Source organism: Paenibacillus sp. FSL H7-0326, from assembly GCF_001955535.1.
Taxonomy (GTDB): Bacteria; Bacillota; Bacilli; order Paenibacillales; family Paenibacillaceae; genus Paenibacillus; species Paenibacillus shunpengii.
Window position 1 is genome coordinate 863,145 of the sequence record NZ_MPVN01000001.1, and the last position, 57,671, is coordinate 920,815.

A 57,671-nucleotide genomic window follows, 5' to 3' on the forward strand; every position below is an offset into this window, starting at 1 on the left:
TGCTTCGGCTGATGCGTATCAGCAAACCATTCTTTGATTTGGACACAAGCATCCGATTTCAATATTTCAGGTGTAAGGAAGTAATAACGCTCCTGGGCGTAGATCACGATTCCAATAATATCTGCATGATGAGGGTTGTCCCCATGTGCTTCTACGTGAACAACCTTCACTTCTTCCAGCGCCGAGACGAGCTCCTGGGCGTTGTCTTCATTTACAATGACCACGTCCAGTTGAACAGCCTCCGGAGCGTCTTCTAAATCGTCATTCACCCGGTTCGCAGTAAAGGATAAGCGTTCCAGCAAGGATTTAAATTCGAGCTTACCCAGAGCAGGGGCTGCTGATTCTTCCTTCAGTCCATCGAATGCCATGTCATCCCAGGATTGATCCAGCGGAACCTCTCGATAGATTGTAGCCAGCTTCTTACTGAGCCTAGCATCGTCCGCATGGGTTTCAATCTTCTCCTTCATTTTCCCTTTCAGCTCACTGGTATGTTCAAGAACAGCCTCAACCGAACCGAATTGATGCAGGAGCTTCAGCGCAGTCTTCTCTCCAACGCCCGGAATCCCAGGAATATTATCTGAAGCATCGCCCATCAGACCTTTCAGATCAATAATTTGCAGCGGAGTAAGTCCATATTTCTCTTCAATCTCTTTCGGACCATAGGCTTTGATCTCAGAAACGCCTTTTCGAGTCAGAGCAATATTGACATGCTCAGAAGCAAGCTGCAGCATATCCTTATCTCCGGTAACGACCAGCACTTCGCGTCCTGCTTCATCCGCACGTTTGGTCAAGGTACCGATAATATCATCCGCTTCATATCCTTCGAGTTCAAACTGAGCAATGCCAAAAGCCTTCAGCAAGTCCTTCAGCACAGGGAATTGTTCGGACAGCTCAGGGGGCGTCTTCTGTCGACCGCCTTTATACTCCTCGTACCCTTCATGACGGAACGTCACCTTGCCTGCATCAAAAGCAACCATCATATGAGTCGGCTTATGCTCCTCCAGCAGTCTTAACAGCATCGTCGTGAATCCATACACTGCATTCGTATGTAGACCGCTCGAATTCGTCAGCGGCGGCATTGCAAAAAACGCCCGATAAATAATGCTGTTACCATCTATTAAAATAAACTTCTCCATTAGACACCTCACACTGTGTTTTTGCTGTTTATATGATAACACAAGGGAACGGCTGTTCCAAAAAAAACAAGCAACCAGACTACGCAATAACGTCTCTGATTACTTGTTTTTTTGTGAAAAACCGTTTATTCAATAGATACAGGTGTCAGAATTCCTTTTCCAGCGCTGCTGATCATGGCAGCCTCCGTCACTTTTGCAATGTAAAGCCCACTCTCAGCGGGTGCAGAAGCGATCTCTCTTCTTCCAAGCAGCAGTTCAACGAAATCATGATTAGGATTACTAGATTCCGGCCATCGCTCTGGAGGTACCTCCCGAACTTCCGGTTCGCCGTCTAAAGCTTCATAGAGCCTGCCATTCCGAAAAAGCAGTGAACCTTGATCTCCATGTATGGATAAGTCCTCCTGCCACTTAATGCTTGCGCTGCCTACAACATGGAACGAGCCAATGGCTCCTCCCTCAAACTGAATGGTGACTGCTGAATCAATGTCGACTTCGGTTTGCCTGGTGTCGATCACCGCTGAGACCTGCAGCGGCCGCAATCCGGTAATCCACAATACAGCATCAAGCAAGTGACTGCCGGAATCGTTCAGCTGACCACCGCAGGATAAAGCCAGGCTCTGCCGCCAGGTGCCTCTCTGATCTACCAGCCAGCTCTGAGCCTGATATGCACTCACAAATTGAATGCGGCCCAACCTTCCGTCCGATACGCATTGCTTCATATACATATAAGGACCTAATAAATGACGTTGATATGCTACGGCAAGATGCTTGCCGCTGGCTGCCGCATGCGAAATAATTGCCTCTGCATTTGCTGCGCCATCTACAAAAGGCTTTTCCATGAGTACATGCAGTCCTGCCGTAAGGCAATCCATTCCCTGCTCATAATGCATTCGATGGGGAGATACGATGACGGCCGCATCCAGCTTCTCCTTTGCTAGTGCATCTTTATAGTCTGTATAAACACCTGCCTTCTCTAATTCGGGAAAATCAGCCTTAGCACCATCTAGTGCAGCCGTACTGGGATCTGCGAGCGCCGCAATTTCTGCTTCGGGAAGCTGTAGGATTCGGCGTATATGCTCTCTTCCCATCCCCCCGACTCCGATCATTAAAAAACGAATTTTGTCCATTCGCTATATTCCCCCTATCCCTTAATTCCACTGAAGGTAATCCCTTGTATAAATGTTTTCTGCAGGAAGAAAAACAATATAATAATCGGTGCTGTCATAATGGTCGATACCGCCATCATAAGTCCCCATTCCGTCCCTTTCTGACTTTGGAACTGCTGCAATCCAAGCGATAAAGTATATGACTCCGGATTGGTCAGATACAGCAGCGGTCCCATGAAATCCGTCCAGCTCGCCATGAACTGAAACAAGCCGACTGCCAGCACAGCGGATTTGGCCAAAGGCAGCATAATCTGCCAGTAAATCCGAAAATCCCCGGCCCCATCGATTCTCGCAGCATCCTTCAGCTCGTTAGGTAATCCCATAAAAAATTGCCGCAGCAAAAAGATATAGAATGGAACTCCGAAAAAAGCAGGCACAATTAACGGAAGCAGCGTACCAATCCAGTTCAGCTTATCGAACAAGAGAAACAGCGGAATCATCGTAACCTGACCAGGAATCATCATCACGGCTATGGTGATGAGAAATAAAGTCTTGCTGCCTCTCCACTGCAGCTTGGCGAAGCTGTAAGCAACCAGCGGCGAAGTTAAGACTACGCCCAGCGTACTGAAGCCGGTAATAATCAATGTGTTTTTCAAATAGGTAAAGAAGGGAATGTAGGTCATGGCATCCACATAATTGCTCCACATGAAGGGCTTCGGAATCCATTCCGGCGGGAAAGTGAACACCTGTTCCAGCGGCTTCAGTGAAGTAGACACCATCCAGATAAACGGGGCCAGAAAGAATACAGCTGCAATAAGCAGAAAGAGATGGGCGCTGATTCGTTTTACATTACGTACTGTTTTGGCTGTCATATCCATCCCCCTATTCGCCTTGATAGTGAACCCATTTTTTGGATGAACCAAAGATTATGGCTGTAAGCACCATCACAATAATAAACAAGATCCAGGCCATCGCTGATGCATATCCCATCTTGAAGAACTTGAATCCATTATCATACAGGTACATTACATAAAATTTCATGGAATCAGCTGGCGTTCCCTGACCATTCGTTAGTGTGTAGGGCAGCGTAAACTGCTGAAACGCATTGATTACACCCATGACCAGATTATAGAAAATAACGGGGGTGAGGAGTGGCAGTGTCACACTCTTCACCTTGCTGAACCAGCCGGCTCCATCAATCTCAGCAGCCTCATAATAGTCACTTGAAATATCATTCAGGCCTGCCAGATAGATCACAACGGATTGACCGATCCCCCACAGAGACATCAGGATCAGCGACGGTTTGGACCAGGTCTCCGATCCGAGCCATGCCGGGCCTTGTATCCCCATCCCGTCCAGAATACCGTTGACAAGACCAAATCCAGGATTAAGCAGCCACATCCAGAGTACAGCCATCGCGACAGCCGGAACCAGTGTTGGCAGGAAGAAGATCGTGCGGTAAACTGCCATTCCTCTAATCTTCATATTGAGCAGCATGGCTAAGGCCACACCAAAGAATATACTGAGCGGAACAAAAAACACGACAAAGTAAATGGTATTGTTGATGGATGTCCAGAACACAGAGTCCTTCATGAGAGATGCATAATTTTGGAAGCCTACAAATTCACCAGGCTGCAGGATGCTGTATGTGGTTAAGCTGAAATATAGAGATGAGACCAGTGGTGCCCCAAAGAACACGAGAAGTCCGATAACCCACGGTGAAGCGAACAGCCAGCCATATATATTGTCTCTATGGAGCCTGCGGCCCTTTTGTCTCATATTCACATGCTCTGTGCGGATCGGTTCCGATTTAATCAAGATTTACGCCTCCTGTTCAACTAGAGTGAAGTGAGGAATGATAGGTGTGCAGCAGCGTACGAACCTAAATTATTCATTCAATGCTTTGGATACATTATCGGTAACCTTCTTCAACAGTTCTTCTGGCGTTCCTTTGCCGCGTGTTGCCAGATCGACTGCGGATGCAAGCTCGTTCCAATACAGAGAGCCTTGTGTCATAACCGGACGGGCATGCGAGACGGGAAGCACATCAATAAATTCCTTGAAGATCGGATCCTCCTTATACCCAAGCTGTTCATTCACTTTATCCTTGATTGAAAAATCTCCACTGATTCTGCTGAAGATTTCTTGACCCTTCTCACCGGATAAAAATTTCATGAATTCCCACGCTGCATCCTGATTTTTCGAACCCTTCGGCATGACGGTCGCCCATCCTCCGGACCAGGTCGTGTGATTCTCACCTGTAGGGGTTGGCATCGGAAACACACCATATTTCAAATCAGGGTTGAACTTCTTGGCCTGAGACACGGTCCATGGCCCTGATACTTGCATGCTCAATTGTCCGGTAAAGAATGGGTCCATCGTTGAGGTCCCTTGAGAGCTTGTAAAAGAGGCGATATCTTCAATGTTATATTTTTTAGCGTAATCCACCATCCAGGTAAGGGCTTCAATATTCTTCGGATGGTCTGCAGTTACATTCCCGTCCTCATCAAGGAATTCGCCCCCAAATGCCCATCCCCAGCCATAGAACCATCCCTGCCCGTACCAAGGGATAAAGCCAATCTGCTTAAACCGGTTGCCTTCTTTGATCGTCAGCTTCTCAGCTACCGCCTCCAGCTCCTCGATGGTCTTCGGCGTCACTTCAGGATCTAGCCCCGCTTGTTCAAAATGCTCCTTGTTATAAAACACAAGTCGTGCATCGGTCGACGTCGGCATCGCATAAAGCTTGCCATCAAAGCTTGCTTCTTCCCAGGCAAAAGGGTAGAATCCATCCTCGGTAATCTGATCCCTTGCCGCAAATTCGGTTAAATCCGTCAGTGAGCCTTGGTTCGCCCAAGTAGCGACTTCAAATCGGTCAAAGTAAGCTACATCTGGAGCATTTCCACCGGCGACCGCAGCAAGCAGCTTCTCGTTCTTCCCTTCACCCTGCTGGGCGATATAGACAGAATTCACCTTGATGTCCGTATGCTCTGCTTCAAACGCCTTGATCACTTCTGCTATGGCGTCCCCCGTCAACTCTGTCATCGAATGCCAAAAAGTAATTGTTGTCTTTCCTTCTTGATCTGCTGATCCCCCGTCTGCTTCCCCACCTGCACATCCTGACAATACCGTGCTGAATAACAGAACAAGCAAGCTCAAGCTCCTCTTTATAGCCATTCTTCTGACACCGCCTTTACCATATTTGGTTCAGATAACTGTAAGCGCTTACTACCATTCATAAAAAAATAAGACCAGTAAGTTAGTATGTAATGTATATATCAACTTAAGTCATCTGTAAACAGTACAATATCAGACCTTGCTCCATTTTGCAATATTAAGAATAAATATATTTTTATTCCAAAATGGAGCCAAGCAAAAAAAAGAAAGAGCGGCTCTTATGTAGAGCGCCCTTCCTTAAATTCAAATCCGAGCAAGGTCAGCTTCGGAACTTCCTTATTCTCAATTTGTGCGAACAGCAATTCGACTGCCGTCCTGCCCATCTTCTCTTCATACTGCCGGATATGCGTAAATCTTGGCCTGTTCAAGTGATCATACGGATCATCCGGGCAATCGAAGCAGACGATCGAGCAATCCTCTGGAACACGTAAGCCCATGGATTCCAGCAGCTTGTAGAGAATAATTGCAATCTCATACTCAGCACATACAAAAGCCGTAATTTGAGGATGCTCCTCAAGCAGCTTTTTCATCAGCCTATACTCTCCTGAATGAGTATCACTCGATTTGCACGAGTAACCGCTCGGAATGTCTGTTATCAAATAATCGGAACACAGCCTTGTCCCGCTGGCCAAGAAGGCTTGCTGGAAACCAGCCAGCCGATCTTCAAGCGTTGAAGTTCGATTAGGATCCGGCGATATAAAAGCGATATGCTTATGTCCTGTCTCCAGTAAGTGAGCAGCGAGCTTATAGGCTGCGGTTTTGTTGTCCGTATGTACTGTACAGGCCTGTATCCCTTTCAAATTTCGATCCACCACTACGACAGGAAATTCATCCAGAATCATCTTGAGCAGCCGCTGATTGTACTCTCTGCTGTCTGCAGGGAATACAATAATGCCGTCCACCTGAAGATCTAATAGAGCATCAATCGCCGCTTCTTCCTCTTCTACAGAGTGATTGCTCCGCTTGATAACGAGGGAACCGCCGAGCTCAGCAATGGTCTTCTCAACCGCATACTGCAGCAATAATCCATAACCATCCGTATAGCTCGGAAAAATCGCTCCAATCAAACGGTCACATTTTGTTGACTCCTTCCCATCTCTGCCTGAAACGTCTTCGTTAACTAGAGCATTGGAGACGTTGACATACGATCCTTTACCGCGAATTCTTACAATAACTCCTTCTTCAGCGAGCTGGTCCAGTGCTTTTTTGGCTGTAATTCGACTGACCTGGTATTGATCTGTTAATTCTTTCTCTGAAGGAACCTGATCGCCAGGCTGCAGTCGGCCGGTGTCGATTTCATTTAGAAGAGATGTAATAATTTGTTGATATAAAGGTTGGTTCATACACATTTCCTTCCAAAAATTTATAATATACCAACTATATCAACTTAGGTTTACAGCGTCAATTTTGTTTATTACACGAAAAAGCCCGTCACATGAGTAGTGTGACGGACCTATATTCGATCTCAGGTGTATCCTAAGACTTAGCAACTTTAAAACGATTCGACAATCTTCCGAGAATGATATCCGCAAGAATGGCCAGCAATGCGGCGGGGATAGCCCCTGCCAGGATCTTGATATTGTGACGCTGGTTCAGACCTGCATAAATTTCACGGCCAAGTCCATCTCCACCAATAAGCGGTGCAAGCGTTGCAACACCAATCGCAATGACCGCTGCTACACGTAAACCAGCCATCAGGAATGGCAGGGATAGCGGCATTTCTACCTTCCACAGCAACTGAAGCGGACTCATCCCCATCCCTTTACCCGCATCCTTAATGCCTGCATTGACTTCGGAAAGGCCAACGTAGGTATTACGAACAACCGGGTTTAAGCTGTACAGGAACAACCCGACAACCACGGTTGCATTGCCTAATCCAACAAGCACCATTAGAAGTGCAAGCAGTGCCAAGCTAGGTAGCACCTGAATAATATTCGTGATGAACATGATTACACGTCCCGTTCTCTGATAACGCGCACTTATAATTCCTAGCGGGATCCCAATTACAAGGGCAAGCCCCAGTCCGCAGAGTACCATTACAATGTGTACCCATGTCATATTCCATAGGTAGGATGCATTCTCTGTTAAGTAATATCCAAACTTCTGCAGTGGAGGTGCATCCGGGTTCATTACGGACGCAGGAAGCTTGGATTCATCAAGCAGCCCTTGGTCCACCAAATACATTAGAGCCACATTTTTCGGCTCCATTTTGTTAACATCCACCTGATAATTGAGATCCGTCATTGTGTCGGCATCAATCGTGCCAATCAATAAGGATAGTGTTTCATCGAGTTCTGGGTATTCGGCCAGCAGCTCTTTTTTCACGACAGTCGATGCATCAAAGGGCGGGAAGAATTGCTTGTCGTCCTCCAGTGTAACGAGATTAAATTCCTTCAGACCCGGGTCTGTGGTGTAAGCAAGTACGACATCTACAATCTTATCCGCTACCGCTTGATATACGAGCGAGATTTCCATCGGCGAAGTCGATGCGAAGGTATAACCATATTCCTTCGTAAAGGCCGGATAACCGTCAGCAGGACGTTCCAGCCAGGTTGTATCCACACCGATACTCATATTCCCTGCGTGCTCTTTGAGATCGGACATTGTACTTAAACCATATTGTTCAGCTACCTCTGGTCTTACAGCCAAGGTATACGTATTTTCGAATCCAAGCGGATCATACCACTTCAAGTTATACAATTCATCAAAACCATCCTGTGCCTGTCTCAGCACTGCTGCCCGATCCTTGGTGTCTTCGATTTCAAAATACCCGTTAAATATTTCCCCTGAGTACAGTGTACCCATGTCCACTTCGCCCTGGGCGATGGAACGGAGAACGACACTGGAGGCAGCCAGGTCCGTCTTAATATCTACACTTAGATCGGTTCGATCTTCAATCAAGGCCTTATACATCTCAGCAAGTATCTTCGTTTCCGTAAATGTCTGGGTTCCGATCGTTACATCTGCTGCGGCAGCCTTGCTTGGAACGCTTACTGAAAATAGCGTAATCACCAAGACCAGCGTGAACAGCGAGCGTATCGTTTTAGACCATTTCTGATTTAATACTTTCATATTTCCATATCTCCCTCTTTCTTCATGGCTTTGAAGTGTGAACAACCTGCTGATGAAGCGTTATTACGCATTTGCTCTGGCACTATTCTTTTTCGGGGTGAATGCTTTCTCGACAAGGCTTAACACGAGGTCAGCCAGCAATGCGAAAAGAATGGCCGAAATGGCACCTGCTACGATCAGCTCCGTCTTATTCACGCCTAGACCTGACACAATTAATTGGCCAAGGCCACCGGCTCCAACAAGGCCTGCAAGGGTGGTCCAACTGATAATATAAACGGTCGTAATTCGGATTCCTGACATGATGTATGGAACGGCTAAAGGAAGCTCGATTTGGAACAAGCTTTGAAGTCGGCTATAGCCCATTCCCTTAGATGCGTCCCGGAGTGCTGGATCTACAGACTGTAAACCTGCGTAAGTGTTCCGCAGTAACGGCAGCAAGGAGTATAGAAACAACGCAATGACCGCGGGTGTCATCCCAATGCCGAAGAGCGGAATCATCAGCGCCAGCAGCGCCAGACTCGGTATGGTCTGAAATAGATTTGCCACGCTAAACACAATCGAGTTGACCCATTTGATCTCACTTCTTGAGATCATAATTGCGACCGGAATGGCGACCACGATCCCAAGCAGTGTTGCAATCAGCGCAATGAGTGCATGCTGTCCTGCAGCACTGAGAATATCAGGGTAACGTTCACCTACAAATACAAAGAAATTCGCTATGGCATCAAAGATTTGCATTGGCATCTGCCTCCTCTGTATCCGGAGTATACACATCCGCCAGAAGTCTAACCACACTACCCCTTGTAATAAGACCTAGGAACTGCCCATGTTCATCCACCACAGGGAGATTGGATAAATGATGCTCATTCAGAATCGCCAGCGCGGTCGTAACCGAAGTTCCACGCTGTACCACATGCTCTACAGGAGTCATAATATCCGCAATCTTCTTATCTTCCTCACGATAATGCTTGATTAACTGGTAGATCGTAACTGTACCGAGGAGACGCTTGGATTTGTCGACAATAACGAGGGAATCAACCTTGCGTCTTTGAAGGATCGTTACCGATTCAGCAATTCCCCGGGTTGGGAAAGCGGTAGCAGGATTATCAATCATGACCTCCTCAACATTCGGGAAGTCACTTTCACTATTTGAGATCATCCGATTCTTACCAATGAAGCTCTCGACAAAAGGACTCGCCGGGTGACGCAAGATTTGGTCCGGTGTCCCGACCTGTTCAATCTGACCATCCTTCATAAGCACGATGGTATCCGCAAGCTTAATCGCCTCGTCCATATCATGCGTTACGAACACAATCGTCTTCTTGACCTCTGTTTGCAGTCTGATGAGTTCATCCTGGAGCTCTTCTCTACTGATCGGGTCCAGAGCGCTGAACGGTTCGTCTAAGAGAATAATGTCCGGGTCTGCGGCAAGGGCACGAATGACCCCAATTCGCTGCTGTTGACCTCCGCTGAGCTCTGAAGGATAACGATTTCCAAAGGTCTCAGGACTGAGCCTAACCTGGTTCATCAGTTCATTTACTCGGTTATCGATTTTTTCCTTATCCCATTTCTGAAGACGAGGTACAACGCCTACATTTTTCGCTATTGTCATATTTGGGAACAGACCTACACTCTGAATGACATAGCCAATCTTCCGCCTAAGCTCAACCGCATCCATCTTGGAAATATCATCGCCATTGATTAGAATCTGTCCGTGTGAAGGTACATTCAATCGGTTAATCATTCGCATCGTCGTTGTTTTCCCACATCCGGACGGTCCGATAAACACCGTTATTTCGCCTCGCTTAATCTCAAGGTTTATTCCCTTTAATGCCTCGAAACCATCATCGTACACTTTCTTAACACCTTTGAATTCAATCACAAATACGTTCCCCCTATTTAGAATTACTCACCTTATTCATTGTCACGCAAATAACAAAAAGAGCCGTTGTATAACGGGCTCAGGTTTTAACCGCTATATCCATTTGCTTGGTGAGTTGCTTAAGCGACAAAGTATTATTACCCAATTTTGAGCATAAAAAAACAGATTTATCCGAAAAAGTTGAAAAAACTTTTTTTTCGGTATAAATCTGTTTTCTCTGTTCCTTATTGATTCAGGTCTGGACGCTTGCCGGTAACCAAATATACGGTGCTTTCGCCGATATTCGTTGCATGATCACCAATTCGCTCGATATATCTTCCTACAAGCATCAGCAGCATCACTTGGGAAGCATCTTGAGGATGATCAGCCATATAGCTGTACAGATCGGTAATAATCCGACTGTACAATTGATCTACGCCATCATCTCTTTTAGCCATTTGATAAGCCAAATCTGAATTCTCTTCAAGATAAGATTGAATGGATTCGTCGATCATCACTTTCACGATATCTGCCATTTGAGGGATATCAATCAGCGGTTTAATTAGCTCCTGACCTTCTAGACGTAAAGTCACTTTTGCAACGTCCAGTGCCAGGTCACCCATTCTTTCAAGATCACTTGAAATTTTAAAGGCAACGATAATTCTGCGAAGGTCCTTCGCTACAGGCTGCTGAGTAATAATCAATTTAGTACCGATATCCATGATGCGTTCTTCCATGGCGTTCAGTTTAACGTCTTCACTTACTACCTTTTGTGCCAGCCCTTGATCCGAGGTTTTCAAGCTTGTTATAGAATCAACTAATGCCTTATTTACGTGCTCTGCCATTTGAAGCAGCAAATCACGGAGTTCATTCAATTCACGATCAAAACTTTTTCTACGAATCATACTGCAGTTCCTCCCTTGGATGAGTCAAGCTAAGCTGGTACAAATATTACTTAACCAAAACGCCCTGATACGTAATCTTCTGTTCTAGAATCCTGCGGGTTAGAGAAGATTTCATTCGTATCTTGCGCTTCAATCACTTCCCCATTGAGGAAAAATACAGTTTTGCCCGATACGCGTGCCGCCTGGTGCATATTGTGCGTTACCATCACGATGGTGTATTTCTCTTGGAGCTCCTGCACCAGCTCTTCAATCTTGAGTGTCGAGATAGGATCAAGCGCGGAAGTCGCTTCATCCATCAAGAGCACTTCCGGCTGAACCGCAAGTGCTCTCGCAATACAGAGACGCTGCTGCTGGCCACCGGATAGAGAGAGGGCCGATCTCTTGAGATAATCCTTCACTTCATCCCATAAGGCTGCTTGTCTCAAGCTCTGTTCTACAAGCTCATCAAGGACCTTCTTGTCTGTCGTCCCATGAAGTCGAGGGCCATAAGCGATGTTGTCATAAATCGATTTAGGAAATGGATTGGGCTGCTGAAATACCATCCCTACCTGTTTACGAAGGTTCTCTACAGGCAGATCCTCACCATATATATTTTGGCCATCGAGCTCAACGATTCCTTCAATACGGGTTCCTGTAATCATATCGTTCATACGATTTAACGTACGCAGAAGCGTTGATTTACCACATCCCGATGGACCAATGAAAGCCGTAACGGTGTTTTTTGGAATATCCAAATTTACATTTTTTAAAGCATGAAAGGATTCGTAGTACAAGTTTAAATTCTTTATATCAATCATGGTAGTGTTCATCCGTATGCTATCTCCTTTACTGCCTAACAAAATAAGAAATACAAATAATCATTAATCTATATAGTCGTCAGAAACTGCTTCATTGTATCAAATTATTGTTAAGGCTGTATAAACAATTGTTAACGCTATGTAAAATATAGTCTCACTTACGTCTATCACCTTACTAACTAATCATTCAGCAGCAAGCGATGTGAGCGTTTTGTGGACCATCTCTGTTACATGAGCAGCATCGGATATTGAAGCCAGAATCTCCTCACTCGTACGAGACATTTCCCTCGTCGTAGATTGAACAGAATTATAAGCTTCATTACCAAGAGCAATATCTTCAGAGCTTGAGGCGATTTCAGCTGCGCTTTCTTTTGCAATAAGAGCGGTCAGATGTATTTTGTCTCTGATGAGGTTTAATAATTCAGTGATTTGATCGGCTAGCGTTCCTGTCTGACCCGACAGCTTCCTCACCTCATCTGCAATTACGCGAAAAGATCTGCCATATTCCTTAGCATGAGCCGCCTCAATGGATGCGTTAATCGCCAGCAAATGACTGCTCTCTGCGAGCTCGCGAATGGAAGAAGTAAGATTAGATATATCGCTGACCTTAACCATCTGTTCTTCGGCTTGTGAGCGCTGAGCCTTCGTCTGTTCCAGAACCGAACGATAGGATTCCTGAATGTGTCCAAGGGAAACACTGCCCTTCTCTGTTAGCTGGGTTAATTGTGCAATACCCTCTGTATTTTTCAGTACAGCCTGTCTTACTTTTTGAACGGCCGTATCCACCTCATGCAATTTGGATTGACTGTGCTCGATGACCTCTGTTCGTGACTTTTTTGCAATCTTTTGTATATCTCTTGACATATTCATTAAGTCGCGAACCGTAAGCACACCCACGTAACGCCCTTCTTCATGCATAATGACACAATGATAAAAAGATTCGTCCTCCCGGTCTACTGCCCGATCTACAATCTCTTCGGCAGACAGCCCGGTGCTTAATATTAATGGATGCTCTGCCATAAAGGATACAACGGATCTGTGATCATACAGTTCAGCAGCAAATCGGTTCGCATACTTTTGAAACACGGTATCCCGCATAATCAGTCCTACGATCGAATCATTCTGATCTCCAATGACAACACAAGAGAGCGTTTCATCCTGCTTCATCATCGCAAACAATGACTTACCTGTCATATCTTGCGGTACCATCGGCATTTGACGGCAATAGGCCACAGCTTCCAGATCTTTTTTCATCGTAACTACCCCTTTAGAATTAGTTCTAAAGGCTCATTTTATATACATGTGATGAAGGATGATCTTGTATTTTGTAAAGGGAATGTAAAATTAAATGTTGTGATTTATTTTATTGATGCACTTTTTTCTTCCCAGCAACAAGCTTGTACCCTACTCCGCGAATCGAATCAATATGCACTGTCTCAGGGTCCAGTTCCAGCTTCTTGCGAAGAGAACTCACATGGACATCCACCGTACGCTGCCCCCCAATATAATCAAACCCCCATACTGCATTCATCAAATCATCACGAGTAAGGACTACGCCGGGCTTTTTGGCCAGATATAACAGCACCTCAAACTCTTTTGGACGCAAATTAATGGATTGCCCGCTCAGCAGCACTTCATATTTCTCCGGATAGATCTCGAGCTCACCAAGAACAATACGAGAGTCATCTTCCTTCTCGACGGGGCGTGTCTCTTCAACACCAGTAACTCTTCTGAGCACGGCATCTACACGAGCTAATAGCTCGGATACACCAAATGGCTTCGTTATATAATCATCGGCTCCGAGCTTAAGGCCCTGAACGACTTCATTCTCACCGTTCTTGGCCGTCAGAATAATAACGGGTGTCTTCACACCCGAGGATCTTAATTTACTGAGTATCTCTAATCCGTTCATCCCTGGCAGCATTAAATCAAGCAGTATGAGATCAAATTCTTGTGAAGAAGCTCTATTGTAACCAGAGGAACCATGATCCTCCACGGTCACGTCATGGCCCTCTTGGGTAAGATTGTAGGAAAGCAATCTAGCAAGTGTAGGTTCATCTTCTATAACAAGCAATCGTTGTGGCATCGTATATCCCCTGCTTTCTTTATGTTAAATCTGCTCATATCATAGCACTCTTTTGTTATCGTTGTGTAAAAAGAAGTCCTGATGCTTAATCTTCCTCTGATTCTTCGACAGAATCCTGCAGCATAGGCAGAGTTACCGTGAATGTGGTTCCCGCTCCAAGCTCACTCTCGACGGCCAGTTGTCCATGATGCAGCTCCACCAGATGCTTCACAATGGAGAGACCAAGCCCTGTTCCTCCCGAATTCCGGGACCTGCCTTTGTCCACCCGATAAAAACGTTCGAATACGCGAGGCAGATCACTTTTTGGAATACCTATGCCTGTATCACTCACCTGGAAAATGACATTCTCCTCATCCTTGCTGATCTGTGCTGTAATCTTAACCCTGCCGCCATCCAGGGTATAATTGATTCCGTTGCTGACCAGATTCAAGAAGATTTGCTTCAATTTGTCCTCATCTGCTTCGATGAACAATTCTTCTGGCACATCCAGAATCAAGCGAATCTGCTTCTTCTCTGCCACATTACCGAGTGTTCCTGTTATCATTTCAAAAAAAGGCATAAGATGTACAGGTGAGCAGTCTAGTGTCGCTCGCTTTGATTCAATCTTGGACAGATCCAATATGTCACTAATTAATCGATTAAGTCTGTCCCCTTCATCATAGATAATCTGCAGGAAGGATCGCGTTGTTTCTTCATCTCTAACTCCCCCGCTCAGCAGCGTCTCCGCAAAACCCTTAACAGCGGCAACCGGCGTCTTCAGTTCATGAGATACGTTCGCTACAAATTCGCTGCGCATGTTCTCCAGTCTGCGAATGGCTGTAATATCCTGAAGCAGGAAGAGCATTCCCCGATAGCTTCCATCATTCTCATACATCGGTACACCGTCAATGCGAACGATAATTTCGTCCGGGCTGTAGATTCGCACTTCGTCATGCACTTTACTTCGCTGCAAAATGCTTGTCTCCACAATCTTCGTCAGTTCATAGTGACGTTTTAATTCATGGTACGGCTTTCCGGTTACACGATCGGGATGCAGCCCCAGCATGCGATGGCTCTCTCTGTTTAACACCGCAATATTCTGATTCGCATCAATCATCAAAATACCGCCTGCCATGTTGGTCATCACACTCTGCACCAAATCCTCATTGTCTCGAATCAACTTCAGCTGCGCCTGCAGGCTGTCAGCCATTCCATTAATGGCACTCCCAAGCTGTCCTATCTCATCATTCCGGGTAAATTTGACCCTGGCATCATAATCAAGATTAGAAATCTGATTTGCTACTTTCGTTATATGCTCAATTGGCTGGGTCAAGCCTCTAGCTACTCTGTAGCAGACAATAGCCGCAAGGATAAATAGGGCAAGGAGAGTTAACCCCATTAAGTACCAGCCTCTTGCAAGTCCTTCATCAACTGAGTCCAAACTTAGGGAAAGTCGGATGTATCCATCAAAGTGATGGTCGGGAGATGTAACCGGCAGTGCAACATACAGCATTTTTTGTGACAGTGTGTCACTCGTCCTGATGGAACGGCCGTAAGGTGAATCATGATTATTCGCAGTCTGTATCTCTTCACGATTAAGATGATTGTCCATCTGGTCAGCAGCATACTCCGAATCTCCAATAACTGTCCCATCTCTCAAGATGAACGTCGTCCGAGAATCGGTTAAGCGCTCCAGTAACTCGGCCTGCTGGGTATAATAGGCGACAACTTCGTCCTTGCCTAGTGAAGTGTCTTTAAAGTCAAATGTAGAATGAAGCAGATTGATCTCTCTTACCATATTTTCTTCTTGAGATTGGATATGAAGGTCTTTAAACACTTGACCCAAAGCCAATCCAGACGATAGTACAGACAGTCCAATCAGCAACATAATGATCAATGTGAGTCGGAATCGAAAATTTTTCATAAATGCTAATAATCATCCTTTGTATGAATCAATTGCATATTACCTTCCGTAAGACTAATTGATTCGTATAATAGTAATTAATCATGTGCATACAAAACCCATTGCTATTCATCGTTACGCTTATTTCCCGGGAAACATATGGCAGTAAAAGGAGCCGGCAAATGGTTATCAGCTGGTCTGACAGCATAACGCCTAATAATAAATGTTAGCGGCAGGATGATAAACATGTATTTTTCAAAACCGGAAGTAAAGCGCAGTGCAGTAACCTCATGCTGCAACAGATCCTCTCTGCGTAACTTATGTAAATTCATGTTTAGTTTTAATAGATCATATCATAGATTACTGGCTCATTTTCGTTCTTTATGTAAAATCTAATTGAATTTAAGAATTCAAAAAAAGCTCTGCACAGTTCGTATATACTGTACAGAGCTTTACGTATTAAACAACCTATTAACCGTTAACCACTTCGCCGCCGTTTACATGGATAACTTGACCTGTCACATAAGAAGAGTCGCTTGTTGCTAGGTAAACATAAGCAGGAGCCAGTTCTTCCGGCTGACCTGGACGCTTCATCGGCTGGGTCGCTCCAAACTCACTTACCTTTTGTTCATCAAAGGTAGCAGGGATCAGCGGGGTCCAGATAGGTCCTGGTGCCACTGCATTCACTCGGATTCCTTTGTCTGCCAAATGCATGGACAAGGAACGTGTGAAGGAAGTGATCGCTCCCTTCGTCGAGGAATAATCGATAAGAGTCGGATTACCGCGATAAGCCGTAACCGAAGTCGTATTGATGATAGAGCTGCCGCCTTTTAGGTGAGGTAATGCAGCTCTGCTCAAGTAGAACATACTGAAGATATTGGTACGGAATGTCTTCTCGAGCTGCTCGTCCGTAATATCCTCAAAATTTTGCAGAGGATGCTGTTCAGCCGCATTATTGACTAATACATTCAGCTGTCCCAATTTCTCTACCGTTTGCTGCACTGCTTGCTGGCAGAAGGCAGGGTCACCTACATCCCCGGCGATCAGAATACACTTTCTACCTTCCTGCTCAATCTGGCGCTTCGTTTCCTCTGCATCACCGTGTTCATTCAAATACACGATGGCTACATCGGCACCTTCTTTGGCAAAAGTTACTGCCACAGCGCGGCCAATACCACTGTCACCGCCTGTGATAAGTGCAGTCTTTCCTGTTAGCTTCCCTGCTGCCTTGTATTGTTCCGATTCGAATTCGGGCCTAGGAAACATTTCTGATTCGATTCCCGGCTGCTGATTTTGATGCTGTGGAGGCAAAGTTTGATTCACTTGATTCTGTCCCATCGTTGATTTCTCCTTTCGAACGTCAATTATTCATTTCATTAACAGGTTTAGGATGGCTGTTCCTCTCCTCATTATTCCTAACGACTCGAATACAGCTCAGCAATAATATTTCATCCTATTTAATATGGTTTTACCCTCTCTTCCCAGAATCAAACAAATGGGACTCATTAAATCTCAGTTCTCAAATCTATAAAAAAAAACAATGTAAGCACAAAAAAGACAATGGTCGTCTGCTTCTAAGCAAATAACCATTGTCCCTGTTATTACATGATTATGTATCTTCATCTTACCAAGGATTAACCATAATCCACAGCATGACCAATAGGAGCACAGCCAGAATGATACTAAATGTGCGCAGCTTCCCTTTCTCACTGCTGATGTCTCTCTTCTCCTGAATACCTGCAATGCCAAGACGAAGAGATTTCCCCATAATACCTGCAATCGCCAGCATCGCGAGGAAAATAACCACAACAAGAATCATCCAGGAAACGCCATAATCTCCTTGAGACATAATATATCCGCCGGACAGCAATTGAATGATCAGGCCGTATTGAGCGATACGGTTAAATGTTCTTACAGCTGCAATACTGCCCTCTTGTGCAGGTACCGACAATTTGCTAATTGCGGCAACAACAAAAGGAAGCAACAGATAGAAGCCAACCGAAACAGCCCCCAGAATGTGTACAAAATACATGATAGCACCCATATTCGTTGATCTCTCCTTTCTTCGAATTAATAACAATATCCTCATATTACCCGTTTAAATAATGCTGTAATCAGTCTATTCCCATAAGGAATATATACAGGTAATACTCTTTCAAATTATACTTGATCGGCGTGGATAAAGAAAAGGAAACCCTCAAATAATTAAAGGGTTTCCTATCATAATTCACGAATTTTTCATATTCAACATCTGAAATCAGATATTGATCACAGAGATTACATTGCGTACGGAATCTGCTGATTGATCCAGTGCTGCCTTCTCATCACCAGTAAGTTCGAGCTCAAATATCTTCTCTATTCCACTGCCACCAAGAATAGTGGGTACACCAAGGAATAGATCATTGTATCCGTACTCTCCCTCGAGGTATGCAATGACAGGAATAATTCGTTTCTTGTCCTTCAAGATTGCCTCCGTCATCTGCACAAGGGAAGCCGCTGGTGCATAATATGCGCTCCCGTTTCCTAAGAGGTTCACAATCTCACCGCCGCCCACACGAGTCCGCTTAACGATGGCTTCAATACGATCCTGAGGAATCAGCGTATCAATGGGAATCCCACCCACGCTGGAGTAACGCACAAGTGGAACCATATCATCACCATGACCACCGAGTACAAAGCCACGGACATCTTCAACAGATACATTCAGCTCTTGAGCAATGAACGTACAATAACGAGCTGTGTCCAGAACCCCGGATTGACCAATAACTCGATTCTTTGGAAAGCCCAGTGTCTGGAAAGCAGCATAGGTCATTGCATCCACCGGATTACTTAAGATGATCACGATGGAATCAGGACAATACTTTTTAATATTCTCACAGACGGATTTGACAATGCCTGCGTTCGTGTTCACGAGATCATCACGGCTCATTCCCGGTTTACGGGCAATTCCGGCTGTGATAATCACGATATCCGAACCTTCGGCATCCTCGTAGTTGGATGTACCGGTTATTTTACTGTCAAATCCTTGAACAGGACTTGCTTCCAGCATATCAAGCGCTTTACCCTTAGTTGGATTCTCAAGCTGGGGAATATCGATAAGCACAACGTCGCCAAGCTCTTTTTGAGCCAACATAAGTGCCGTTGTCGCACCGGTAAAACCGGCGCCGACTACGGTAATCTTTTTACGCTGAATGGTCACAGTATCCGCTCTCCTCTACAGGTTTTTGATAATCTCGTCAGCGAACTCAGAGCATTTAACTTCTGTAGCGCCTTCCATTAGGCGAGCAAAGTCATAGGTTACTGTCTTATTATTGATGGAAGTTTCCATCCCTTTGTAGATCAGATCAGCTGCTTCCTGCCAGCCCAAATGCTCAAGAAGCATAACGCCGGACAAAATAACAGATCCCGGATTAACTACGTCTTTATCAGCATATTTCGGAGCTGTACCATGCGTCGCTTCGAAGATGGCATGACCTGTTACATAGTTAATGTTCGCGCCTGGAGCAATACCGATTCCGCCAACTTGTGCAGCCAGTGCATCGGACAGATAGTCACCGTTTAGGTTCAGTGTTGCAATGACATCAAATTCTGCAGGACGAGTCAATACTTGCTGAAGAGCAATGTCGGCGATTGCATCCTTAACAATGATTTTGCCAGCATCTTCAGCAGCTTTTTGAGCGGCATTCGCTGCATCTGTACCTTCTTTTTCTTTGATTTCATCGTATTGTGCCCAAGTGAACACTTTATCGCCGAATTCAGCTTCTGCTACTTCATAACCCCAGTTCTTAAAGGCACCCTCAGTGAACTTCATAATGTTGCCTTTATGAACCAGCGTTACACTCTTGCGTCCATGATTGATTGCATATTCAACTGCCGCACGTACTAGACGCTTGGATCCTTCAGAGGATACAGGCTTAATACCGATACCGGATGTTTCAGGGAAACGGATCTTGTTCGCGCCCATCTCCTGCTGCAGGAACTGAATGACTTTCTTCACTTCTTCAGATCCTTCTTTGTACTCGATTCCTGCATAGATGTCTTCTGTGTTCTCACGGAAGATAACCATGTCTACCAAATCAGGGCGCTTAACCGGAGAAGGCACACCGTCGAAATAACGTACAGGACGCAAGCACACATACAGATCCAGCTCTTGACGAAGAGCTACGTTCAGGGAACGAATTCCACCGCCAATTGGAGTTGTAAGTGGACCTTTAATAGCTACGATATATTCACGGATCGCTTCCAGCGTATCAGCCGGCAGCCACTCTCCGTATGTATTGAATGCTTTTTCACCAGCAAACACTTCGTACCAGGCGATCTGCTTCTCACCGTTATATGCCTTCTCTACTGCTGCATCCAGAACGCGCTTCGATGCCTTCCAGATGTCACGGCCTGTCCCGTCACCCTCAATGAAAGGAATGATTGGGTTGTTAGGTACTTGAAGTGAACCATTATCAATTGTAATTTTTTCGCCCTCAGTAGGTAGTGCGAATTTTTCAAAGTTCGGCATTGTTAATATCCTCCTTATTATTTAGCGGGTAGTATTAGATATGCTGACAAGCATGGCAGTGCCTTGGGTAATCAAGAGCGCCTCTCCTGTTACCCAAGGATGCTATGATTCTATTATACATATTTCTTCATTAAAATCCCTAGAGAGCCTATCAAAATTATCGATTTTCGATCGAGATGTACTTTTGGGTTGTCGGCCCTGTATATTCAGCGCGTGGACGAATAATACGGTTATCCGCCAGCTGTTCGAGAATATGCGCTGTCCATCCAGATACACGGCTAATGGCGAAGATCGGAGTAAACAGATCTCTTTGAATACCAAGCTGTGTATAAACCGATGCAGAATAGAAATCTACATTCGGTCTCAATCCTTTTTGACCCGTGATCAGTTCTTCGATCCGAACAGACATCTCATACAGCTCTGTATTTTCATTCTGCTCACCCAGTTCACGAGACATCTTCTGCAGGTGCTTTGCACGAGGATCTCCGTTCTTGTACACGCGGTGTCCAAAGCCCATAATCTTCTCACGATTATCCAGCTTCTGCTGAATGTAGGCTTCCAGGTTCTCTTTGGAACCGATTTCATTCAGCATCTTCATAACAGCTTCATTCGCACCGCCATGTAAAGGACCCTTAAGCGCACCAATCGCAGAAGTAACTCCGGAGTAGATGTCAGAAAGGGTAGCTACGGTTACACGGGCAGCAAAAGTGGAAGCGTTCAGCTCATGATCTGCATGAAGTACCAGCGCTTGATCAAGTGCTTTGACTGCAGTTTCACTCGGCTCTTCCCCTGTAAGCATATACAGGAAGTTCTCGGCGATGGATACCCCTTGTTTAGGTGCAATCGGCTCCTTGCCTTCCCGAATACGAGAAATGGCTGCAACAATCGTTGGCAGCTGCGCTTGCAGCTTCACTGCCTTATTCTCATTCGCTTCCTGAGAGTCGTCTTCTGCCTGCGCATCATACAGCCCAAGTGCAGACACCGCAGAACGCAAAGCCGCCATTGTATTCAGATCTCGCGGATAGAGTTTGATCTGAGCAATCAGTTCATCGGGAATCGGTGCATATTCACTGAAGCTCTTATTCAATTGATCAAGCTCCGCCTTGTTAGGGAGCTTGCCGAACCACAGCAAGTAAGCAACTTCTTCAAAGCAAGCGTTCGCAGCGAGGTCATCGATATCATAACCGCGATATGTAAGAACGCCGTCAACGATGGAACTGATTGAGGAAGTTGCTGCAACGATACCTTCGAGGCCTTTAGTAGCTGTCATCTTTAACATCTCTCCTTTTTATCAAAAATTAACAACATCTGGAATGAAAACATTTACATTATTGAAGATTAAAATTTCACTTAACGGTACATCCACGAAACATCACTGGAATCAGACACGCTGTGTAAACACCTTTCTTGAATTATCATACTGGATTTTGTCGCTCCTGTGAACATTTTGGAGATGGATTTGGATATCAAAGTTTTTTTTCAACACCATAAAGCATTTTTTGTAATCACTTTCATTGACATATCAGGAATGTTGTGACCCAGTCTTATATAGCGATAAGTTCGAACGTAAAAAAAAGCAGAAAGAAGCAATTGCTTCTCTCCGCCCTTCCTTAAAAACGTTTATAGAACGTAATTTTTCCGTCTTTCATCTTCTTCTCGATCCATTTCAGCAGAAACAGACGGTATATGGGTCTTGTTAGCGGAAATACGAGGGTAAATCCGATAATATCTGTTACAAATCCAGGTATGATTAACAGGCTGCCACCCAAAAACACGCATAATCCATCCAGCATCTTGCGACCTGGTACCAGGCCGTTTTGCATTTCATTACGTGTATCCTGAAGAACCTTCCGCCCCTCGAATTGCATCATTGCCATCCCGATAATGGAGGTAACCAGAATGAGTAGTAAAGTATATCCTGCTCCTATTTGTTCGCTTACCCATATGAACCCGAACAGTTCCACTGCAGGAATGAGTAGCAGAAGTGCCCACTTCCAGTTTCGCATGTACGGTTACTCCCTTCCAACAGACAGAGCTCTCTTTAAAGCATCGTACAGGTTTGGAACGCATTTATCAAGTCTGACAGGCTTGAAGTCTGCATTTACCCACACATGCTGCGTCGATCCTGTGACAAGCAGCTCGCCAGGCAAATCCTCGGTATTTGATACGACCTCTCTGTTATCCGGCTGTGTCTGGACTTCTGCATCTCTTTCTTCTCTTCGTACTTCATATTCGTAATGAAGGCGGATACTGCTAAAATTATTTATACGCGTCCACACCGTAATATAGTCATCATACTTCGCAGGCAGCTTATACTTCAGGTCAAGCCCAATTACAGGCAGCAGAACCCCCTGCTCCTCCATACTCCGGTAACTAAATCCAAGAGTTCGGATCATTTCGGTTCTGCCGATTTCAAACCAGTTCACATAATTCGCATGGTAAACGACACCCATTTGATCACTTTCCTGATAACGCACTCTGAACCGTGTTCCATACCAGGCTGTTCGTTCTATCTGCTGGGCTTTCATGCTTCTGCACCTTCCCTCCTGGAAAAACTGTGAAAAAAGCAATGAGACGATAAGTGTCTCATTGCTTCTTTACAAATTCTATATTCTTAATTCTTCAGGAACCTTAGTGGATATGGTCGATTTTGATAAGGTTCGTGGATCCCGAGCGGCCAAGAGGAACTCCCGCTGTGATAACGACCAGATCTCCATCTTGAACGATTCCTGATTTTTTGCCGCCAACGACTGCGTTTTCAAACAGTCCGTCAGTCGTATCGCAAGGCACGCCTTTGACAGGTGTTACGCCCCAAGTCAATGCGAGTCTACGCATTGTACGATCTTCGTTCGTTACAGCAACGATCGGAGCTTCTGGACGATATTTGGAAACCATTCGAGCTGTATATCCGGACTCCGTAGAAGTAAGAATTGCTTTGGCATGCAGCTCGTATGCACTGATTGCAACCGATTGACTGATCGCTTCAGTAACCGTTGTTTCTTGAGCAATTCGTTGTTTCTTGTAAAGTTCACGGTAGTTAAGTGCAGACTCTGCTTTTTCAGCAATACGAGCCATTGTCAGCACAGATTCTACAGGGTATTTACCTGCAGCTGTTTCTCCGGACAGCATAATTGCATCAGTTCCATCGAAAATGGCATTTGCAACGTCACTTGCTTCCGCACGTGTAGGGCGCGGGTTACGCTGCATGGAATCCAGCATTTGAGTCGCTGTAATAACCGGTTTGCCGGCAATATTACATTTTTCGATCATACGTTTTTGTACGACCGGTACATCTTCTGCTGGAATTTCAACACCAAGATCACCGCGTGCAACCATCAGGCCGTCAGATACTTCAAGGATCTCATCCAAGTTATCTACGCCTTCTTGGTTTTCAATTTTAGAAATAATATGAATGTGTCCTGCATTATGCTTCTCAAGCAGTTCACGAATTTCTAATACGTCACTTGCTTTACGAACGAAGGAAGCCGCAATAAAATCGATGCCTTGTTCGATTCCAAAAATGATATCGTTGGCGTCTTTTTCGGTAATACCAGGGAGAGAAATCGCAACACCAGGAACGTTAACACCTTTCTTGCTCTTAATGGTGCCGCCGTTTACGATACGGCATTTAATTTCCGTTCCGCTAACTTCCTCAACCGTGAGTCCGATCAGACCATCGTCAATCAAAATCGTTGATCCTGGAGATACATCGCCTGGCAATTCTTTGTATGTGATAGACAAACGGTCTTTATTGCCAAGGATTTCTTCCGTTGTCAGGGTAATGTACTCGTCTTGAACCAACTCGATAGGCTCGACTTCAAGTTTACCGGTACGGATCTCAGGACCTTTCGTATCCAGCAGGATCGCAACGGACTTGTTCAGCTCGTCACTCGCTGCACGAATCGTTTTGATACGTCCGCCGTGCTCCTCAAAGTCACCATGGGAGAAGTTCAAGCGTGCTACGTTCATACCCGCCATAATCAATTTTTTTGTGTTTTCCAACGACTCACTGGAAGGACCAATAGTACATACAATTTTAGTTTTGCGCATTTTTCTAGTTTCCTCCGTTTTCAAAATCTCTCTTTATATATCTTTTCCAACAATTAAATCTACTACAAAATTCGCCTTTTGTATAGGAACTTTGTCATATTTAATCTTTAATTAACGAAGAATCTTCTAGCACTGTTTCCTTAGCTGTATTTTCCTGGAATTTACCTATTTTACGGAATTTCTGATAGCGATCCTGACGAAGAGCCTCTCCGTCCATCTGCAGCAGTTCATTAAGATGCTTCTCCAGCGCTTCCTTAATCGATGCTGCTGTCGCTACGTAGTCCCGATGAGAACCGCCACGCGGCTCGGGAACGATATCCTCGATGACTTCCATCTCTTTCAGATCCTGTGCTGTAATCTTCATGGCTTCAGCAGCCTGATCTGCTTTGGATGCATCCTTCCACAGAATCGAAGCCGCACCATTTGGAGAGATAACCGAGTAAATTGCATGCTCTAGCATTAACACCCGATTGCCGACCGCCATCGCAAGAGCACCACCGCTTCCTCCTTCTCCAATGATGACGCATAGCACAGGCACAGAGAGCTTGGCCATCTCAAGAAGATTACGGGCAATAGCTTCGGACTGACCACGTTCCTCCGCTGTTTTGCCCGGATATGCCCCTTTCGTATCTATGAAAGTAATAATAGGCCTGCCAAACTTATTAGCCTGATGCATTAAACGGAGCGCTTTACGGAACCCTTCCGGGTGCGGACTCCCAAAAAAACGTGCAATATTATCTTTTGTATCTTTGCCTCGCTGCTGCCCGATCACAGTAACAGGACGTCCGTTTAGCTTGGCAAGTCCTCCGACCACGGCCAGATCATCACCAAACTGACGATCTCCATGAAGCTCCATAAAGTCCGTAAAGATGAGTGATATCAGGTCCAGCGAAGTCGGACGCTGCTGATGTCTTGCCAAATGCATTTTCTGAGGAGCTGTAATCGATGAGTAAATCTCCTCTTCCAATTTGGTATACCGCTCTTCCAGACGAGCCACTTCCTCCGCAAAATCGATGCCTTTTTCGATACCGAATTGCTGAAGCTCTTCAATTTTTTTGCGCATCTCAATAAGAGGCGCTTCATATGGCAACTCTCCCGCCAATTTAGACCTCTCCTTTCGCGCTGTGCATGTCCAGCAGTTTAGCCAGCGTATTCCGTAATTCCTTGCGGTTTACGACCATATCCAGCTGTCCATGCTGCAAATTGAATTCAGCGGTCTGAAAGTCATCAGGAAGCTTCTGGCGAATGGTCTGTTCAATAACAATTCGGCCTGCAAACCCGAATATTGCTCCCGGTTCCGCAATATTAATATCTCCGAGCATAGCAAAGCTGGCGGAAACGCCGCCTGTCGTCGGATCGGTTATAACGGATATGAACAATCCACCCTGTTCATCATGCCTGGACAGAGCACTGCTCGTCTTCGCCATTTGCATCAGACTCAGTATGCTCTCCTGCATACGGGCTCCACCTGAGGTGGAAAAAATAAGGATAGGAACCTTCTTCTCCGTGGCTTTCTCTATGGCGCGCGTAATTTTCTCGCCGACAACCGAGCCCATGCTGCCTGTAAAAAAGTCAAAGCTCATAACAGCAACGACCACCGGATGACCATCAATCGTACCTTCGCCTGTAACGACGGCATCCTTCAGACCCGATTTCATCGTTTGCTGCTCCAGCTTAGATTTATAGCCCGGAAAATCCAGGGGATCCACGGATACCATATCCGCGTCATACTCAATAAATCCTTCATCAAGCGTCATCTCAATACGCTCTCTTGCATTTAGACGCATATGATGACCGCATGACGGACAAACTTTCAAATTCTTCTCAAGTTCCTTGCTGTATTGTATCGTGCCGCATTTGCTGCACTTATTCATGAGTCCCTCTGGAATCTCACGACGCGGTCGCTCTTCACCTTCAGGATTATCTGTGCGCTGTGCACGATCTGAAGGAATGGTCGCGTACTTCCGTTTTTTCTGGAAAATATCTTTGAACACAACTACACCTCTTCAGCCGTAAATTTGTGGCCCATGCAGTCAATTTGTATGATCGACATTGCATAATAAAGTTAACATGAGCAGCTATAAAATGTGCCCTATAAGCAAAAAAAGAGAAGTATGACACATGTGGGGAGTCGCTTCACTCTTTGTATCCGTAACCCTTGTCCAATTTAGAAGCAGGTCCTAAAAATAATGAATAGAATTCCACCGCCTTCAGTATTATGAATGCAGAATGGAATTCAACACTTCCTGAACCTCTTCCAATTCTCCGGAGGGTACAAGAATTTCGTACTGTTGCTTGGATAAGCTGATGGGACGGGCCTGTACCAAAAATCCTTCTTCCTCAAGCCGATTTGTAATTCTGTCAGCAATCTTTGCCGTCGGTGCAATATATATCACCGTCCACATGCCATTGTACGCCCCCTAAGCCTCATGTTCAAAGCCCGTATAATGGGTTAATGATAACATAACTGACTTTTTTTCCGCAAGGAAAGGAAGGCATGGGACGATTATAACCAGAATTTCCTTCATTACATCTTACTGTAGCATTCGTTATATCCATATTAGCAGAATATAAACCTTCCTATTACAGCGGATAGACCTTCGCATTCGTGTTCTGATGCGCAATTCTAGCCGATGCAGCTGCTGCAAGGCCCGCCACCAAATCATCCAGGAATACATGAATACCCGCATTTTTGTCATTCAGCTTCTTAATGATTCCGGTCTTTTCCTTGTCTAAATATCCAAAGCTTGTAAGCCCTATCATACCATATACACTGGTAATTCCAAGTGCAAGAGTCTCGTCCACACCATACAGCGGCTCATCCGCCTCCATCAAAGCCTGAAGGGGCTGTGGCAGCAGATTTTGTTCGGCCAGCTCATCCAGTGCTACACCCGTGTATAACGTATACTGTACCTCACGCTTGGCAAGAACAGCCCGTACGCTTGTAACACACTCTTCTTCCAACTAAGTCTGGATGAAACTTTTTTTGAAGATCATAGACTATTTTGGCGATGGATTCAACGCTTACACCCCTGCGTTTCAGCATCGCTTCCGCAATTTCATATGACATCCGCTGATTCCCCCATCCTTCGAAACTAGGAATTCCACATAAACTAAGGTATTCGCTTCGAGACTCAAAGCCCACTATTATACCCTCGGCTGCATCAATTCACAGCAACCATCGATACTATAGGGTGTTCCTAAGTGTATGCGCCAGCTTCAAAAATAGTTCGTAAAATGTGCTCATGCACATCACGGATACCACATGAAATTACGTTCATTATTTCACGATAACCGTATCCTCCCCGAGCATTTGTTCCATAAGGTGAATCAGTTCAGGAGAGGGTTTAATTCGATAACTGTCGCTTAATGCCCGATACTCCCTAGTTTCTTCATAAAAAAGAATCGTGGCTACATTTCCCGGATGTTCCTGTAACAAGACCTTAAGCTTAGTAAGCATCCCGGACTTCTCTATGTCGGGTTTGATCTTGATGAATACTCGCTGCTCGAACCTGGCGGGCTTTCTATCTGTTACAGCCCCTTGGCGTTCTGACTTATTTTGTACCCGTCCACTGTTAGGCAGAGAAGGAGAACGACTAACTTTGCCGGATTTAGGCGTTGAAGCTTCTCCTGAGCTTCCCCGTTCTTTACCTCCGCTCCCTCTGTTACGCTGCAGCATCATACGCTGTAACTTGTCTGCACGAAGCTCATCCACCTCATCGGCAAGCAGCTTGAAGCCTTCATCCTGAAGCTGAACTTTGGCCCGGAGAGCAATCAATTGACCTTTTGCAGCCAAGTTCTGACTTCTTCTCCATACTTCCGGAAACAATACCACTTCCGTTCGTTCGATCTGATCCTCCAGTTCCATGAAGGCCATCGCTTTCCCTTGCTTCGTTGTAATCGATTTGACGGAAACAACCATTCCGGCCGTAACAATCTGTGCATGCTCTGGTGCATCATGAAGCTCCATCAGCTTATCCGCTTCAAGCTCCTCCAGAACTTCCGTGAAATCATCCAGCGGGTGACCGGATAGGTATAATCCAAGCAGCTCACGTTCTAATTCCAGCTGCTGTGTAATCGTGTACTTAGGTATATCCGGGTATTCGATTTCCCAATTCGGGGTCTCCACAAAATCAAACAACTGGATCTGCAGATCCTCTCTCTCTTTGCGCCACTTCGTGGCCGCTTCCACCACTTCATCAAGCATGGCGAACAGCTGCGCACGGTGACCAGGCAGTGTGTCGAAAGCCCCGGCCTGAATAAGAGATTCTATAACCCGCTTGTTGCAGACTCTTAAGTCCACTCTTCTGCAGAAATCGAGCAGGCTCTCGAACGGTCCTTTGGCCCGCTCCGTAATAATGCTGTCTACGGCCTGTGTACCTACATTTTTAATGGCAGCCAGACCAAAACGAATGCCCGTCTCACCACCGCCAGGAGTAAACAGTATTCCGCTCTCATTCACATCGGGTGGCAGTACAGGAATATTCATCCGTCTGCATTCGACAACATACTCCGCTACTTTTCGATGATTTCCCATGACCGCTGTCAGCATCGAAGCCATAAATTCGACAGGATAATGGGTCTTCAGATACGCCGTCTGGAAGGCCAATACTCCATACGCAGCAGCATGCGCCCGAGGGAAGCCGTAATTGGCAAACCGTACAATCATATCGTATACAGCTTCAGCATCCTCGCTGCTATAACCCTGATTCAGGCTCCCTTTTACAAAATGCTCTCTCTCTTTATCAAGTACTTCCCGCTTCTTCTTCGATACCGCCCTGCGGAGCAGATCAGCTTCTCCAAGAGAAAAACCTGCCATTAGAGAAGCAATCTGCATAATCTGCTCCTGATACACGATGATACCGTAGGTGTCCTCCAGTATTGGAGCGAGATCAGCATGCGGATACTCGACCTTGATCTCCCCATGCTTTCCTTGAATATACTTAGGAATGAAATCCATTGGACCCGGACGATATAAAGCAACCACAGAGATAATATCTTCAAATACGGAAGGCTTCAAATCCTTCAGTACTCTTCTGATTCCTGCTGACTCCAGCTGGAATATACCTGTCGTATCTCCGGAACCGAGCATTTCATAGGTCAGCGGATCGTCATCAGGGACCGTTTTGAAATCTGGAACTTGCTTCTGCTGATCCTGAATCCAACGCATACAGCGTTCAATGATGGAGAGAGTCCTCAAACCGAGGAAGTCCATCTTGAGCAGTCCGATGGCTTCCAGATTCTCCATAGAATACTGAGTAAGTGCGGTGCCTTCACTGCCTTCCTGGAGCGGCACTACATCGGTCAGCGGGTCTTTGGATATAACCACACCTGCCGCATGCGTAGAAGCATGCCTTGGCATGCCTTCGACCTTTTTGGCCATCGTGAGCAGCTCTTTTGTTTTGGCTTTGGTATCATGCAATGCTCTGAGCTCGTCGCTCATCTCCAGAGCTTTGGTGATATTCATCCCAACTTGCCCGGGAATGAGCTTGGCAGCCTTGTCCACTTCTCCATATGGAATATTAAGCACTCTTCCTACATCTCGAACGGCTGCACGCGCAGCAAGCGTACCAAAAGTAATGATCTGTGCGACATGCTCGCGTCCGTATTTTGAAGCGACATATTCAATCACTTCATCCCGGCGTTCATCACTGAAATCAATATCGATATCCGGCATGGTTACTCGCTCAGGATTGAGAAACCGCTCAAACAAAAGCCTATATTTAATCGGATCTACATTTGTAATATTCAGCACATACGCAACAAGACTTCCCGCGGAAGAGCCACGTCCTGGTCCGGTTGCTATTCCCTCTCTATGAGCATAAGCAATGAAATCCCATACGATGAGGAAATAATCAGAGAAGCCCATCTTATCGATGACAGACAGCTCGTAATCCAGTCGATTATACAGCTCGGATCTCTGCTCATCATGATGCCAGTTATCCGTATCCTTGTAGCGTTCCTCCAGCCCCTTCAGGCAGAGCTCGCGCAAATACTGTCCAGGCGTCAGATGCTCAGGGATTGGCCGATATTCAGGCAAAATGGAATGTCCAAATTCCAGATCAAGCTGAATGCTGTCAGCAATCTTAAGCGTATTCTCTACCGCCTCTCTCACATGAGGAAAAAGACGCGCCATCTCGTCGCCGCTCTTCAAGTATAGCTGGCTTGAGGGAATCTTAAGCCGTTCCTCATCCTCCACTGTTTTGCCCGTACCAATGCATATGAGTACATCCTGCACCTCGGCATCCTCTTGAGACAAATAGTGCACATCATTCGTTGCTACAAGCGGTATGGACAATTCTGCGGCAAGCTCAATCAGCTGAGGATTCACTCGCTTCTGCTCTGCCAGACCATGATCTTGAAGCTCAAGATAGTATCGGTCTCCAAAGATCTGTTTGTGCCTCATGGCTGCATTTTTGGCTTCGTCATATCGTCCCATTAGAAGATGCTGTGGAATTTCTCCACCGAGACACGCACTGAGGCATATTAATCCTTCGTTGTACTTTGCAAGGCTCTCCATATCGATTCGCGGCTTATAGTGGAAGCCCTCCAAATGGCCAATGGAGCACAGCCTCATCAGATTTTGATATCCGGTCATGTTCTGCGCCAGCAATATAAGATGATAAATCGGCTGATCTTTACGGCTGCCGCGCTCATGCCTAGAGCCTGCTGTAATATACACTTCACAGCCGATAATCGGCTTAATTCCCCTTGCTTCACATGCTCTATAAAAAGGGATGGCTCCATACATAACCCCATGATCCGTCAGAGCCAGAGCCTCCATCCCGTATCCTGCTGCTGTGTCCACGAGCTCTGCAATTCGCGCCGCACCATCTAGCAGGCTGTATTCACTGTGAACATGCAGATGCACAAATGAACTCATGCGTCATTTCTTCCTCTCTACATTCATAAATTTACGTATTTTATCTTTACTATTTTATCATATCAGGCAAGGCTCCGCCCATAGAATAGAGTACAAGCCGGCCGACTCTGCATATCTCACTTAGAAGAACCGCTTGCTAAGAGTGCTATTTAAGAAAGGTGTGTAGTGAACAATGAGTTTCATGTCCAAAGTTCTTCTCGATTTCTTTATCGCCTTCGGCATCGTTCTAGGTGGATCCATGCTCGGCGGCATTGGAGCTGTAATTTCCATGCAGCCGCCTACACAAACCATGCTGGATGTTGCCGGCCGCATCAAAATATGGGCTCTGGCTGCAGCTGTAGGAGGGACGATTGACCCGATGCGGGTCATTGAAAGCAATATGCTGGATGGGAATCTGTCACCCGCCATTAAGCAGATCCTCTATCTTATATTCGCCTTTCTCGGAGCACATATGGGCACTGAGCTGGTTAAATGGGTGTGTACCATCCGGAATTAAGTAAGGAGGAAGTCAGCATATGCGTGTGCCCGAGTATCGCCGCTTCCGGCCCTTTATACAGCTGTCTGGTGTATTTGTTCTCGGAATGATTGTAGGGAGTATCGTCTACAATGCGATTTTTCATGCCAGTTATAATAAATTGTGGCTTGAGAATAAAGATCTCAAAATTCAGGAAGAGCAATATATTGATGATATTAATTCTTTGAAGAAGTATAGTAAGAGGCAGACCGTGATCAAGGAAATCAATATTCGTGCTGAGGAGTCCGATAAGACCCCCGATTCTGTATATGTGAAGGAGATTATTCAGCTGCTTAGTGATGAGCTTGAGGTGCTCCGGGGAAGAGATATTTATAATATTGATGAATACAGTAAAATGACGCGCATTATGCTGAACAAGAAAACATATACCGTCCGAGGACATCCATACTCCGTCAAGATTACAACCATGCTCGTAATGGAAGGCGTTCTACAGGTATGGGTTGATATTTCACCTGCTCCATAAATGTTCTAAACATGTTACAATAAGTGATAATTCCATATTTATGTAACATAAAGGAGCTGTCCTTCTTTCTATGCTGGATGTCATTCGTTATTTACTGTTTGCCCTGTTCATCCTCTCTACCGTCTGTGCCGGCTTCACAAGTATTCGTGGACGCAGAGCCAGTGATGCTCTGAAGAGAGGCCTCTACCAGGCAATGACAAACATATGGATGGGAATCATGCTGATCGTGCTGGCCCTTATACAGATGTTTATGTTCAGCGGTTCTACGGTTGCCGTCATTGTTGAGGGATTGTTCCTCGTGCTGGGTGCCTTCAATCTGTTTGCAGGGATTCGAAATCGCATTCATTACACCCAGATAAAGAATGAAAAGTCTCCTTTATAAGGAGACTTTTCTGATGAATGAGATTAGAAATCTAAGACAGATCAATGGATTGCAGGGTCATAATCACTTTGCATATCAGCTGTCCATCTCGGACCAGGTCAATATCCAGCTTGCAATTGCGCCTGCTGAGCTCCATCACACTTGGAGATATCGTCACTTTATCTTCAATTTGAAGAGGACGCACAAAGTAGGTTGAGATATTCTCCAACATATGGTCATTCCCAGTAACCTCACGCGCAATTCGATGTCCGGCCTGCGTCATTAAATGAATGAGTACCCCTTCGGAAATAGTGCCTAAGTCTGTCGCCATCTGAGGAATGATCACACCATTGTACTTGATCTCTCCCTGCTCCCCTCTCTCTTCCACAAACCCATTCCATATCAAATGATCAAAGGTTTCTCCAAGCTGAGGCTGCTTCTGGGTGTCCCGCATTGCATTCAGAACTTCTGTACGCTTGACAGATGTAATCAGCTTACGGTTCCGGTCAACGATCGGTAAATAATCGATGCCTTCCCAGGCCATAATCTGTGCCGCCGATGCAAGTGAGGTCTTAAGCGTTGCCGTGACAGGCTTGCGCACAACGCTTTTGTCAATACTTTGATGTTCAGGGAGGTCTACGACATCCTTGCGGCTAATAATTCCGATGACCCGATTCCATTCATCAATTACTGGAAAACGCAGCTCTCCCGTTTCGAGCACCAGACGGCTGAAATCGGCGACTGTACTGTTCAATTTCAAATAGTAGGTTTTGGGCTTTCCACCAACAATATCCTCAACCAGCATAATCTTCTTCTTAATCAATCGGTCAAAGATCGCTCTGTTAATCATGGATGCCACCGTAAACGTGTCGTGCTTAGAAGAGATGATGGGTAAACTCAGCTTGTCCGCAAGGCCTACCACTTCAGGATCGGTACCGAAGCCTCCGGTAATAAGCACACCTGCACCTTGATTTAATGCAAGACTATGTGCATTATCTCTATTACCAACAATAAGCAGGCTGCCTGCATCGATGTACTTGGCCATGGCTTCTTCTTTCATTGCCCCAATGACGTATTTATACAAAGGTTTGCCAAGCCCTTCGTTACCGCCAAGGACATGTCCACCCACAATCTCAACGACATCCCCGAAAGTGAGCTGCTCAGAGGCACCACGCAGCCTTTTCTCCACACGTACTGTGCCAATTCGTTCTTTGGTAACGACAAGTCCTACATTTTCTGCTTCTTTGACAGCACGATAAGCAGTCCCTTCACTGACTCCCATTTCTCTGGCAAGCCCTCGAACCGATATCTTGGAACCAATCTTTAACTGCTCTATGTATTGAAGGAGCTGCACATGCTTTGTTACTGTTTCTTCTTCAAATCCTTCCAAACTCGACACCCCTCGGACGAAAAAAACATTTTACAATTAGTTTAATCAAATATACTACATTAAAATCAATTCATATTACCCTTAGCTGCAGAAATTAAGAATATAGTTATTTCCGATTATAGCATTAATAAGGGGGACATCTCACCTTAGAACTGTAAAAAGAGAATGGGCTCCCTCAATACTATGGAAGAGTATCAACAAATAAAAAGGCTGCCTCCATAACAGCACCAACACTGTAGGAGACAACCCTTTGCAGCATTACTGTGAATGCTCTTTGGCCTGCGCAGGCACAATTTTCACTTTGTTTCCCTGTTCCGCATTGTCAGTCCATTTAAGCTCCCACTGACGCAGCTTCGCTTTGCGGACACGTTCAAGCGACTGCTTCTTCTCTTCGTCCACGCCCAATATAAAATGCAGGTTTGCACCGATGACAAGCAGTGTAAAGAACAGCCAGGCTATGCTGAACCCTGCGCTCCAGCCTGTAAATGAAAGCTTCGGTAATGCAAAGACCAGCATGCCACCTGCAACGAGCATATACAGTGTGTGCTTCCACTTCGCAAACTTCATGCCCTTTTCTCTCATTTCATTCAGCTCCTCATTTCTTCCTTAGAATCTATATATCTATTCTATGAACGAAAAAATGAGATTATGTGAATCAATTTAGAGAAAGAGTCCACAATTATTATTTCAGCTCGCCGCCATATAGATGCTGCAGACTTTCCATAATGATTTTGTTGACATCTTCAATAATGACACTAAGACGTCGTTCCGCCTCAAACAGTCTGCGAATATTCAAGTTCAGACTTAGCACCTCAAAGGATTTTTCCATCGTCTCCATTTCTTCTTGAGAAGGCATGTCGCCTGTCATCATCCGCTGCTGGAGTTCATTCTGACGAACCCGAAACTCATCCAGCATACGCTGCGAATCCGGATCGGCGGCAACAAGCTTCATCGCTTGTGAGATTTCCTTCACTTCTTCGCTGTCTTTAAGTGCTCCTGCCAAATCATGTGCCTTGTCATAAATGTTCATTATTCATTTTCCTCTCTGTCGTTAAAGTTCTGTCGTTAAAGTGGCGCTGTACATTTTACATCCATCCCTCATGTTGTCGTACAACAACCCAAAATTAAATCAGATTTTGCAAAAAATGGTCAATCACCAAGGGATATATGTCCTCATATGATGAATCACATGCACTTTCTCATACTCAGCTTACATCCAAAAACGACTGACATCATGTTTGCCCCCTGGAAGGAGATCCACGATGTCCCAAAAAAAAGTAATGATCCACATCAGCGGATCAGGCATCCTGCAGGATGACGTCGTGATGATCGGTGAGAAATTTCTAAAGTATTGGAAAATTCCTGCCGGACGTCCGCTCCAGCTTGCATTCGGAAGCTTTAAGCAAGAAGTTACCATTATTTCCGTACCCAAGTTTGAAGGTATGCGAGTGAGTCCCATATTAGCCGAGCGATGCGGCCTCACTTCTCGTACGGTTCTGAAGATCCGTTATTTTGATAGCAGCCGGACGCTCCGTATCGGTCCCCTGATCAGTGTCCTGATCAGTCGCGATCATCCAGATAAGCTTGATCGGCCTTTCGGCTCCATCACGATGTTTTGCAGCGAACTGGTGAGGGCCTGTCAGAAACGGGGAGCATACGTGTACTTTATTACACCAGACCATGTCGATTCAGTTACCGGTCAAATCGAAGGCTGGGTGTATGACGAAGGATGGAAAAAAAGAGTGATGCCTATTGCCGATGTCGTCAATAATCGACTGACTTCACGCAAGCTTGAGAACAAACCTAGCGTACAGCATTTTGTAAAGGAAGTAAAATCGCGTTACGGAACAGTAACGTATAATGAGAAGTTTCTCGACAAGAATGAAGTGTTCGAGGCGTTGAAATCGGAGAGCAGTCTTAGAAGGTACTTACCGGAATCGCATTCCCTCAAGTCCTTTGCTGTGCTCAAAAATATGTGTCAAACGTATCCGGTTATATTTCTTAAGCCTGTTCGAGGCAGCCTGGGTAAAGGAATCATACGCATATCCAGACAGTCTGATGGAACATATATGACCCTTTCCACTCAGCTTGGCGGTGTTCAAAAGCAGGTATACTCCAGCCTGACCAAATTATTTGCAGGATTGTCTGGAAAGATGAAGACAACCAAATACCAGATTCAACAAGGACTGCATCTCATGGATATCGGCAAGAAACCGGTCGATTTCAGAGCATTGGTTCAGAAAAACCGTGCAGGTAACTGGAAGGTGACATCCATTGTCGCCCGCATTGCCGGCGGCAGCCATTTTGTATCCAACCTCGCCAGAGGAGGCTCCCTCAGCACAGTAAAAGAAGCCGTGAACAAGAGCTTATTATCGAGCGATGTCAAAAAAAATGCTTACGTCTCTTTGCATAAGGCTGCGCTTAGTATTGCGGAAGGAATCGAAGCGACCATTCCAGCGCATTTTGGAGAACTAGGAATCGATCTTGCGATGGATTACTCGGGAAAGGTCTGGCTTATTGAGGTCAATTCAAAGCCTTCCAAGAATGACAATACACCGCTTACTGACAATAAGATCCGGCCATCCGTCATTACAATGCTTGATTATTCCGCTTACCTTGCCGGATTCTAATAACTAGAAAGGAGGAATCAAACTCATGAAAAAACCGCTTGGTACGCTCGGTGTGCTCGTGAATGAACGGAAGGGAACACCTCCATTTGCCGATGAATATTTCTGCAGGCGGCTCTGTCAAGAAGGAGTAAATTTTGGAATGAATGTCGTTGTGCTGACCCCCAGAAGCTCCGAGCCAGACGGTAATTATCTCGGTTATCAATATATAAAGGGGAACTGGACACTGCTTCCAGTAGAACAGCCCGATCTGATCTATGATCGATGCCTGTCTCCTGTACCCGGTATATTCAGACGAAGACTAAACAAGGCTTCGAAATCTGCTTCACACAAGGTCAGATATTTATCCCGTGGACTACCGGGTAAATGGCATGTCTATAACTCCCTTCGCCTTAACGCTCTGCTAAAAGATCATCTGCCCGATACTGCCGTCTACACGAATGTAGAACAGCTAAAACAATGGCTGATACGGTATCCTCAAGGTGTATTCTTGAAGCCGCAGGCAGGAACACACGGCAAAAGAACAGTTCTCGTTCGCAGGCAGCCTGAGAATGGCAAGCTCATAATTCAAGGACGCAACAGCTCCAACCATATGTTCAATAAGCGTTTCACCAATCATGAGCTTGGACTCAGCCAGCTCCATCGCATCCTTTCCACTCGAACATTTATCATTCAGCCATTTCTCTCACTCATGAATCAGGAGGAAAAACCGTTTGATCTGCGTGTTCTCGTTCAGAAGAATGGCAGGGGGAAATGGAGCTTAAGCGGTCAAGCAATTCGTGAAGGCGGTCATGGCAGTCTTACTTCTAATCTCCACGGAGGCGGAACAGCCTTGGACTGCCGCTCCTTTCTGGAAACGGAATACGGCAAGGATCAAGCTGAATTCATTATTAACAAAGCGGCTGAACTCTCCGCTGTCATTCCCGTGGTACTAGAAGGAAGGTTTGGTCGTCTTAGCGAGCTTGGTATCGATTATGGAATCGACCGAGATGGGAAGCTGTGGATTATTGAAGTCAATTCCAAGCCGGGTCGATCTTCCTTTCTACTTGCAGGTGATATGGAAAGCACGAGTCTTGCATACAACCGGCCTCTTGAATATGCCCGTTATTTACTGCTTCGTACCCAATAACAACAAGTAAAACGAATAAGCACACTAAAATAGCCGAATACATCCAGCACAGCTGGCCTGAGACGAGTTAGCTGCGCTTAAGATCAGCAGCGTTTCGGGATAGGAGGATAAAATCAATGAGTCTGACTTTGTGTAATGTGCACTTTACAAAAAGGCCGGAGAAGGTCATCTATGTATCCAATGCATTAATAAATAACTTCCAGCTATCCGGTAAGAAAACAATTCATGTCCGACTTGGCAAGCAGCGTATCCCTGTACATCTCAAACCACTGAAGAAATCCGGAAAACACATCTATCTATCAAGCAGCGTCCGCAACGCAATTCAAATTCCGAATTCAGGCAATATTCTTATCAAAGGTGTCGAGGGGGATGAAGTTCAGCTTGGTCCGCTGATCGGCATTCTGTCTGACGGACCGAATTCGGCATCACAACCGTTCGGCTCACGAACAGGGTTTATAAAACAATTGCTTACACATGGTAATCAAAATTCTTATACATTCGGATTTACACCGAAAGATATCGATTGGGGAAATGAACGAATCTATGGTTATTTCCTGAATAGCAGCGGTGGATTCTCCAGAAGATACGTACCGCTTCCTGACGTCGTGTATAACAGACTGCCTAGCAGGAGATCCGACTTCTCCCAATCGACCAATCAGCTTCGCGATCGTTTTGAACGGAAGAACATTCCTTTCTTCAACTGGAGCTTCTTTAACAAATCCGATATCTATCGATTGCTGGAGGATGATCAGACGGTCAACATCTATGTACCAGAGTCGCATATGAATCCAAGCATGGAAATGATCAAGGAAATGCTGGACCGACATCAATTTGTATATTATAAGCCTTCGGCAGGAAGTCTCGGTCAAGGTATTTTTCGTCTGACCTACTTGCCTAAGAGAGGTTATTACGCCAGGTTCAGAAAGCCAGGCGGCAATGTTCTTCTCCGATTTACTTCGTTCAAGAAGCTTGCAACTATGCTTCAGGCCAGACTCGGGTCCAGAACGAAGGATTATGTTGTTCAGCAAGGGATTCGGTTGATTGAAATCGATGGCTGCCCCATAGATTTTCGTTTTCACATGCATAAGAACGGAAATAACGAGTGGGTTGTTGTCGGAATTGGTGCCAAAAAAGCCGGCAAGGGCTCCATTACCACTCATATTAAGAACGGCGGCTCCCTAATGACACCAGAACACGCTCTTAGCAAAACCTTTGGTGACCGAGCACAAGAAATCCTGCAAAAATCTAAAAACACAGCGATTAAATTAGCTGAGGCTATCGAGTTTCATCATAAACATCTTCTCGGTGAAATCGGTTTTGATCTCGGTATTGATCAGGAGGCACAAGTATGGATGTTCGAAGCGAACGCCAAACCGGGCAGATCCATTTTTCGTCACCCTTCCCTCCGCACAGAAGGGAAAGCTTCGGTGGAGCATATCCTGGCGCACTGCATGTATCTGAGCAAATTCCGGAAGAAGGAAAGTTCTTAATTGGAGGCAAAAAAAACGTAAAGCCAACGATCGCCATATTAACTGTCTATGATAGAAAGAGAAAATTCCGAGGGAATCACAAAAATTTTAAAGATATTATTAAAACAGGCGAACAATTAGGGTGTCAGGTCTACGTCGTTACGGTTCGCGATCTGAAACTGTCTGCCGACTTCATTAAAGGATACAAATACAGTACAGAGCGGAAGCAATGGCTCCAAGGCAGATACCCCCCGCCCAACATTGTTTACAATCGGATTCCTCTTCGCGAAGATGAAAGCCGGCCGCTAGTGCAAAAAAAAATTAAGGAATGTATCGCTCATCCCAAGATCAAGCTGTATAATCCTTACTTTTTCAACAAATGGGAATTGTTTGAATGGCTGAGTAAAGCGAAGTCAACGAAATCATATATCCCCCATACTCAAAAGCTCAAATCGTCCTCTGTAATTAGCAGCATTCTTAAAACATACCCATCTGTGTATCTTAAGCCAGAAAGCGGAAAGGCCGGTAAAGGGATAATGACTCTTCAATATTGTGAAGAAGATAAGCTTCCCTATAAGCTCAAGATTCAGGATCATTCCAAGAGCACAACCTATAAATCCACTAATCTAGAGTCGTTATGGAAGAGAATTAAACGAAACATAAAACAAAACGAATATATTATCCAACAGGGCATTGAACTGGCCGCTTTTGGAGGGCGTCCCTTTGATCTTCGGGTTCTCGTGCAAAAAAATGCAAATGGTCAGTGGCGCATGACCGGTGTAGGAGCTCGCCTTGCCGGCCGCAGAAGCATCACGACTCACGTGCCGCGCGGTGGTACGATTGAAGATCCAATCCTGCTTCTCAGCAGCGTATTTGACACACAGCTGGCCAGCAACATTCTCAACGATGTAAAAAGCACCGCCTTGGAAATAGCCAGACAAATTGAGAAATCATCGGGCCACGCCTTGGGTGAAATGTCGATGGATCTTGGCATTGACCAGGACGGGGGCATATGGTTCTTTGAAGCCAATTCCAAGCCAATGAAATTCGATGAACCTGCCATACGCAAAAGATCGCTTGAACGGTTAATCCAATACTGTACGCACCTAGCAAAGCAAAATGGATAAAACATCCAAATTTTACTATCAAAGAAGGTGATCATTCTATGCCGTCACCTGTCTTAGGCATACTGACACTGTACCTCAACGACAAAAAGCAACTTGAAGAAAAGAAAATATACGAACGAATGATTTCGGAAGGCGAACGGCTCGGGCTTGATATATATGTATTCACTCCATCCGATGTCCATCCCTCTAAAGAAATGATTCATGCCCTGATTTATGAGACAGAGCATAAACGATGGACTCGACAATGGAGAAAGTTCCCTGACATGATATTTGACCGGTGCAGAATCCAGCGAAGTGCCCGTTTCCAAGAGCTTAAACTGTTCAGGCAAAAGTATGCTCATCTCCTCTTCTTGAACCGGCCCTTGCGCAATAAGTGGACTATACATCAGGTTCTGCACAAGAAGCAGCGATTCAGACCCTACCTGCTGGACACCAAATTGTACAGCAGTGATGCTGAACTGAAGAGCATGCTCAAGAAACACAGCCTGCTATATATTAAACCGATTAACGGAACTGGGGGCCGGGGCATTCTCAGAATAGAACGATTAAACAAAGACGGCCTCCTGCTCGTTCAAGGCAGAAATCATCAACGACAGATTCTGGAGCCAAGACAGATGCACTATTCGCTGCTGCCTAAGCTGCTGAAGAATTGGGAAGTCAAGAGCCGCTATATTATCCAGGAAGGGGTTCAGCTCCAGCTGTCCAGTGGTCGGGTGCATGATTACAGGATGCTGGTTCAGAAAAATCAAGACGGGATATGGGAATTCACTGGCTGCGCTGGTCGGATCGGAGGCCATAAGAGCGTCACTTCCAATCTTCATGGCGGGGGAACAGCGATAGAAATGAACGAACTCTTATCGCAGTGGATTACCGATTCGGATAAGAGAGTAGAGGTTCGTGCCGCTGTCGAGAACTTTGGAGTCGAGGTTGCAAAATATTTAGAAGCCACTTATGGTGCATTATGTGAGCTGGCACTCGATATTGCTATCGACAAAAACGGCGATATATATCTGATTGAGGTAAATCCGAAGCCGGCCAGGGAAGTATTTTCACAAATCGGCCAGACTGAGGTTTATAAGCAAGCGATTGTGAAACCGCTGGAGTACTCTCTATGGCTGTATAAGCAGAGGAGCTCATAATTGACCCAGGCTTCACCTTTTATTACATGAGACAACAAACCCGCATATACGTCATTCCCTTTGAAAGATTGAAAGCAATTGACAACTTCCAAAGGGAATTTCATATGCGGTTTACTCATTTCTGTAAGCAGCTGGCTCTTATTATTCAGCTTGTTTATACAAGGTCAATAATTCTGTAAAATCATTCAGAAGCGCACTTGATCCCTTCAATTCATCCTCACGTCCAAACCCCGCATAAGCACAGCCAATCACGGTCTGTCCATTCTCCACGCCTGCTTCCACATCAGAGGATCGGTCTCCTACCATCCATGCCGAACGAATATTGTGTTTATCTAACAATAGCTTGACCAGATCAACCTTTGATGCTGTTGCATACTCTCCCGCACTATACAGATCATCAAATAGATGTGCAATACCATAAGCTTTGGCGACACCCTTTACATAATGCTCCAGCCCGTTGCTTGCAACATACAGCTTCACACCGTAGTCATGCAGAGCCTTGAGCGTATCAACAACCCCAGGATAGAGCACCCCTATCCCCTGTTCTAATCCCTCCAGCTCCAGCTGCAGCAATAGTTCATCGGCACGCAGCTTCGCTGCCTCAGTTGAATTAGGTATTACCCGCTTCCATATATCAGGCAGCAGCATGCCCAGACTGCCGAGAATAAGCTCTTCGGGTGGTGTCGCTCCTTCGTGATGTCCTTCTTCTCTTAAAATATCAAACATTTTATGGTACACAGGAACAAGCAGTGATTCCGTTTGAAACAGTGTTCCGTCCATATCAAAAATCATTGCCTCCGGTTTATTCAGTATGATCCTTTTTTCCACAAGTCCGCATCCCCTATTCTATTTAATATAAGTTTGCTATTAACGAATGGTATAGTCGTTAGTCCACCTGTCTATGATAAGCATTCCTTCTCCCACATGTAAACCTTTCAAATGTAAATTTTCGGTCTTGCTCCCGTTTATTCTGTGTGCCGGACCATCGTACTATACTTTTTTGTGATCTTTCATCTTGAGGAAAAAAGGGTAAATATATTGGCGAAGGATAAGGAAAGGAGAAAAGGGAGAAATTATACTGTCAAGCTCTCTTATCGTTCTAGGTTCCACATACATATGCGGGCTGTAGGAGCAGAGCAAATACTTAAATAGGAGAATGGAAAGGAGTCTTAACGCTTGAAATACTACCAAATAGATAAAGAGGAAGTTCTGCGTGAAGTAAACAGCAGCCTAGAGGGCCTCTCGAAGGAAGAAGCTCAGAAGCGAATTGAAACAACAGGATACAACGAACTGAAAGCAAAGGATCGAGATCCTATTTGGAAGCTGTTTCTTGAAAACTTCAAAGATCCTATGGTGATCGTCCTGCTGATTGCAGCGATTGTACAGCTGATTCTTGGACAATTCATTGAATCACTCATTATATTCCTAGTACTAATTCTTAATGCCATCGTCAGTGTCGTTCAGACTCGAAAGGCTGAGAGCTCTCTTGATGCGCTTCGTAATTTATCTGCTCCAGAGGCTAAGGTCATTCGTGCAGGAGCACGAGTGACCATTCCGGCAAGGGAGCTTGTACCAGGCGATATCGTCATACTGGAAGCAGGTGACTACGTGCCTGCAGATGCACGTATTATCGAATCCGGCAGCCTTAAAGTTAATGAGGGCATGTTGACAGGCGAATCAGAAGCCGTGGAGAAGCATACAGAACCGATCGAAGGAGATGCAGCTCTCGGGGATCGGCGTAATATGGTATTCAGCGGTGCACTGACGGTGTATGGACGGGGAACGGTTGTCGTAACCGCAACTGCTGGTAATACAGAGATTGGTAAGATCGCCGGACTCATTGAAACGGCGGAGATGAAGCAAACACCACTTCAGCGCAAGCTTGATAAATTCAGTAAAAAGCTGGGTGTGTTTATTCTCATCCTCTCGATCATTATATTCGGTGTAGAGGCTGGGCGAATCTGGCTGTCGGATGATACAGGAGATGTTACGAGCTCTATCCTGAACGCGCTAATGTTTGCTGTTGCCGTAGCGGTTGCTGCGATTCCCGAAGCCCTCTCTTCGATTGTGACGATCGTACTCTCTGTGGGAACCAACAAAATGGCAAAGCAGCACGCCATTATCCGCAAATTGCCGGCGGTAGAATCTCTGGGCTCTGCGAGTGTCATATGTACAGATAAGACAGGTACACTAACACAGAATCGAATGACCGTTGTTGATTACTTCCTGCCCGAAGGAGCTAAGGAAGAATTTCCTGATAACCCGCAGGAATGGAACGATGCAGAACGCCGGCTTCTTCATATTGCGGTATTGTGCAACGATTCTCATATTAATGAGGAAGGTAAGGAGCTTGGTGATCCGACCGAGATTGCACTCATTGCGTTCAGTAACAGCAAGAACAAGCATTATCGTGAAATTCGCGATCAATTTCCAAGAGAAGCAGAGATTCCTTTCGATTCCGATCGAAAGCTGATGTCTACCATCCATACCTTTTCTGGTCAAAAAGCAATATTAACTAAAGGCGGTCCTGATGTGTTATTCAGCCGATGTAAGCATGTATTTATGAAGGGAGAGCAGGTACCACTCACAGACGAGCTGCTCGCTCAGTTCAAGGAAGCGAATGAGAATTTCTCTGAAAGAGCACTTCGAGTGTTAGCTTATGCTTATAAAACAATACCGAGTGATAAAAGTGAGCTTGGTGTCGAGGATGAGAATGATCTTACCCTGGTTGGTCTGACCGCCATGATCGACCCACCGCGTGAGGAAGTGTATGATTCAATTATTGAATCGAAGAAGGCCGGCATACGCACGGTGATGATCACAGGCGACCACAAGACGACTGCTCAGGCCATTGGGCGTGATATTGGTCTGATGGATGACCATGATATTGCCGTAACAGGACAAGAGCTGGACGCGATGTCTGAGGAAGAGCTGGATCAGAAGCTTGAGAATATATCGGTCTATGCCCGCGTATCGCCTGAGAACAAGATAAGAATTGTACGTGCTTGGCAGAAAAAAGGAAATATCGCTGCTATGACTGGGGACGGCGTTAACGATGCCCCCGCCCTGAAGCAAGCCGATATCGGGGTTGCCATGGGAAGCGGAACGGATGTAGCCAAGGATTCCGCGGCGATGATTCTAACGGACGACAACTTCGTGTCGATTGTTAAGGCCGTCGGTGTCGGCAGAACCGTGTTTGATAATATTAAAAAAGCGATCGCCTATTTATTTGCAGGGAATCTGGGGGCAATCATTGCCATCCTGTTTGCGCTCATCGTTGACTGGATCAATCCTTTTACAGCAATACAGCTTCTATTCATTAACCTGGCCAATGACTCACTTCCTGCCATTGCGCTTGGTATGGAAAAGCCGGAGCCAAACGTGATGTCTCGTAAGCCGAGAGACATTAATGAAGGGATTTTTGCTGGAGGAACACTTAGCGCGGTACTCACACGCGGAATTCTCATCGGGATCGCCGTTATCACATCACAGTATATTGGTCTATCCCATTCACCAGAAATGAGCGTTGCAATGGCCTTTACAACCTTAATCCTGGCCCGCACCCTGCAAACGTTCGCTGCACGCTCAACACAGCAGACGATTTTTCAAGTCGGGCTGTTCTCGAACAAATATGTCCTTGGTGCTGTAGCTGTATGCTTCGTGCTGTACGCTGTCACCTTGATTCCAGGGGTGCGAGGGATCTTCTCTATTCCAGATGCATTTGGCTGGAATGAGTTCTTTATCGCCGCTGGCTTAGCGCTGGCCGCTGTTATTCTGATGGAGATTATTAAAATGATCCGCAATGCAACAGCACAGCGCAAATAACAAATAAAGGGCTGCCTCACCTCATGGGTGTGGCAGCCCTTTTTATACAAACTATCTATCCGATGATATTAGGAAAAGCCTTACGTGTCTTAAAATCAATATCTTTGTAATACATATCTCGTACGAGCAGATTCGGCCCACAGCAGCTTGCTGCATCGCAGAAGCAATTAACGGTCTGATTCAAAGGATGATTCGAGGTCCATTCCGCAAAAATATCATCCAGTCGCTCATTCTTGATATTTCCGAATTCCGGAATATCCGCAAAATCGGTTACATATACGTTGCCGGTAAACATGTTCACATTCACCCGATTGCGGCCATCCGGGTCATTTCTTACCGTTACATTCGGCTCTTTGTATAGACGGGAAATGAGCTTACGATCCTCATCTCCCCCATTGCAAGCATAGAACGGCAGTGTTCCGAAGAGCATCCACATCTCCTGATCTCTCACGTCCAGCAGTCCATGGATCGCATTACGCATATCATCCAGTGACAAGACAGGCAGTGCCGCAGCAAAGTTTGAAGCATACATGGGATGAACTTCATGCCTTCCTGCTCCCATCTGGCCTATGAGCTTGTGAATCTCTCCAAGCTTCTGATGTGTGCGATAATTAATCATTGATTCTGCGGAAATAAACATTCCCTGCTCGCTTAGCTTCAAGGAGTTTTCCATCATGCGATCGTACATTTTGGCTGCCGTATTATAACTGACCGGTCGATTACTGTTGGCAAATCCTACCTCATGAAAATCAGAAGCATTCAAATAATTAAATGAAATATGCATAACATCCAGGTAAGGCAGCAGCTTCTCATACCGGCTAATATCCATCGTCAAATTCGAGTTGATCTGTGAGCGGATACCACGCGCTTTGGCATACTTGAGCAGAGGAAGAATCATTTCATCCACCGTTTTCTCCAAGAAGCTCGGTTCCCCGCCCGTCAGGCTAATCGTTTCCAGGTGCTCCACCTGATCCAATGCCTCAATCATTTGAGATACAGGAATGGAGGGAGCTTCCTTCATAACCAGCATCTCACCGACAGCACAATGCTCGCAGCGCATGTTGCATAGATGAGTGACGGTCATTTCAACGCTGGTGAGCACATGCTTGCCATATTTTCTTAACGACATGATCGGATCCCATGGATCATATGCCGGAGAAAGCGCACGAATATTCTTCATTTCATGATTCATTAAAGTCATTTATTTCACCTTATTTCCTAAATTGAACTATGCTGTCCTACTAAACTACACTACATTATGTAAACTGCGGCTGTTCAGCGATGGATAATACCGAGGAAGACTCCCCCATCACTCCTGTAATCATCACCGATAAACGATGAAACAAATCCAGTTCATAGGGAGCTGTTAATGTGTTGCCTTCCTGATCCATAATGATTCGAACTACCGGTCTCTGCGGAGCTTCCGGATGCAATCGTACAATGACAGCCGTCTCTCCTGTAGATAACTGTACAGTCAAACCTACGGGATATATCGCAGCGTAGTCCCGAAACAATTCTAACATTTTTTGATCATACTGCGTACCCGATCCTGCAAAAAGCATTTCAACTGCTTGATGAGGCAGCAGAGCATTCTGATAGATTCGGTTAGTCGTCATTGCATCATAAGAATCAGTTAATGCGATCAGTTTACCATAATCGTGAATATCGGGCCCGGACAAGCCCTGTGGGTATCCCCTTCCATCCATTCGTTCATGATGCTGTAAAGCACAGTGGGCAGATATAAGCGGGATTCCAGGCTCATCTTTGAGCAGCTTAAATCCGTAAACGGTATGATTCTTTACAATATTATATTCTTCTTTGGTGAGTTTACCCGGCTTCTGCAGAATATGCGCAGGAATCTGGGTTTTCCCAATATCGTGAAGCAAAGCACCGAGCCCTAACTCCATCAATTTCTTGTTATCATAACGAAGCGCCTTGCCTAACACTAAGGAATAGATACATACATTCAAAGAATGCTCGTATAAAGCATGGTCCATGGACTGCATTCCAGTGAGCATAATCATTACATCTTGACGAGAGCTGATATCTTCAAGTATCTTCTCCATAAGTCCTACGAATACTTTGCCGAGATGAGGATAATAGCCCCGCATCGACCCACTGGAAGACAGCTTAGAAAATTGTGTTTTGATCTCTTTCATGGCCTGTATACGGGTTTCTTCACGTAATAATTCCGGAAATTCAATATCGTCCGTATTCGGATCATGAATATACACATAGCTTAAACCTAATTGACCTAAACGAGTAATCAGATTGGCGGTCAATTCAACCTGTTCGCCTAGCAAAATAATTCCTTCGTCATTATATATTCTTTTGCCCAGCCTCATACCCGGCTGCAGCATATGAATGGGTATCAAACGCAAAATTGATCTCTCCTGCCTAAATCAGATGCTATTAGCGCATTTCATTTTTCTTAGTCAAGAATCCATCTCTGTCTCAGACATTCATCAAGCGAATTCGGTCTTTTGAGCTCCATAGCAATCAAATCACGAATAAACTCTGGTAAACGATACGCTGTCTCTGAACCGAGCGATAGGCTCTGATATCCCACATTGAACGTAAACATATCCAGTGTCCCCACTCGATATAACTGATCATCATGCAGAGGAACTTCTCCTATATTCAGCTTGGTAATTCGTTCATATGGAGGTCTAGTCGGATCGTAGTGTATCTCAGCACCATCAATGCACAGGACTCCCAGCTGATAACCTCTAAATCCAAAGCCTTTAAATACGAGGTCCCTGTACTCTGGGATTAAGCTCTCCTCCATAGCTGTACGAAGGTCAGCGCCTTTTAACAGAATGGTGCATGCATTAATCGGAGAAGGGCATAAAGCATGCAGCATCCCCTCCGTTATATTCCCTTCCTCCAAATCACCAAGCAGCTGACCTGCATTAACAACCGCCAGATCTGTACACGTAAATTGCCGGACTGCCTGAGCTAACAAATTACCAAATGACGATTCTCTGTCCCAATGAATGGCGAGTGTACGGTCCGTCACAGCAATGGTTCTACCTAATTTATTTTCGGCCTGTTCCCGATGTGTAATAATAGCAGCCGCCACATTTTCATGCAGAAGATTGTCATCCACAGGCAGGCATTCACCTGAAACCAGCTTAAAATGTTCTTCCTCACTGGATCGTTCAACGGTTATTTTTCCGAGGTATTGACCATATTTACCAGCACCGCATATGATCGTCTGGTTTATTTCCAGCGGCTCCTCCAATACGTGATGCGTATGGCCTCCCAATATCATATCAATTCCATCGATCTGTTCAGCGATTCTCTGATCGGTTGTAAGTCCCAAATGTGATAACAGAATAACAATATCAGCCTGTTCTCTTATTTTTGTTACCTGAGTCTTTAACGTTTCGACTGGATTAAGCACCTTCATACCAAGCAGTTCATAAAACGCGCTAAACGGTGCGGTAGAACCCAATATACCTATTCTTATGTCGCCCTTTGTCAGAATAGTCGATGGCTCCATCCAAACCGGAGGCTGTCCTGAACGTTCATCAATCAGATTGCCACAAACAACCTTGCATAATAGCCCTGCATAGGCCTGATCTAGAATATCCGGTGTAAATGTTAATCCCTCATTATTACCAATCGTAATTGCATCATAGCCCGTTAAGTTTAGGACATCTACATTGGCCCCGCCCATGGATCCTTCGGTCTCGACTGCCATCCGGTCCATGTGATCTCCAATATCCAACACCAGAATTTCTTCTCCGGGTCCAGCCTGCTCCTTCTCCCTTTGGATCATTGCAGCGATGGAACCCATTTTATTAAAATGGCTGTGAATATCATTCGTATGAAGAATGGTCAGGGTTTGTTTAGACTTATGGTTCGTCATCTCTGTATTCCTCCTCCGGATACTTAATAGCCATAGATTGATGCGCTAAAGTCTCGTCATTTTGCTTAATCTGGTCCATAAGATCTACCTAAAAGATAAGAATAACATTTTCAGAAAGGATATGATATATTAAAAGGGTTTATCAATACATCGTTCGAGGTGAAATCATATGAAACTATCCATATTATTATTCGCTGGTGTCGCAGAGAGAATTGGACAAGCAAGCATTGAATTGAATATAGATCACGCAGTCACAGTAAACGATTTGAAAATGCAGCTTGCAGAGGCGTATCCTGAAGCCTCCTCACTCATCCACTCCTCATTAATCGCTATAAATATGGACTATGCGCCAGGTCATGTGATGATCAACGATGGAGACGAAGTGGCGCTGATCCCCCCTGTTTCCGGTGGTGAAGAGCCCACGCATTCAGCAGATTCCGTTCAGCAAATCCACAGCACGGATGATGGACTATACTCTATTGGATATGCCTCACTATCGGTAGAGGAGACTTCGGCCAAAGTCATCACAGCCAACCATGGAGCAACCTTAACCTTTATAGGAACAACAAGAGAAATGACCGGTGATCAGCGCACTGTTCATCTTGAGTATGAAGCTTACATACCGATGGCATTATCTACCATGAAGACAATTGGCGATGAAATTAATGAGAAGTGGCCTGGCACACAATGTGCGATATCCCATCGCTTAGGCAAAGTGGATATTGCCGAGACAAGTGTTGTGATTGCCGTTTCTTCCCCCCATCGTGCCAATGCCTATGAAGCGAGCCGGTACGCTATTGAGAGGCTGAAACAGATTGTCCCCATTTGGAAGAAGGAGATCTGGGAGGACGGATCAGAATGGAAAGGACATCAAACCGGGCCCTGGGACCCATTAAAATGACTAATATTTAAAACTAGTCGTTGTCTGTCCATTTTTTTCTTGATATGATAAATTTAAAAACTTTACACTTAAAGGTGGTTAATTGTCTTGAGATTACATGTCACCGACTTAAAGCCTGGTTTATTGCTTCAATCGGATACTTTTAATCCTTCTGGAGTGCAGCTGATGTCAGCAGGATCCTTACTTGATGATTCAGACATCGATAAACTGATGATGCACGGTATTGATTATGTAGACATTTCAGAGCCCGCCACCCAGACTGCGCCTGTCTTCCGATCATCCCCGGGGGAATCACTGCTTAAGCTTGTTCCTATGTTTGACACTACCATGATGGGAACTGCCTCGATCTTCAAGGAAGCTACCACAACAGGCCGCTTCTCCATAACTGAGGTCGATGATCTGCTTAAGCCAATGGCTGAACAGCTTGTTGAGCAGAAGGATGTCGTTTCTCTTCTCCTGCTGCTTGATCGTGATGATGAGTATACTTACAACCATTCCGTTCAGGTAGGCATTCTTACATACTATATGGCTTCATGGCTCGGTTATTCCCCGGAAGACTGCTACACCATCTCCAAAGCAGGTTACCTCATTGATATAGGGAAATCTATGGTGCCTGAGAAGCTGCTTCATAAGCCTGGGAAGCTAAGCCCAGAGGAATTCCGCGTGATGAAAAAGCACGCTAAACAGGGATATGACATTATATTAGAGTCCACCGGTAATGAAACACTCGCGATCCCTGCTTTGCAGCATCATGAACGTGAAGATGGCAGCGGTTACCCTTACGGATTACGCAAAGATGATATTCATCCTTATTCCCGAATCGCGGCCGTGGCAGATGTGTACAGTGCTATGACGACTCATCGTGTGTATCAATCCAAGCAAGAATACATATCTGTGTTATGTGAGCTATACGGACTCAGCTTCGGACAGCTCAATGCCAAAGTGACGCAGAGCTTTATCAAGCATCTCCTGCCTAACTTTATTGGCAAGCAGGTACTACTGACTTCAGGAGATACAGGTACGATTGTAATGAATAATCCGAATGATCATTTCCGCCCGCTCGTCCGTTGTGGACAAGGCTTTGTGGATTTGGCAAAACAACGAGATATTGCTATCGTAGAAATTTATATCTAGAACATACGTTACATCATAAGTCTTAATCGTTTATTTCAGCTAGAACTACTTAAAAAGAACCGTCTAGTACATACTTCCTTAGAACATCAATTGAAGAACATTTATGGAAATAGAGGTCTCTCCTATACGGGTGGCCTCTATTTTTTTATAGCCTGATTTCCTTTGGTCTAAAGGTATATCTCATCTTATAAACATAAATGAATCAGCTGCTTCCTCACATTGTGAACAAAAAAATACGTGCCCAGCCATAAGAGGCCAGGACACGTATTATATATTATTCAATGTTAAACAGCTCTGCTTAACCGATCGAGCCTTCCATTTCGAATTTGATTATTTGCATTTAACATACGGTTCTATACCGTAATGAAATTGCATATATAATAGAAGAAACACGTTTTGGAGTTCTATATGATTTCATGACATTTCTAAAAATTTTGGTCTGATTTTGGTTTAGTTTTGGTTCCCGAGAGATTTTTCTCTCGGGTTTATTTGCACTTCATCTGTAATTGATCATTGCAATTATATGTATCGGAGTTTTGCCTGGTCTCTCTTCATACTTTTTAATTGCTTGAACAGAAACATCTAATTTCTTTGAAGCTTCCTCTAATGTGTATCCGTTTTTATCTCTCCATTCTTTCATGGTAATCATAAAGGTCCTCCTCCTAAAGTAATTGTTGTAATTGGAAGTTCTCAACTGCTATAATGGTCTCGATATTAATAAGAAATTGTACATAATAAAGGAGTAATTTTAGAAGTGAATATCTCCCGTGGGAGATGCTTACTTCCTAATCTCATAAAAGCAAAAGGGTGGACTCAATCAGAGTATGCAAGAAGAGTCAATAAACACCCACGGGTCATTTCACATTATTGTAATAACGAGCGAGTAATGCAGCCAGAAGATTTGTATGCCGCCACGCTTATACTCGATTGTGAATTGAAAGACCTATATGAATGGAGATTGGAAAAGTAAGCTTGCGGATGAATGCGGCGTCCGCCTCCCGGGAGAATCGAGACCTAATAGGTCCGAATAAACAGAAGTTATAGTTGTAAAAACCAAGCATTTGTTCTGCTCTTACTATTATTTTATAACGGCTTACACATAATGTAAAAGAATTTTAAACAGATGAAAACATCGTTTCGACACGATAAAACGACAGACATCGACTTCACATTAGTGTATAATACGCAAAAAAATGGAGCCCTTTAAATAAGGCTCCATTTTTGTTTTTTGTTGTATTTAACTGCGATACTTGGGTTTGCTCGCAACAATGATTCCACAGTTTCTTGTAAGCGAGGTTTTGTTCCTCTCATCGAACAAAAGAACTTACCGCCGAAACAAACTCTAGGGAAAGGATCAGTTTCAACCCACTGTACATTCTCAGCATTAACCCAGTTAGTACGGTCTACGTCTACAAATTTGAATCCGCTACTTATCATGAATTCTCCCCAGAAAGTTACAGTTCCAGGTAAATAGTATTTTGCACCATTGCTCATGTGTACTATAACCATTTTTATATGACTTGACCATTCTAAGCATAGGATATCTGGAATTTGTATCTTAACTTTTCCTGATCCACCTATTCTATCCACACTCACAAATAAATCTGGATCAATATCCATTGCAAACATCTCCTGATATTATTATTTAAAAAGTTCTTCAGGTGCATTTCCTTCGTAGATGTAGGCGATGGATCTTTTCTTTGCTACAGACTTACCAAACTTAGAGAAAAATGTCGCAACTGCGAAGATTACATTATGCTTTACTGTTGCTACCATATCGTTTCACCTCCCTTCCTATAATCAAAGTAATACTTTGTATAAAGAAACTGATTGCTAATGCATCAGATACAAAGACAAAATTAGTCATCACCATAATAAAAGAAATCAATTTCAAAAGAGGATAAAACTTCTTTGGTACATTGTGTTGTTTTTCGAAGTTGGAAGGTGCGTAGATCAAGACAATTAGGAGTGTTATGACGGTAATAGCGTGTATTAATGTGTCCCGATCCGTATTGAAGAAAGATATTAAAGTAAACAGAGTGATACTAACAACAGCACATGCTGTTCCAGTCTTTAAATGTATCCCCCCTGAAACTTGTCGCAGCAACGAGAATGATATCAAAATTATAATTATTTCTGTTGTATTACCTGTGAGGTAGGAAACACCTAAGGAACCGATTATTATTGCTGCTATATTTAAGAACATGCCGATTGAATATTCAAGGACTTCGACTGAGCTTGGATGTTCTGGGACTTGTTGTTTTATGTAAACACTTATTTTTCTTGCAGCTGTATCAATCAATCTCTCCATTCTCCTTCTTCAGTGCATAATAGGCCAGATAACCAGCAATAAGTGCAAAGAACAATACATTAATCCATATTTCATTCTTAAAGAACAGAATGCTTGTAAAGGCAAAGAAGAGGACTAAAACTACTACTACTGTGGCGTCTTCAAACTTAAATCTCAGTCTATCGAAATCAAAGGAGAATCCTTTACCTAGCCGGTACAAGAAGTTACCGATTAAGATCGTGAGGATGCTTGTCACAGTTTGTATTGCGTATCCGTCACTTTGTGAATCAACATTAGCTACTGAACCGAATAGAATCCAAATTACAACAGACTGGAGAACAACATAGAATCCGTAACCCATGACTGTTGCAATCGTAGCCCATACAATCGGTATTCTCACTCTAATGGTCAAGAAAAGAGCGAAGATAATTACCACTATTAACGGAACCAAAAACGACAAATCAAACTCATTCCTCAAAACAAAACTTTGGATGTTGATTAGAAAAGCCAAGAAAACGATGTGCCATATAAACCCTAAGCTTTTGTACCTAAAAATAGACATAATAAACGAAAATAAAGCCCAAGATTCAAGTGTTGAGAAAAACATAAAACCAACAAATCCCCACAAACTCACTTCGCCCATCTCCCCCGAGATTAATCACCAGGCTTCCGGCCAGCTACCCTTTCCATTCCTTCGTGAGTAACTATCCATACTTTGCCTGATTTACGCGCTTCATCTTCCCTAAACTTTCCGCGATTGCACCATTTTGTTACGGTGTTCTCGGACAAACCCCAAATTTCAGCTGCTTCTCGCGAAGAGTAAACTGTAAACAAAGCGGGCAGTTGATTTTCTCTATCAACTGACATCATCGCCAACTCCTTTTCGTAAGGGCAAGCTGTCTTGTTTCCAAGACAAATATATCATGTCCCTGTATTGTTTGCAAGACACTTTTTAGGAATTTTGCCTCCTTTTTTGTGAACCTACAGCAAGGACATAATAGGGGGAGATATGTAGTTATGTCAACAATAAAAGCTCGCTGACACTAAGTCTAACGAGCTTTAGTGTTATAATGTTGCAGATAGTATATCTCTTAATTCAACCCAAACAAAGTCATCCTTAGAGGTTGTCAACTTGATTCGTCTCTTATAAGTATCTATTGTCGAAACTATACCTAATAGATGTTTATTCTCAAACGAGTCAAAAACGACCAATTCCACAAGCTCACGTTGGTTGTATGAGTCCACTAATGCCCTCTCGATCAATTGCATTTCCTGTTCGTCTATAATCGGTTTACTCCGCTTTGTTTTCTCCAGCTGCCGATCAATAAACGCTTGCCGATGTTCCGGCATAATCATTCTTGAGGACTCCATAATTCCATTACCTTCGAGTTTACCCATGTCCGATCACCTCAGTATTTATTTACTTAGGTATTATATACGAACATATGTTCTTTTATCAATGGTGAATTTATCAACTTTTGTACTTTAAGCGCTCTAACATTTCTGAGACGCCTCCCTGAAATACTCTGAAAGGACGGTTAGTGATGTTATACTCCCCTACCCCGATGATCCAAAGATAAGGGAATATCTTTTTGTTTGTCGGCTGCCAAGGTTCCTGCTCCCATAGTCCACTTAGAAAGTACTGCTCATAACGATTTAACTTTTCCTGCATCACCTTATCTGTATACCGTGTCCGCTGAATTTCAACATACCAGGGAGCTCCTCTCCAAATCATAAATATGTCTGGCTCAGGCAGTCCTTTACCGCCGAGTTTAGGTTCTACGTTAAACGTCCTCGGCGTCTCGATCCGGCGTATGTCCTTGTAGAAGTCGGCAATGGAGAGGAAATGCCCTATCTTCTGTGAATCCTGCTTCACTTGCCGCTCAGCACAGTAATATACGTACTTACGACGTTCCGTGGAGCATTTAATAAGCCCATCCCTCCGGAGCCGCTTAAGGACAATATTGGCCTGTGTAACCGGATGCTTTGTATGTGAAAAATATAGTTCAGCAATGTCTTCCCCTCGCAAGAAACGGAACCGATTGAGGTCCGATATTATGCCTTTATCCCGATCATTCATCATCCAGCACCCCAAACACTTCAAATTCATCCTGACTTAAGTCAATGGGTTCTTCTGAGCTCGCCACCTGTGTTCGTTTAACACCTTTGTAATCCTGCAGCAGCACTTTGGCTCGATCCAAGTCCAAATATGGACCCTGTACGTATCTGCAGCCATCCAGCTTAAAGACCATCCTGCCTTTCTGGCTATTCTTAATTTGCGCTGCCTCGCCGCTGCCTAAAGTAATGCGGCTGTTGATTTCATCAGCATGCCTAAAGGCCATACGTACTGTCAGATTGTTTTTGAGCTTGCCGTCCAACACGTCCGAGTCAGGTCGCTGCATGGACAAGATGAGGAACACTCCTAATGCCCTGCCAATGGTGCTGATCTCCTCGATGCCCTGCATAATGTCCGGTTCTTTTTTGAGCAGCGCCACCTCATCCACGGCGAGAACGATATAATTGGGCCGATCCCATTCCGGCAGATCGTCGATATGAGCTACTCCGGCCTGATCCAGCTGGCTGCCGCGCTCCTTCATTTCCTTCCGCAGCTTTAATACTATCCTCGCGAGCTCATGAGCTTCTGTGACAACCTCATTCGCTACATCACGAAAAATGTGAAACTCTGAGCGCTTCATGTCGGCGCAGTACAGGTCTAAGTCCGTACAGTGACGTATAAGCGTTGTAATGACTGATCTAAGTGCTACAGACTTCCCGCTGCCTGTTTCCCCTGCAATGAGCAAGTGAGGGTTCTCCACCATGTTGTAAGCAATCGTTTCTGAGTGTGTCTTACCCACGTATACCGGGAGTGACATTCCATTCACGGCAGCAGCCACTTCCTCCGGATCGTAGTCATAAGCCTGAATAGATGTGCTGTATACCCTTAAAACATAACTGGCCGCATCCTCGCTTTGCTCGAGCTCAGCCCCTGCCCCGAACATTTGTCGGAACAACCACTCTTTTTCTTGAACCTGCTTCGGATCCATTCCCTTTGGCAACTTCATTAAAGCTTCCATGCGGTTGGCGAACATTCGTATACTCGGCACCACGGGATACACCTTAACTTGCTTCCCTTTATAACCGGCAATGGTTAAGGACATCCCTCCCATCCGAAACACGTGTATCAACTTACGGCGCATAACCTTATCCGGCATCCCTTTGTACACCATATAGGCCGATATCCCACAGGCTCCCAGCCCTGCAAACTTCGCAGAAGCCATTAGGATACCAGCTCCGCTGCTTACCAGCATCGGCGCTGCCTCCTAACAATTTTGATTTTTATTGTCATATCAGGCTTTTTTGCTTGTATTACAAATGTATTGATACTTATGCATTTAATCATGTAGCTACATATGTCACCAGGAGACGTGGATGCCGAATATCTGCCCTGTAGCAAAGATGGCAGCACGCCATTCTGCATATGCAATTAACGCGCATGCTACATATGTAGCTGCTTTGACGAAAACAACTCGGCTGCCGTATCCATTTCGTTCTAATTTCTGTTCGATCACATGAGCGATCACACCAACGGCACCGATCTCAGCAAAAGGTAAAAGTGTATGCATTCTAAATCCACCCCTCGACATTAAATGATTGTGTTACTGGCTTTTCCTCCTGCAGCATCACCGCACCGCCCCCGCCGCCCTCTGCATCTCTTTGGATCAAACGTTTGATATATCCAGAAGAATTTGTCTTACTGGCTACAAACTCATGCCAAAAGCGCTGATCAGGATCCAGTACGTTAAACGACACTTGTATGATCTTTATATCTTTAGCCACTGTAAACCCTCCTTGCGATCATCAGGAGCCCCCTGACGTTGGTGGTAAAAGGATCAGGGTCCAAGAGTACTGCCAGCGGAAACAAAGCCTGTATGTGCGGCAGCACTT

Annotated in this window: 57 protein-coding genes and 1 pseudogene (2 of these 58 cut by a window edge); 12 read left to right on the plus strand and 46 right to left on the minus strand. The window is 44.9% G+C overall.

What is annotated here, in order from left to right; translation table 11 throughout:
• From polA to BK126_RS04200, 27 genes and pseudogenes are all read right to left on the minus strand, one after another.
• On the minus strand, positions 1 to 1,136 hold the start of the coding sequence (gene polA, locus BK126_RS04070) for a DNA polymerase I (RefSeq protein ID WP_076311399.1). The gene continues 1,525 nt to the left of window position 1, outside the view; the window shows 1,136 of its 2,661 coding nt (coding positions 1–1,136); its start codon is at positions 1,134 to 1,136; its stop codon lies off the left edge, out of view.
• Between the two features lie 125 nt (positions 1,137 to 1,261).
• Entirely contained in the window at positions 1,262 to 2,263 is a 1,002-nt protein-coding gene (locus BK126_RS04075; RefSeq protein WP_076311400.1) for a Gfo/Idh/MocA family protein, read from the minus strand.
• Between the two features lie 14 nt (positions 2,264 to 2,277).
• Complete coding sequence (locus BK126_RS04080; protein ID WP_076311401.1) at positions 2,278 to 3,114, minus strand: carbohydrate ABC transporter permease; 837 nt, start codon at positions 3,112 to 3,114, stop codon at positions 2,278 to 2,280.
• Positions 3,115 to 3,124: 10 nt separating this feature from the next.
• Positions 3,125 to 4,060 (minus strand): carbohydrate ABC transporter permease, encoded by a 936-nt coding sequence (locus BK126_RS04085; protein ID WP_256209566.1) that lies wholly within the window; start codon positions 4,058 to 4,060, stop codon positions 3,125 to 3,127.
• Positions 4,061 to 4,129: 69 nt separating this feature from the next.
• Entirely contained in the window at positions 4,130 to 5,416 is a 1,287-nt protein-coding gene (locus tag BK126_RS04090; RefSeq protein ID WP_076311402.1) for an ABC transporter substrate-binding protein, read from the minus strand.
• Positions 5,417 to 5,634: 218 nt separating this feature from the next.
• Positions 5,635 to 6,759 carry a GntR family transcriptional regulator gene (locus BK126_RS04095; protein WP_076311403.1) on the minus strand — a complete coding sequence of 375 codons (1,125 nt, stop codon included), beginning with the start codon at positions 6,757 to 6,759 and terminating at the stop codon, positions 5,635 to 5,637.
• Positions 6,760 to 6,892: 133 nt separating this feature from the next.
• The gene (locus BK126_RS30320) at positions 6,893 to 8,488 is read right to left on the minus strand and encodes a glycine betaine ABC transporter substrate-binding protein (protein WP_076311404.1); all 1,596 of its coding nucleotides are present in this window, start codon (positions 8,486 to 8,488) and stop codon (positions 6,893 to 6,895) included.
• Positions 8,489 to 8,551: 63 nt separating this feature from the next.
• Entirely contained in the window at positions 8,552 to 9,226 is a 675-nt protein-coding gene (locus BK126_RS04105) for an ABC transporter permease (protein ID WP_076311405.1), read from the minus strand.
• The gene (locus tag BK126_RS04110) at positions 9,213 to 10,370 is read right to left on the minus strand and encodes a betaine/proline/choline family ABC transporter ATP-binding protein (protein WP_076311406.1); all 1,158 of its coding nucleotides are present in this window, start codon (positions 10,368 to 10,370) and stop codon (positions 9,213 to 9,215) included. The genes BK126_RS04105 and BK126_RS04110 overlap by 14 nt, the downstream gene beginning before the upstream one ends.
• A 224-nt stretch (positions 10,371 to 10,594) precedes the next feature.
• Positions 10,595 to 11,254 (minus strand): phosphate signaling complex protein PhoU, encoded by a 660-nt coding sequence (phoU, locus tag BK126_RS04115; RefSeq protein ID WP_076311407.1) that lies wholly within the window; start codon positions 11,252 to 11,254, stop codon positions 10,595 to 10,597.
• Between the two features lie 50 nt (positions 11,255 to 11,304).
• Entirely contained in the window at positions 11,305 to 12,063 is a 759-nt protein-coding gene (gene pstB / locus BK126_RS04120) for a phosphate ABC transporter ATP-binding protein PstB (protein ID WP_076311408.1), read from the minus strand.
• A 171-nt stretch (positions 12,064 to 12,234) separates the two neighbouring features.
• Positions 12,235 to 13,305 carry a methyl-accepting chemotaxis protein gene (locus tag BK126_RS04125; protein ID WP_076311409.1) on the minus strand — a complete coding sequence of 357 codons (1,071 nt, stop codon included), beginning with the start codon at positions 13,303 to 13,305 and terminating at the stop codon, positions 12,235 to 12,237.
• Between the two features lie 109 nt (positions 13,306 to 13,414).
• Positions 13,415 to 14,137 (minus strand): response regulator transcription factor, encoded by a 723-nt coding sequence (locus BK126_RS04130; RefSeq protein WP_076311410.1) that lies wholly within the window; start codon positions 14,135 to 14,137, stop codon positions 13,415 to 13,417.
• Between the two features lie 85 nt (positions 14,138 to 14,222).
• A complete protein-coding gene (gene pnpS / locus BK126_RS04135) occupies positions 14,223 to 16,040 on the minus strand; it encodes a two-component system histidine kinase PnpS (RefSeq protein WP_076311411.1) in 1,818 nt (605 codons plus the stop codon).
• A 450-nt stretch (positions 16,041 to 16,490) separates the two neighbouring features.
• On the minus strand, positions 16,491 to 17,357 hold the full coding sequence (locus BK126_RS04140; protein WP_076311412.1) for an SDR family oxidoreductase: 867 nt from the start codon (positions 17,355 to 17,357) through the stop codon (positions 16,491 to 16,493).
• A 286-nt stretch (positions 17,358 to 17,643) separates the two neighbouring features.
• The gene (locus BK126_RS04145) at positions 17,644 to 18,063 is read right to left on the minus strand and encodes a hypothetical protein (protein ID WP_076311413.1); all 420 of its coding nucleotides are present in this window, start codon (positions 18,061 to 18,063) and stop codon (positions 17,644 to 17,646) included.
• Positions 18,064 to 18,276: 213 nt separating this feature from the next.
• A complete protein-coding gene (gene mdh, locus BK126_RS04150) occupies positions 18,277 to 19,218 on the minus strand; it encodes a malate dehydrogenase (protein ID WP_076311414.1) in 942 nt (313 codons plus the stop codon).
• 15 nt (positions 19,219 to 19,233) lie between these two features.
• Positions 19,234 to 20,529, minus strand: coding sequence for an NADP-dependent isocitrate dehydrogenase (gene icd / locus BK126_RS04155; protein ID WP_076311415.1), 1,296 nt, complete (start codon positions 20,527 to 20,529; stop codon positions 19,234 to 19,236).
• A gap of 157 nt (positions 20,530 to 20,686) precedes the next feature.
• Complete coding sequence (gene citZ, locus BK126_RS04160; RefSeq protein WP_076311416.1) at positions 20,687 to 21,799, minus strand: citrate synthase; 1,113 nt, start codon at positions 21,797 to 21,799, stop codon at positions 20,687 to 20,689.
• A 340-nt stretch (positions 21,800 to 22,139) separates the two neighbouring features.
• Complete coding sequence (locus BK126_RS04165; protein WP_076311417.1) at positions 22,140 to 22,535, minus strand: FxsA family protein; 396 nt, start codon at positions 22,533 to 22,535, stop codon at positions 22,140 to 22,142.
• Positions 22,536 to 22,541: 6 nt separating this feature from the next.
• On the minus strand, positions 22,542 to 23,057 hold the full coding sequence (locus BK126_RS04170) for an acyl-CoA thioesterase (RefSeq protein WP_076311418.1): 516 nt from the start codon (positions 23,055 to 23,057) through the stop codon (positions 22,542 to 22,544).
• 103 nt (positions 23,058 to 23,160) lie between these two features.
• Complete coding sequence (pyk, locus tag BK126_RS04175) at positions 23,161 to 24,579, minus strand: pyruvate kinase (RefSeq protein WP_076311419.1); 1,419 nt, start codon at positions 24,577 to 24,579, stop codon at positions 23,161 to 23,163.
• A gap of 100 nt (positions 24,580 to 24,679) precedes the next feature.
• Positions 24,680 to 25,681 (minus strand): acetyl-CoA carboxylase carboxyltransferase subunit alpha, encoded by a 1,002-nt coding sequence (locus BK126_RS04180; RefSeq protein ID WP_076311420.1) that lies wholly within the window; start codon positions 25,679 to 25,681, stop codon positions 24,680 to 24,682.
• A 1-nt stretch (position 25,682) separates the two neighbouring features.
• Complete coding sequence (gene accD / locus BK126_RS04185) at positions 25,683 to 26,573, minus strand: acetyl-CoA carboxylase, carboxyltransferase subunit beta (protein ID WP_047909927.1); 891 nt, start codon at positions 26,571 to 26,573, stop codon at positions 25,683 to 25,685.
• A gap of 222 nt (positions 26,574 to 26,795) precedes the next feature.
• Positions 26,796 to 26,984, minus strand: a complete 189-nt coding sequence (locus tag BK126_RS04190; protein ID WP_047909928.1) for a hypothetical protein — start codon at positions 26,982 to 26,984, stop codon at positions 26,796 to 26,798.
• A gap of 178 nt (positions 26,985 to 27,162) precedes the next feature.
• Positions 27,163 to 27,649, minus strand: a pseudogene (locus BK126_RS04195) (phosphatidylglycerophosphatase A family protein).
• Between the two features lie 210 nt (positions 27,650 to 27,859).
• Positions 27,860 to 31,462, minus strand: a complete 3,603-nt coding sequence (locus BK126_RS04200) for a DNA polymerase III subunit alpha (RefSeq protein ID WP_076311421.1) — start codon at positions 31,460 to 31,462, stop codon at positions 27,860 to 27,862.
• 172 nt (positions 31,463 to 31,634) lie between these two features.
• On the opposite strand from BK126_RS04200, the gene BK126_RS04205 reads away from it, so the two are divergent.
• The 3 genes from BK126_RS04205 (at position 31,635) to BK126_RS04215 (ending at position 32,842) form a co-directional block, all read left to right on the plus strand.
• Positions 31,635 to 31,958: a YtrH family sporulation protein gene (locus tag BK126_RS04205; RefSeq protein WP_076311422.1), complete on the plus strand. Its 324-nt coding sequence runs from the start codon at positions 31,635 to 31,637 to the stop codon at positions 31,956 to 31,958.
• Between the two features lie 19 nt (positions 31,959 to 31,977).
• Entirely contained in the window at positions 31,978 to 32,460 is a 483-nt protein-coding gene (locus tag BK126_RS04210; protein ID WP_076311423.1) for a sporulation membrane protein YtrI, read from the plus strand.
• Between the two features lie 70 nt (positions 32,461 to 32,530).
• Positions 32,531 to 32,842: a YtpI family protein gene (locus BK126_RS04215; protein ID WP_076311424.1), complete on the plus strand. Its 312-nt coding sequence runs from the start codon at positions 32,531 to 32,533 to the stop codon at positions 32,840 to 32,842.
• Positions 32,843 to 32,873: 31 nt separating this feature from the next.
• Here the strand turns inward: BK126_RS04215 and BK126_RS04220 are convergent, their stop codons facing one another.
• The 3 genes from BK126_RS04220 to BK126_RS04230 form a co-directional block, all read right to left on the minus strand.
• Positions 32,874 to 34,211 carry a DRTGG domain-containing protein gene (locus tag BK126_RS04220; RefSeq protein ID WP_076311425.1) on the minus strand — a complete coding sequence of 446 codons (1,338 nt, stop codon included), beginning with the start codon at positions 34,209 to 34,211 and terminating at the stop codon, positions 32,874 to 32,876.
• 258 nt (positions 34,212 to 34,469) lie between these two features.
• Positions 34,470 to 34,793 carry a hypothetical protein gene (locus tag BK126_RS04225; RefSeq protein ID WP_076311426.1) on the minus strand — a complete coding sequence of 108 codons (324 nt, stop codon included), beginning with the start codon at positions 34,791 to 34,793 and terminating at the stop codon, positions 34,470 to 34,472.
• 100 nt (positions 34,794 to 34,893) lie between these two features.
• Positions 34,894 to 35,241: a YlbF/YmcA family competence regulator gene (locus tag BK126_RS04230; RefSeq protein ID WP_076311427.1), complete on the minus strand. Its 348-nt coding sequence runs from the start codon at positions 35,239 to 35,241 to the stop codon at positions 34,894 to 34,896.
• Between the two features lie 232 nt (positions 35,242 to 35,473).
• Here BK126_RS04230 and BK126_RS04235 point away from each other — a divergent pair, with 232 nt between their 5' ends.
• The 5 genes from BK126_RS04235 (at position 35,474) to BK126_RS04255 (ending at position 41,702) form a co-directional block, all read left to right on the plus strand.
• On the plus strand, positions 35,474 to 36,841 hold the full coding sequence (locus tag BK126_RS04235; protein WP_076311428.1) for a YheC/YheD family endospore coat-associated protein: 1,368 nt from the start codon (positions 35,474 to 35,476) through the stop codon (positions 36,839 to 36,841).
• Between the two features lie 25 nt (positions 36,842 to 36,866).
• The gene (locus BK126_RS04240) at positions 36,867 to 37,967 is read left to right on the plus strand and encodes a YheC/YheD family endospore coat-associated protein (protein ID WP_076311429.1); all 1,101 of its coding nucleotides are present in this window, start codon (positions 36,867 to 36,869) and stop codon (positions 37,965 to 37,967) included.
• A 116-nt stretch (positions 37,968 to 38,083) separates the two neighbouring features.
• The gene (locus BK126_RS04245; RefSeq protein WP_076311430.1) at positions 38,084 to 39,457 is read left to right on the plus strand and encodes a YheC/YheD family endospore coat-associated protein; all 1,374 of its coding nucleotides are present in this window, start codon (positions 38,084 to 38,086) and stop codon (positions 39,455 to 39,457) included.
• A 35-nt stretch (positions 39,458 to 39,492) separates the two neighbouring features.
• Positions 39,493 to 40,563 (plus strand): YheC/YheD family endospore coat-associated protein, encoded by a 1,071-nt coding sequence (locus BK126_RS04250; RefSeq protein ID WP_305954038.1) that lies wholly within the window; start codon positions 39,493 to 39,495, stop codon positions 40,561 to 40,563.
• Positions 40,564 to 40,601: 38 nt separating this feature from the next.
• Positions 40,602 to 41,702, plus strand: a complete 1,101-nt coding sequence (locus BK126_RS04255) for a YheC/YheD family endospore coat-associated protein (protein WP_076311431.1) — start codon at positions 40,602 to 40,604, stop codon at positions 41,700 to 41,702.
• Positions 41,703 to 41,843: 141 nt separating this feature from the next.
• On the opposite strand, the gene BK126_RS04260 is transcribed toward BK126_RS04255, so the two are convergent.
• Complete coding sequence (locus BK126_RS04260; protein ID WP_177178663.1) at positions 41,844 to 42,494, minus strand: HAD family hydrolase; 651 nt, start codon at positions 42,492 to 42,494, stop codon at positions 41,844 to 41,846.
• Positions 42,495 to 42,893: 399 nt separating this feature from the next.
• Here BK126_RS04260 and BK126_RS04265 point away from each other — a divergent pair, with 399 nt between their 5' ends.
• On the plus strand, positions 42,894 to 45,527 hold the full coding sequence (locus BK126_RS04265; protein WP_445321910.1) for a cation-translocating P-type ATPase: 2,634 nt from the start codon (positions 42,894 to 42,896) through the stop codon (positions 45,525 to 45,527).
• 55 nt (positions 45,528 to 45,582) lie between these two features.
• Here the strand turns inward: BK126_RS04265 and yfkAB are convergent, their stop codons facing one another.
• The 3 genes from yfkAB to BK126_RS04280 are packed head-to-tail and all read right to left on the minus strand — an operon-like array spanning position 45,583 to position 49,401.
• Positions 45,583 to 46,728 (minus strand): radical SAM/CxCxxxxC motif protein YfkAB, encoded by a 1,146-nt coding sequence (gene yfkAB / locus BK126_RS04270; RefSeq protein WP_076311434.1) that lies wholly within the window; start codon positions 46,726 to 46,728, stop codon positions 45,583 to 45,585.
• A gap of 55 nt (positions 46,729 to 46,783) precedes the next feature.
• Complete coding sequence (locus BK126_RS04275) at positions 46,784 to 47,908, minus strand: HD-GYP domain-containing protein (protein ID WP_076311435.1); 1,125 nt, start codon at positions 47,906 to 47,908, stop codon at positions 46,784 to 46,786.
• Positions 47,909 to 47,958: 50 nt separating this feature from the next.
• The gene (locus BK126_RS04280) at positions 47,959 to 49,401 is read right to left on the minus strand and encodes a bifunctional metallophosphatase/5'-nucleotidase (RefSeq protein ID WP_076311436.1); all 1,443 of its coding nucleotides are present in this window, start codon (positions 49,399 to 49,401) and stop codon (positions 47,959 to 47,961) included.
• Between the two features lie 169 nt (positions 49,402 to 49,570).
• Here BK126_RS04280 and BK126_RS04285 point away from each other — a divergent pair, with 169 nt between their 5' ends.
• The gene (locus tag BK126_RS04285) at positions 49,571 to 50,302 is read left to right on the plus strand and encodes a molybdenum cofactor biosynthesis protein (protein ID WP_076311437.1); all 732 of its coding nucleotides are present in this window, start codon (positions 49,571 to 49,573) and stop codon (positions 50,300 to 50,302) included.
• A gap of 87 nt (positions 50,303 to 50,389) precedes the next feature.
• Positions 50,390 to 51,436, plus strand: coding sequence for an HD-GYP domain-containing protein (locus tag BK126_RS04290; RefSeq protein ID WP_076311438.1), 1,047 nt, complete (start codon positions 50,390 to 50,392; stop codon positions 51,434 to 51,436).
• A 496-nt stretch (positions 51,437 to 51,932) separates the two neighbouring features.
• Here the strand turns inward: BK126_RS04290 and BK126_RS04295 are convergent, their stop codons facing one another.
• Complete coding sequence (locus BK126_RS04295) at positions 51,933 to 52,085, minus strand: helix-turn-helix domain-containing protein (protein WP_083655706.1); 153 nt, start codon at positions 52,083 to 52,085, stop codon at positions 51,933 to 51,935.
• 105 nt (positions 52,086 to 52,190) lie between these two features.
• Here BK126_RS04295 and BK126_RS04300 point away from each other — a divergent pair, with 105 nt between their 5' ends.
• Positions 52,191 to 52,406: a helix-turn-helix domain-containing protein gene (locus tag BK126_RS04300; protein ID WP_076311439.1), complete on the plus strand. Its 216-nt coding sequence runs from the start codon at positions 52,191 to 52,193 to the stop codon at positions 52,404 to 52,406.
• Between the two features lie 233 nt (positions 52,407 to 52,639).
• On the opposite strand, the gene BK126_RS04305 is transcribed toward BK126_RS04300, so the two are convergent.
• The 11 genes from BK126_RS04305 to BK126_RS04350 all read right to left on the minus strand — a co-directional run.
• A complete protein-coding gene (locus BK126_RS04305) occupies positions 52,640 to 53,056 on the minus strand; it encodes a hypothetical protein (protein WP_076311440.1) in 417 nt (138 codons plus the stop codon).
• A gap of 21 nt (positions 53,057 to 53,077) precedes the next feature.
• Entirely contained in the window at positions 53,078 to 53,212 is a 135-nt protein-coding gene (locus BK126_RS28985) for an AgrD family cyclic lactone autoinducer peptide (protein ID WP_143757665.1), read from the minus strand.
• On the minus strand, positions 53,190 to 53,738 hold the full coding sequence (locus BK126_RS04310) for an accessory gene regulator ArgB-like protein (protein ID WP_076311441.1): 549 nt from the start codon (positions 53,736 to 53,738) through the stop codon (positions 53,190 to 53,192). Before BK126_RS04310 ends, BK126_RS28985 begins: the two co-directional genes overlap by 23 nt.
• Entirely contained in the window at positions 53,731 to 54,186 is a 456-nt protein-coding gene (locus BK126_RS04315; protein ID WP_143757666.1) for a hypothetical protein, read from the minus strand. Before BK126_RS04315 ends, BK126_RS04310 begins: the two co-directional genes overlap by 8 nt.
• A gap of 194 nt (positions 54,187 to 54,380) precedes the next feature.
• A complete protein-coding gene (locus BK126_RS04320) occupies positions 54,381 to 54,596 on the minus strand; it encodes a helix-turn-helix domain-containing protein (protein WP_076311443.1) in 216 nt (71 codons plus the stop codon).
• A 195-nt stretch (positions 54,597 to 54,791) separates the two neighbouring features.
• A complete protein-coding gene (locus tag BK126_RS04325; protein ID WP_076311444.1) occupies positions 54,792 to 55,124 on the minus strand; it encodes a YolD-like family protein in 333 nt (110 codons plus the stop codon).
• A 73-nt stretch (positions 55,125 to 55,197) separates the two neighbouring features.
• Complete coding sequence (locus tag BK126_RS04330) at positions 55,198 to 55,809, minus strand: replication-relaxation family protein (RefSeq protein WP_179085505.1); 612 nt, start codon at positions 55,807 to 55,809, stop codon at positions 55,198 to 55,200.
• Positions 55,799 to 57,034 (minus strand): FtsK/SpoIIIE domain-containing protein, encoded by a 1,236-nt coding sequence (locus tag BK126_RS04335; RefSeq protein WP_083655709.1) that lies wholly within the window; start codon positions 57,032 to 57,034, stop codon positions 55,799 to 55,801. Before BK126_RS04335 ends, BK126_RS04330 begins: the two co-directional genes overlap by 11 nt.
• A 105-nt stretch (positions 57,035 to 57,139) precedes the next feature.
• Complete coding sequence (locus tag BK126_RS04340; RefSeq protein ID WP_076311446.1) at positions 57,140 to 57,349, minus strand: hypothetical protein; 210 nt, start codon at positions 57,347 to 57,349, stop codon at positions 57,140 to 57,142.
• Between the two features lies 1 nt (position 57,350).
• Entirely contained in the window at positions 57,351 to 57,563 is a 213-nt protein-coding gene (locus tag BK126_RS04345) for a hypothetical protein (protein ID WP_076311447.1), read from the minus strand.
• Positions 57,556 to 57,671 carry the end of a ParM/StbA family protein gene (locus BK126_RS04350; protein WP_076311448.1) on the minus strand. Its footprint extends 694 nt past the window's final position, so 116 of the gene's 810 nt are visible here — the last part of the coding sequence; its start codon lies off the right edge, out of view; the stop codon is at positions 57,556 to 57,558. Before BK126_RS04350 ends, BK126_RS04345 begins: the two co-directional genes overlap by 8 nt.

Bases quoted from the DNA above. Each gene is read 5' to 3' on its own strand.
- BK126_RS04075 (WP_076311400.1), bottom strand. From the start codon at position 2,263: ATGGACAAAATTCGTTTTTTAATGATCGGAGTCGGGGGGATGGGAAGA.
- BK126_RS04080 (WP_076311401.1), bottom strand. From the start codon at position 3,114: ATGACAGCCAAAACAGTACGTAATGTAAAACGAATCAGCGCCCATCTC.
- BK126_RS04090 (WP_076311402.1), bottom strand. From the start codon at position 5,416: ATGGCTATAAAGAGGAGCTTGAGCTTGCTTGTTCTGTTATTCAGCACG.
- BK126_RS04095 (WP_076311403.1), bottom strand. From the start codon at position 6,759: ATGAACCAACCTTTATATCAACAAATTATTACATCTCTTCTAAATGAA.
- BK126_RS30320 (WP_076311404.1), bottom strand. From the start codon at position 8,488: ATGAAAGTATTAAATCAGAAATGGTCTAAAACGATACGCTCGCTGTTC.
- BK126_RS04105 (WP_076311405.1), bottom strand. From the start codon at position 9,226: ATGCAAATCTTTGATGCCATAGCGAATTTCTTTGTATTTGTAGGTGAA.
- phoU (WP_076311407.1), bottom strand. From the start codon at position 11,254: ATGATTCGTAGAAAAAGTTTTGATCGTGAATTGAATGAACTCCGTGAT.
- pstB (WP_076311408.1), bottom strand. From the start codon at position 12,063: ATGAACACTACCATGATTGATATAAAGAATTTAAACTTGTACTACGAA.
- BK126_RS04125 (WP_076311409.1), bottom strand. From the start codon at position 13,305: ATGAAAAAAGATCTGGAAGCTGTGGCCTATTGCCGTCAAATGCCGATG.
- BK126_RS04130 (WP_076311410.1), bottom strand. From the start codon at position 14,137: ATGCCACAACGATTGCTTGTTATAGAAGATGAACCTACACTTGCTAGA.
- pnpS (WP_076311411.1), bottom strand. From the start codon at position 16,040: ATGAAAAATTTTCGATTCCGACTCACATTGATCATTATGTTGCTGATT.
- BK126_RS04140 (WP_076311412.1), bottom strand. From the start codon at position 17,357: ATGGGACAGAATCAAGTGAATCAAACTTTGCCTCCACAGCATCAAAAT.
- BK126_RS04145 (WP_076311413.1), bottom strand. From the start codon at position 18,063: ATGGGTGCTATCATGTATTTTGTACACATTCTGGGGGCTGTTTCGGTT.
- icd (WP_076311415.1), bottom strand. From the start codon at position 20,529: ATGCCGAACTTTGAAAAATTCGCACTACCTACTGAGGGCGAAAAAATT.
- citZ (WP_076311416.1), bottom strand. From the start codon at position 21,799: ATGACAGCTACTAAAGGCCTCGAAGGTATCGTTGCAGCAACTTCCTCA.
- BK126_RS04165 (WP_076311417.1), bottom strand. From the start codon at position 22,535: ATGCGAAACTGGAAGTGGGCACTTCTGCTACTCATTCCTGCAGTGGAA.
- BK126_RS04170 (WP_076311418.1), bottom strand. From the start codon at position 23,057: ATGAAAGCCCAGCAGATAGAACGAACAGCCTGGTATGGAACACGGTTC.
- pyk (WP_076311419.1), bottom strand. From the start codon at position 24,579: ATGCGCAAAACTAAAATTGTATGTACTATTGGTCCTTCCAGTGAGTCG.
- BK126_RS04190 (WP_047909928.1), bottom strand. From the start codon at position 26,984: ATGTGGACGGTGATATATATTGCACCGACGGCAAAGATTGCTGACAGA.
- BK126_RS04200 (WP_076311421.1), bottom strand. From the start codon at position 31,462: ATGAGTTCATTTGTGCATCTGCATGTTCACAGTGAATACAGCCTGCTA.
- BK126_RS04205 (WP_076311422.1), top strand. From the start codon at position 31,635: ATGAGTTTCATGTCCAAAGTTCTTCTCGATTTCTTTATCGCCTTCGGC.
- BK126_RS04210 (WP_076311423.1), top strand. From the start codon at position 31,978: ATGCGTGTGCCCGAGTATCGCCGCTTCCGGCCCTTTATACAGCTGTCT.
- BK126_RS04215 (WP_076311424.1), top strand. From the start codon at position 32,531: ATGCTGGATGTCATTCGTTATTTACTGTTTGCCCTGTTCATCCTCTCT.
- BK126_RS04225 (WP_076311426.1), bottom strand. From the start codon at position 34,793: ATGAGAGAAAAGGGCATGAAGTTTGCGAAGTGGAAGCACACACTGTAT.
- BK126_RS04230 (WP_076311427.1), bottom strand. From the start codon at position 35,241: ATGAACATTTATGACAAGGCACATGATTTGGCAGGAGCACTTAAAGAC.
- BK126_RS04235 (WP_076311428.1), top strand. From the start codon at position 35,474: ATGTCCCAAAAAAAAGTAATGATCCACATCAGCGGATCAGGCATCCTG.
- BK126_RS04240 (WP_076311429.1), top strand. From the start codon at position 36,867: ATGAAAAAACCGCTTGGTACGCTCGGTGTGCTCGTGAATGAACGGAAG.
- BK126_RS04245 (WP_076311430.1), top strand. From the start codon at position 38,084: ATGAGTCTGACTTTGTGTAATGTGCACTTTACAAAAAGGCCGGAGAAG.
- BK126_RS04255 (WP_076311431.1), top strand. From the start codon at position 40,602: ATGCCGTCACCTGTCTTAGGCATACTGACACTGTACCTCAACGACAAA.
- BK126_RS04260 (WP_177178663.1), bottom strand. From the start codon at position 42,494: ATGATTTTTGATATGGACGGAACACTGTTTCAAACGGAATCACTGCTT.
- yfkAB (WP_076311434.1), bottom strand. From the start codon at position 46,728: ATGACTTTAATGAATCATGAAATGAAGAATATTCGTGCGCTTTCTCCG.
- BK126_RS04280 (WP_076311436.1), bottom strand. From the start codon at position 49,401: ATGACGAACCATAAGTCTAAACAAACCCTGACCATTCTTCATACGAAT.
- BK126_RS04285 (WP_076311437.1), top strand. From the start codon at position 49,571: ATGAAACTATCCATATTATTATTCGCTGGTGTCGCAGAGAGAATTGGA.
- BK126_RS04295 (WP_083655706.1), bottom strand. From the start codon at position 52,085: ATGATTACCATGAAAGAATGGAGAGATAAAAACGGATACACATTAGAG.
- BK126_RS04305 (WP_076311440.1), bottom strand. From the start codon at position 53,056: ATGGATATTGATCCAGATTTATTTGTGAGTGTGGATAGAATAGGTGGA.
- BK126_RS28985 (WP_143757665.1), bottom strand. From the start codon at position 53,212: ATGGTAGCAACAGTAAAGCATAATGTAATCTTCGCAGTTGCGACATTT.
- BK126_RS04320 (WP_076311443.1), bottom strand. From the start codon at position 54,596: ATGATGTCAGTTGATAGAGAAAATCAACTGCCCGCTTTGTTTACAGTT.
- BK126_RS04325 (WP_076311444.1), bottom strand. From the start codon at position 55,124: ATGGGTAAACTCGAAGGTAATGGAATTATGGAGTCCTCAAGAATGATT.
- BK126_RS04330 (WP_179085505.1), bottom strand. From the start codon at position 55,809: ATGATGAATGATCGGGATAAAGGCATAATATCGGACCTCAATCGGTTC.
- BK126_RS04335 (WP_083655709.1), bottom strand. From the start codon at position 57,034: ATGCTGGTAAGCAGCGGAGCTGGTATCCTAATGGCTTCTGCGAAGTTT.
- BK126_RS04340 (WP_076311446.1), bottom strand. From the start codon at position 57,349: ATGCATACACTTTTACCTTTTGCTGAGATCGGTGCCGTTGGTGTGATC.